Here is a 57,193-nt window from a genome sequence, read left to right as displayed (position 1 = left end):
TGAGTGCCACATCGTTGCCGATGACCTGGGCACACAGCATCGTCAGGGCCTCGCATTGCGTGGGGTTGACCTTGCCCGGCATGATCGAGCTGCCCGGCTCGTTCTCCGGCAAACGCAACTCCCCCAGACCACAGCGCGGACCGGACGCCAGCCAGCGCACATCGTTGGCGATTTTCATGAGCGCCACCGCCAGCGTCTTGAGCGCCCCGTGCGCACTCACCAGAGCATCGTGCGCGGCCAGCGCGGCAAAGCGATTGGGGGCCACCTGGAAGGGCAACCCGGTCTCATCAGCCAGCCGGCGCGCCACTTGCGCCCCGAACGCCGGATGCGTGTTCAAACCCGTGCCCACGGCCGTGCCCCCCACCGCCAGCTCGCACAGCGGCGGCAGGCTCTGCCAGATGGCTTGGCGCGCATGAGCCAGCTGAGCCGCCCACCCCGAGACCTCCTGCCCCAGCGTCAGGGGCGTGGCGTCCTGCAAATGGGTGCGGCCGATCTTGACGATGTCCGCCCAGGCCTGTGCCTGCGCCGTCAAGGTGGTGAGCAGTCCCTCCAGCGCGGGCAACACGGCGCCACTCAGGCCCTCGCAGGCGGCCACATGCATCGCCGTCGGGAAGATGTCGTTGGACGACTGCCCCAGGTTGACGTGGTCATTGGGGTGCACCCGCCGCCCTGGCCCGCGCACGCCCCCCATCAACTCCGAGGCGCGGTTGGCCAGCACCTCGTTGAGGTTCATGTTGGTTTGGGTGCCTGAGCCCGTTTGCCAGACCGACAGCGGAAAGGCCGTCGGGTGGGCACCGGCCAGCACCTCGTCGGCCGCTTGCACGATGGCGTCCGCCATTGGCGCGTCCAGCAGGCCCAACTCGGCGTTGACGCGCGCGGAGGCGCGCTTGATGCGGGCCAACGCCATCAACAGCGCATCGGGCATGCGCTCGGTCGAGATCGCAAAGTGCGCGAGCGAGCGCTGGGTCTGTGCGCCCCACAGGGCCTCAGCAGGCACCGCGATCTCGCCCATCGCGTCGCGTTCCATCCGTTGGCTTGCGCTCATGGTCCCCCCCTCCCCGCCTTGCAGCGGGTGAGTGCGCCCGGTCGCCCAGCCCCTGGCCGGACGCGGGCTCAGACGGCGCCGGTCCCTGTCACGCCAGCGCCCATGGCCTGCTGGTCGGCGTGGTACGAACTGCGCACCATCGCGCCCACGGCCGCGTGGGTGAAGCCCATCTGGCGGGCTTCGGCTTCGAACATCTTGAAGGTATCGGGGTGCACGTAACGGCGCACCGGCAGGTGGTGGCCGGACGGCGCCAGGTACTGACCAATGGTGATCATGTCGATGTCGTGCGCACGCATGTCGCGCATGACCTGCAGGATCTCTTCGTCGGTCTCACCCAGGCCCACCATGATGCCGCTCTTGGTGGGAATGTGCGGGAACAGCGCCTTGAACTTCTTGAGCAGGTTCAGGCTGAACTGGTAGTCGGAGCCCGGGCGCGCTTCCTTGTACAGGCGCGGCGCGGTTTCCAGGTTGTGGTTCATCACATCGGGCGGTGCGGCCTTGAGGATTTCCAGCGCGCGGTCATCGCGCCCGCGGAAATCCGGCACCAGAATCTCGATGCGGGTAGCGGGCGACTGCTCACGGATCTGGCGGATGCACTCGACAAAGTGCCCCGCGCCCCCGTCGCGCAGGTCGTCGCGGTCCACCGAGGTGATCACCACGTACTTGAGCTTGAGCGCCGCAATCGTCTTGGCCAGGTTGGCCGGCTCGTTGACGTCCAGCGGGTCGGGACGGCCGTGACCCACGTCGCAGAAGGGGCAGCGGCGCGTGCACTTGTCGCCCATGATCATGAACGTGGCCGTGCCGTGGCCAAAACACTCACCGATGTTCGGGCAGGACGCCTCTTCGCACACGGTGTGCAACTTGTGCTCGCGCAGGATGTTTTTGATTTCGTAAAAGCGCGTGCTGGGCGAACCGGCCTTGACGCGGATCCAGTCGGGCTTCTTGAGCACCTCGCCCGCCGGCACCACCTTGATGGGGATGCGGGCCGTCTTGGCCTGGGCCTTTTGCTTGGCCGTGGGGTCGTAGGCGACGGGCTGCTCGGCAGCCGGAGTGGCAGAGGTGCGTTCAGTGGTCATGGCGCGATTTCTAGGTGGGCACGGCCGCCGGATAGGCGACCGCGGCTGACACAGGCCGCCGCGGGTAGCACGGCCAATCCCTCACTTTAGCCGATCTGCCCTTTTGCCGGGGCGATTGAGGTCAAAGAGGACGCAAGCAGGACGCCCTCAAGGGGCCAGACGCGCGTCCAATTGAGCCGCCAAGACCGCCGCGATCTCCCACGGATCGATCTGCACGCCCAGCGAGGCCAAGTCCACCGTGGCCAAGCCCGCGTAGCCGCAGGGGTTGATGCGCCGGAACGGGCTCAAGTCCATCGCCACGTTGAGCGAAACGCCGTGGTAGGTGCAATGGCGGCTGACCTTGATGCCCAGCGCCGCGACCTTGCCCAGGCCGCGAAACGGGTCATCGGGGTGCGCGGGCGTGCTCAGCGCCGCATGGGCAAACGGGTCGCTCAGGCGCACATAGATGCCCGGCGCGCCCGCGACACGGTGCCCGGTCACGCCCACGTGCATCAGGGTGCGGATCACCGCCTCTTCCAGGCGGTAGACGTATTCCTTGACGAAATAGCCGCAGCGGCGCAGGTCCAGCAGGGGATAGGCCACGATCTGCCCCGGCCCGTGATACGTCACCTGCCCGCCCCGGTTGGTCTGCACCACCGGGATGTGGTCGGGCCCTTCGGGGTTGAACAGCACATGGTCGGCCTTGCCGGCCAGCCCTTGAGTGAACACCGGCGTGTGCTGGCACACCCAGATCTCGTCGGGCGTGTCGGCCGTGCGCTGCTCGGTGAAGGCCTGCATGGCCGCCATCGTGGGCTCGTAGGGCACCAGGCCCAGGTTCTGGATGATCGTCACCCGCGCATTATCGCAAGGCGGATGTCGCCCTGCACGCGGCCAGGTGCTGCCGTGCCCACCGCCCCAGGGAGCCCCGGCTCTCGCTCAGGCTGCAGCCACCCGCTGGAACAGCTGCCCCGGCAGCCGCGCCACCTGCCCCATCAACTCCAGCTCCAGCAAGCGGGCGCCCAGCTCGGCCGGCCCCCACCCGGTGCGGGCGGACAGCGCCTCCTGGCTGACCGGGTCGTAGCCCATGGCCGCCAGCACCGGGTCGGTGGGCGCGGCGTCGTCGGCCGCCTCGCACAGGGCCAACTCGCCCTGTGCGGGCGTGGCGCTGACACCCGCGGCCTGCAGGCGCAACTCTTCGAGCACATCCTGGGCAGTCTCGACCAGTTTGGCGCCCTGGCGGATGAGCGCGTGGCAGCCTCGCGACTGCGGCGAATGGATCGAGCCCGGGATGGCCAGCACCTCGCGTCCCATCTCCAGCGCCAGCCGCGCCGTGATCAGCGAGCCCGACTGCACCGCCGCCTCCACCACCAGGGAGCCCTGCGACAGCGCCGCCACCAGGCGGTTGCGCTTGGGGAAATTGGAGGGCAGCGGCCCCGTGCCCAGCAGGAACTCGCCCAGCACCAGTCCCTGCTCGGCAATGCGACGCAGCAAGGGCGCATGGCCCTTGGGATAGACCTGGTCCAGCCCCGTGCCCACGACTGCGATCGTGCTACCCACCGCACCCGGGGCACCCCTCGCCTGGGCACCTCGCAGTGGGGCGCCCGCCAGCGCCCCCTCATGCGCGGCCGCGTCCACGCCACGCGCCAGACCCGAAATCACCGTCACCCCGGCCTCACTGAGGGCGCGGGCAAAGGCGCGCGCGTTGTCGGCCCCCTGCGCGGTGGGATGACGGCTGCCCACCACGGCCACCGAGGGGGCTTGCAACAGGCTCAAGCGACCCTGCGCAAACAAGAGCAAGGGAGGATTGGCCACATCCAGCAAGCGCGACGGGTAACGTGGGTCGGCCAAGGTGAGCAGGTGACGCCCGCCCTCGCCATCGGGCGCCGCCGGCACAGCGTCCAGCCACGCCGAGGTGGCCGCGCACTGCGCCTCCAGATCCGGCGGGATCTGCGCCAGCGACGCCGCCTCGCGCGCCGAGACCAGGCGCGCCCAAGCCTGCGGGCCTGCCTCCCACACCGCCTGGGGCGAGCCCAGGCTGCGCAACAAGGCCCGCGCGGTCACCGGACCGACGTGGGGCGTCAGCACCAGCCGCAGCCAGGCGCGCAACTCTTCCCTCTCCATGATGTTCTTTCTGCATGTGACAACGCCGGGCCACCGCGTCCTGCAACGCAATGCCACCCGGCGCTGGGCAAGGCCCTGTCCATTCGGCAGGTGCCTCGCCAGGGTCTTGAGCGACCCTGTGATCGCCCCGATCGGGGCGTTGAATCAGATTAGGGCTGCGTGAAGCGGTCGCCGCGCTTGACCGGTTCCTGCGCCGACAGGATCAGCGCGTAGGACATGCGGTTGAAAACGCGGAAGACGAACAGCAGGCCATGACGCTCGTCGGGCAGCTTGATCTGCTCGCGGCTCTCCGACGTCGTGTCGCGAATCACGCGACCGTCGTGCCACAGCGCCATCACATGGCCGCGCTCGATGCCGTCCTGGCTGCCACGGTTGAGTGCCACGATCTGGTTCTGGCCTGCAGTGATCGCTTCGCCATAGATGGACACGATCTGGCCGGTCATCGGCTGGCTGGGCGCGTGCGGCACCAGGTTGTCGAAGTCACGCGGCGGCACCGGTGCCAGGCGGTCACCCACCCCGGCCTCTTGACGGATGCTGGTGACGGTGACGCTGGACGGAATGACGGTGGTGTTGCCATCGGCGCCCGTGCCCTCGGTGCCCTCGCGGGTGACCGAGACCGTGCCCACGTACTGTGCCTCGTAGCCCAGCACCTCGTTGGTGCCCGGGTCGCGCAGCGGCTTGGGCTGGCGGAACAGGCGCCAGTCGCGCCGATCGCCCACGTCGCCGCGCACATAGGCGGTTTCGTTGCGCGACAGCAGCACGCGGCCCTCCTGGGTGGCCACCACGCGGGGGGCGTTCAGCAACTCGTCGCTGTTGTCAAAAATGACGGCCTCGTTGAAATACGGCTCGATCAGGTGCAGCGGCACGGTCGTGATCGCGTCGATCAGCGAGCCCTCGCGCACACGCGGCGAGAGTTTCGCATCGCCCCCCACCGGCTGGCCCACACGCAGGCGAGCACGGCCATTGCTCTTGTCCAGGTACAGATACTGTCCCGGGAAAATCAGGTGGGGATTGCGGATTTGCTGCAGATTCATGCCCCACAGTTCCGGCCAGCGCCAGGGCGACTTGAGGAACAGCTTCGAAATATCCCACAGCGTGTCGCCACGCTTGACGGTGTAGGAGTCGGGCGCGTTGGGCGCCAACTCGGACAGCGGCACGCCCGCCTCGGCCACCTTCTGGGCCGTGGCCTTTTGCTGGGGCGTGATCGGGTAGTTGGGGAAGGCCTGCGCCTGCCCCACCATCGTCAGACCCAGTGCGGTCCAGAGCGCCAGGCTCAAGGCTCGGGGGACGCGCACAGCACGCAACACGCTTGCGGGCCCTTGGTACAGCGATCGCTGGGTCATGAAAACAGTCTCCAATTACCTGCCGAAGGGCATTTTCCGTGCACGGATACCCGAGTTTCGGCAAAATCTGGTCAATGATCGCCTGATTCTGCCCGCAAATCCTCCGCCGTCGCAATGAGAATTGCCCGGGGTTACCTGCAGGCCCCCGCGACTGGCGCCCCGCGTCGTTGCGATCCATCCACAATTTCTGTTGACGTCCGTTTCTGCCATGGCTCTGCTGCCCATCCTCCAATACCCCGATCCCCGCCTGCACACGGTGGCCAAACCCGTGGCACAGGTGGACGCGCGCATCCGCCAGCTGGTCGACGACATGCTGGAGACCATGTACGAGGCCAAGGGCGTGGGCCTGGCCGCCACCCAGATCAATGTGCACGAGCGTGTGGTCGTGATCGACACCAGCGAAGAGCGCAACGACCCGCTGGTGCTGATCAACCCGGAAATCATCTGGGCCAGCGACGAGATGATCGTGTGGGAAGAAGGCTGCCTGTCCGTGCCCACCATCTATGACAAGGTGGACCGCCACGCCAAGGTGCGCGTGCGCGCCCTCAACCGCGACGGCGAGACCTACGAGTTCGAAGGCGAAGAGCTGCTGGCCGTGTGCGTGCAGCACGAGCTCGACCACCTCGCTGGCAAGGTGTTCGTCGAATACCTCTCGCCGCTCAAGCGCAACCGCATCAAGACCAAGCTGGTCAAGCGCCAGCGCGACGAGCAAGGCGCCTGATGACCGCGCGCATGAAAGTGGCGTTCGCGGGCACGCCAGAGTTTGCCCGTGAAGCCCTGGCCGCCATTCTGGCCGCCGGCTTCGACGTGCCCCTCGTGCTGACCCAGCCGGACCGCCCGGCTGGTCGCGGCATGAAACTGCAGGCCTCGCCCGTCAAGCAACTGGCGCAGCAGCACGGCATCGCGGTGAGCCAGCCCCACAGCCTGCGCCTGGACGGCAAGTACCCCGACGAAGCCGCGGCCGCCCGCGACGCCCTGCTGGCCGCTGCCCCCGACGTGATGGTGGTGGCCGCCTACGGCCTGATCCTGCCGCAGTGGACGCTGGACCTGCCCCGCCTGGGCTGCCTCAACATTCACGGCTCACTGCTGCCGCGCTGGCGCGGCGCCGCCCCCATCCACCGTGCCATCGAAGCGGGTGACGCGGAAACCGGCATCACCATCATGCAGATGGATGCGGGCCTGGACACCGGCGACATGCTGCTGATCGAGCGCGAGGCCATCCGAGCCGATGACACCACCGCGGTGCTGCACGATCGCCTCGCCAGCCTGGGCGGGCGCCTGGTCGTCGAAGCGCTGGAGATGGCTGCCTGCGGCGGACTGACCCGCACCCCGCAGCCCGAAGCTGGGGTGAACTACGCCCACAAGATCGAAAAGGCCGAGGCCGCCATCGACTGGGCGCTGCCGGCAGACGTGATCGAACGCCGGGTGCGCGCCTTCGACCCTTTCCCTGGTTGCACCTTCACGCTGAACGGTGACAAAGGCCCGGAGACGATCAAGGTGTGGGCCGCCCAGGCCGTGGCCGAACACGGCACGCCCGGTCAGGTGCTGCAGGCGAACGGCGACACCCTGGTCGTGGCCTGCGGCGAAGGCGCGCTGGCATTGCACATGCTGCAAAAGCCGGGCGGCAAGCGCGTACGGACACGTGAATTTTTGCAAAGCACCGCCTTGCCGTCCCAACTGGCTTGAACCTCGTGGTTTGATCCACATCTAAACAGGGCGTGTGGCCGACTGCCGCACGCCCCTGCAATCTGATCGAGACTGGAGACCCGTCACCATGTTCAACATGATGAAAACCGCCATCCTGATGGCGGCGATCACCGCCCTCTTCATGGCCATTGGCGGCATGATCGGTGGCCGCAGCGGCATGATGCTCGCGCTGGTCGTGGCCCTGGGCATGAACTTCTTCAGCTACTGGTTCTCGGACAAGATGGTGCTGAAGATGTACAACGCCCGCGAGGTGGACGAGACCTCCGCGCCGCGCTTCTACGCCATGGTGCGCGAGCTGGCCCAGCGTGCCCAGATCCCGATGCCCAAGGTCTACCTGATCGACGAGCAAGCGCCCAACGCCTTTGCCACCGGCCGCAGCCCCGACCATGCCGCCGTGGCAGCCACCACCGGCATCGTCAATGTGCTGACCGAGCGCGAACTGCGCGGCGTGATGGCGCACGAACTTGCCCACGTCAAACACCGCGACATCCTGATCAGCACCATCAGCGCCACCATGGCCGGCGCCATCTCGATGCTGGCCAACTTTGCCATGTTCTTCGGTGGCCGTGACGAGGAAGGTCGCCCCACCAACCCGATCGCCGGCATCGCCGTCGCCATCTTGGCCCCGCTGGCCGCCAGCGTGATCCAGATGGCCATCAGCCGCGCCCGCGAATTCGAAGCCGACCGCGGCGGCGCCGAGATCAGCGGCGACCCGGCCGCCTTGGCCAGCGCGCTCGACAAGATCCACCGCTATGCCCAGGGCATCCCGCTGCACGCGGCCGAAGCCCACCCGGAAACGGCCCAGATGATGATCATGAACCCGCTGTCGGGCGGGGGTCTGCGCGGCCTGTTCTCCACCCACCCCGCCACCGAAGAGCGGATTGCCCGCCTGATGGAGATGGCGCGCCGTTCGTGACCGTTGTCACAAAACCAGGGTCGGTTACCCCTTGTTTCTTGTGTCAATTTGTATCAAAGCTGCATTACTTGTGGTTTCCTCGCTGCTGCCCACTGACGCTTGACGTTCTCTGAATGTAAGCTGATGTGATTGGCAGGAACCCACTGGATGCAGACCGAGATCACGAGAACCGAACAGGAAGCACGCAGGCTGCATCTCAGCGCCTGGTTCGTGCTGGCCGGCGGCGTGTTGCTCAGCGTGGCGGCCTGGTGGCAAGTCAGCGCCCCGGATGGCACCCCCCTGCAATCGTTTGCCAGCGCCTTGCTCGTGAGCGGTGCGGCCGGTTCCGTGATCCTGTGGTGGCTGCTGCGCCTGTGGGCGCAGCGTCACCGGCAATCAGCCGGCCTGGCCGATGCCCTGCACCAGAAGGCCCTCGACAGTGAAGCGCGCCTGCGCGCCGTGCTCGACCACACCGACGAGGGCATCCTCACCGTGTCGACCACGGGCGACATCCTCGGCGTGAACCAGGCGGTGTGCCGCATCTTTGGCTACACCGAAGAGGAGCTGCGCCACGCCCATCTGAGCAAGCTGCTGCCCGGCGCGGCCGCCAACGGCACCCGCCAGGACCTCGAGACCTTCCTGCGGCTGCAGCACATGGGGCTCGACGGCGTGGGGCGCCGCACTGAAGGCCGCCGGGCCAACGGCCAGCTCTTTCCGCTGGGCCTGTCGGTCAACGCCATGGACTGGCAAGGCCAGGCGCAGCACCTGTGCATGCTGCGCGACCTGAGCACCCAGGACGCCACCGAACGGGCCATCCTCGCCGCCCAGCGCCAGCTCAATGAAGTTGACGAGATGCGCCGCATCATCGTCCACAACGCCCCCTACGCCGTGTTCGTACTCAACGTCCAGGGTACCTTCCAGACCGTGAATCCGGCGGGCGAACGCTTGCTGGGCTGCGCCGCCCAGGACCTGGTCGGGCGCAGCACCACGCAGCGCTTTTTCGAGCCCACGCAAGTGGCCGAACGCGCGCACCTGCTGGCGTTGCGCCTGAACCTGCCGGTGAGCGACCTCGACGTCGTGGCTCACCTGGCGCGCGAGGCCCCCGGATTGCCCACCGAATGGCGCATGGTGCGCAGCGATGGCACAAGCCTCATGGCCGAGATCCTGGTGACCGAGCTGAGCAACGAGTACGGGGCGCGCACCGGCTACCTGCTGATGGCACACGACGTGACCGCGCGCCACGAGGCCGAGCACCAGCTGCAGCACATGGCGCTGCACGACGCGCTGACCTCGCTGCCCAACCGCAACATGCTGCAGGAACAGCTCAAGGCCTGCCTGAACATTGCGCAGCGTGAGCAGGGTCACATGGCGATGATGTTCATCGACCTCGACCGCTTCAAGAAAATCAACGACAGCCTGGGCCACCACATCGGCGACGCCGTCCTGATCGAGATCTCGCGCCGCCTGCGCGCGGCCATGCGCACCTCCGACATCGTGGCCCGCCTGGGCGGTGACGAGTTCGTGGTGCTACTGCCGCGCATCCAGGCCCAGTCCGACGGCGAGCTGGTGGCGGCCAAGGTGCACGAAGTGTTCAACGCCCCGGTGCAGATTGGCGAACATGAGCTGCGCGTGACCCCCAGCATCGGTCTGGCGCTGTACCCTCAGCACGGCACCGACCCGGTCACGCTGATGCGTCACGCCGACCTGGCGATGTACCAGGCCAAGAGCGATGGCCGCAACCGCATCCAGGTCTACAGCGATCGCATGGCCTCGCCCTCGCCCGACACCCTGCTGCTGGAAAACGAGCTCTACCACGCGCTAGAGCGCAACGAGTTGCGCCTGCATTTCCAGCCTCAGTTCGATTGCGTCAGTGGCCGCATCACAGGGGCCGAAGCGCTGCTGCGCTGGGAACACCAGGGCCGCCTGATCCCGCCCTCCGATTTCATCCCGCTGGCCGAAGAGTCCGGCCTGATCGTGTCGATCGGAGAATGGGTGCTGCGCGAGGCCTGCACCATCGCCCACCGCTGGCGACAGGACTCCGGGGTGCCACTGCGCATCGCGGTCAACCTCTCGGCCGTGCAACTCGACCGCCTGGACATCGTGGACACCGTCTCACAGGTCCTGCGAGACACCGGCCTGCACCCCACGGCCCTGGAGTTGGAGATCACCGAGAGCGTGGTGGTGCGCGAATCCCTGCGCGCCGCCGATGTGCTGCGCCAGTTGCGAGCCCTGGGCGTGGGCATTGCCATCGACGATTTCGGGGTCGGTTACTCCAGCTTTGCCTACCTGCGCGAGCTGCCCGTGGACCGCTTCAAGCTCGACCGCAGCTTCCTGGCGGGTGTCCCCCAGTCCCATGGCGACAGCCGCTTGGTGGCCGCCCTGATCGCGATGGGGCACCGCCTGGAGGTAGGCATCGTGGCCGAAGGTGTGGAAACCGCCGAGCAGGCCACCTTCTTGCGCGACCACGGCTGCGACGAGGCCCAGGGCTACCACCTGGGTCGTCCGCTCAAGGAGAGCGACTTCGAGGCCCTGCTGAACGGCCTGCGCTGAAGCGCGGCTGAGCCGCCAGCGTCGTGGCACCAGGGCGGGCACCCGGACGGCGCGACGTCACTCAGTTGAGCAGGCGCGTCGGATCGGCGTCGATCTTGGCCAGCGCCGCGCGGGTGGCGCGGGTGGTCAGCGACTCTTCTTCCTGCGGCACCAGCAAACCGGCCTGCAGGAAGGCGGCCAGGCGATGGAGCTGGAACAGGATGCCACGGCCGGCCGGCGTGACAAACAGCAGCAACTGCTGACGCAGGCCCGACCAGGCCAGCTGCACCGACTCCTGCTTGCCGCGGTAGTCGAGCTCGAACCATGCCCCGACCTGCAGCTCGCGCGCCCAGGCCAGCATGGCCGGCGTGGGCATGGTGCCGCCTTCGGCCACCACTTCCAGGGCATCGCTTTCATGCCCGGACAGATCGCGCAGGGTGGCCTCATCGAGCTCGACCTTGGAGAGGTCGGGCAAGACATCGCCCAGCGCTTCCAGGCGCTCGGTGAGGGCCTGAAGGTGAGACGCCGAGATTGCGGCCGAGCGCGCCGAGAAAGCGGCCGCCAGCGCCGCATTCAGCGCCTTGATGTGCTCGTCCTGCTTGTCCAGCGGCAGCCCCGAGCGGGCCATGCCCTCCCGGATCGCCTTGAGCAGATTGGGCAGACGGCGCAGCACCTCGGCCCGCTCGTCGCGGGAGGTCTTGGCGCTCGCCGACCAGATCAGGTCGGCCGCCGCCCGCTGCAAGGCCTTGGTGGCCTCGTGGGTCGGGCCATTGACCACGGCACTGTGCGCCAGCACGTCGGCCCAGACATGGAACATGAACTCACGCACCCCGTCGTGCACCGGCACGCCATCGAGCATCTTGCGCAACTCGATGGTGTACTGGATCGCGCAGGTTTCGCGCTGCTCGACCTGCTGGGCCAGCGACACGCCCCGGCGACTGGCCTGGTTTTCTTCGCGAAAATAGGTTTCCAGGAAGCGTTCGAACTCGGTCAACACGGTCTGGAAGACGCGCCGGCCCGTGTCGGGGTAGGCTTCGATGACCTGCACGATGCGGCGGATTTCCTTGTGCAGCGCGTCGTCGGCGTCTTCGGCCACCCCGCCCACAAAGCCCATCACACACGAGCCCATGCGGTCGATCAGGATGCGCGCCGGGTGACTGGTCGTGGCAAAGAAATCAGGCTCACCCATGGCCACGCGCAGCACCGGCATCTGCAGACGGGCAAACCACACCCGGATGCTGGCGGGCAGCCGCTCTTCGGTCAGGATAGCCTGGAACAGCAGCGCCACGATCTCGATGATGGCGCGCTCGTTGGGGGTGCTGGCCGCTTCCTTGAGCGCCTGCTTGCTGTGCTGCAGGGTCTGCAGGGCCTCGGCCGGGTTGACCGCGGCCTCCACCCCCACCTGGCGGCGCAAGGTCTCGCCCACGGACTGGATGGCTTGGCCCAGCCCCGCCGACAGTGCCGGCCCGGCTGCGCCACCCAGCGGCGGCCGCGCCGCCGTGGGCTCGAAGCCGGGCACCTGGCGCGCCACCACCTGGGTGAGCTTGTCGAGCACGTTCTGCGCCTTCGCAGCGCCGCGCGCCATCCCCGGCGTTTGCGTGAGCATGCGCGTCTCTTCGTAAGCCGCCCCCAGGGGCTGCAGCCCACTGTTGCCGCGCAGCGCGCCCGCACCGGAGGCGCCCGAGCCGGTCGACGGCGCACCATGGGCGCCGCCCGAAGGTGCAAGCGGGGCCGGCTGGGTCACGCCCACATCCTTGGCTCGCCGAATGAAGGGGCGCAAGTCGATCTCGGGGCGCACCCCATGCTCCAGCAGCACCCCGTTGACGTGGTGGTAGGCCTCCTGGGTCCAGGGGGCCACCTCGTGCTGCAAGATGGCCTTGACCTCGACCCAATGGTCCAGGCTCAGCCCCACGTCCAGCCAGGCGTCCACCAGGACGCGCGCGACCCAGTGGGGCATCAGGACATCAACCGGCCCGGACGCGCTCACGGACACCGGGCCACCCACGGCCTGCAGCCGGGCGTTGAGGTCCGAGAACTCCGAGCCGTTGTGGTCGCCGATCATCTGCGCCAGACGCGCCACGGCCAAGTCCCGCTCGACATCGCTGTCATCGAGCAGGCTCAGAGGAATGTCGGTCTTGTTGGCCGGCCCCAAGGCCGCGCGCACGCCCACCGAGCGCCCCACCCGCAGGTCGCGCAGGGCGTCGTGCAGCGGACGCTCCAGCGCCGCCAGCCACGCAGACTGCAAGCGCATGAGCTCCAGCGCCAGATCACGCTTGCGCTGGTAGACCGCCGGGTCGGTTTGCGGCTCGGCGGCCGCCTGACGCGCCCCTTCCACGCAGCCGTGCACCACCGCCTCCACCCCTTTGATCAGGGCTTCGAGGAAGCTGAGACGGGCCGTCAGGGCCAGCGCTCGGTGGGGACCAAAACTCATGAGGCTGCTTCAGAGGGAGGACGAATTTGGACTCTACACCACCGCGCCGGCGTTCGGATCGTTGGGGTCGACGTCTTTCTTCGACGCCGTGACCAGGTCCTCGCGCTTGACGCCCAGCCACATCGCGATGGCCGCGGCCACGAAGACCGAGGAGTAGATCCCGAACAGGATGCCAATGGTCAGGGCCAGAGCAAAGTAGTGCAGCGTGGGGCCGCCGAAGATCAGCATGGCCACCACCATCATCTGGGTGGAACCGTGGGTGATGATGGTGCGGCTGGTCGTGCTGGTGATGGCATGGTCGATCACCTCGGAGGTACTCAGCTTGCGAAACTTGCGGAAGGCTTCGCGGATCCGGTCAAAAATCACCACCGATTCGTTGACCGAGTAACCCAGCACCGCCAGCACCGCGGCCAGCACCGACAGCGAGAACTCCCACTGGAAGAAGGCAAAAAAGCCCAGGATGATGACCACGTCATGCAGGTTGGCGATGATGCCCGCGACGGCGAACTTCCACTCGAAGCGCACCGCCAAGTAGATCATGATGCCGACGATGGTGGCGCCCAGCGCCATCAGGCCGTCGTGCACCAACTCCTCACCGACCTGCGGGCCCACGAACTCGCTGCGCTGCAGCGTCAGCGGCTGCTCGCCATTGGCGGCCTGGCAGATCTGGGATGGGCCCTTGCCGTCGGTCTCGACCGCGCTGATCTGCCCGCCTTCGGCCTTGCACAAGGCGCCGAACACGTTGGCGACCACTTCGGTCTGCTTCATCTCGCCACGCAGGGGCAGGCGGATCAGCACATCCCGCGAGGTGCCGAAGTTCTGTGCCTGCACCTCACCGTAGTTCAGCGCCTCGACGGTGGCGCGCACCTTGGCCACGTCCGCCGTTTGGGCATAACGAGTTTCGATGACCGAACCGCCCGTGAACTCAATGGACAGGTGCAGGCCACGGGTCACGATGAAGAAGACCGCGACGGCGAAGGTCAGGAAGGAGATCGCGTTGAAAACCAACGCGTGGCGCATGAACGGGATGTCACGCTTGATGCGGAAAAATTCCATGATGGGGGTTCCCTGTGCTTATTCCTGGGGCTTCCAGACCTGCCCGATGGACACGCCCTTGAGCTTCTTCTGACGGCCATACCAGAGGTTGACCAGGCCACGCGAGAAGAACACAGCCGAGAACATCGAGGTGAGGATGCCCAGGCAGTGCACCACGGCAAAGCCGCGCACCGGGCCCGAACCGAAGGCCAGCAGAGCCAGACCTGCGATCAAGGTGGTGATGTTGGAGTCGAGAATCGTGGCCCAGGCGTTTTCGTAACCGGCATGGATGGCCGACTGCGGCGCCGAGCCGTTGCGCAGCTCTTCACGCACGCGCTCGTTGATCAGCACGTTGGCGTCGATGGCCATGCCCAGGGTCAGGGCGATGGCGGCGATGCCGGGCAACGTCAACGTGGCCTGCAGCATCGACAGCACCGCCACCAGCAGCAGCAGGTTGACCGTGAGCGCGATGGTGGAGAACACGCCAAACAGCATGTAGTACAGGACCATGAATACCGCGATGGCCGCAAAGCCATAAATCAGGCTGTTGAAGCCCTGCGCGATGTTGTCAGCGCCCAGGCTGGGGCCCACGGTGCGCTCTTCGATGATCTCCATGGGCGCCGCCAGCGAGCCGGCGCGCAGCAGCAGCGCGGTGTCGGCAGCCTCTTCGGTGCTCATGCGGCCCGAGATCTGCACGCGGCCACCACCGATCTCGCCACGGATCACCGGGGCGGTCACGACCTCGCCCTTGCCCTTTTCGAAGAGGATGATGGCCATGCGCTTGCCGATGTTCTCGCGCGTGACGTCCTTGAAGATGCGGGCACCACGGGCGTCGAGCGTCAGGTGCACGGCGGCTTCCTGGTTCTCGTCGAAGCCGGGCTGGGCATCGGTGAGATTGTCACCGGTCAGCACCACCTCGCGCTTGACGATGATGGGCAGGCCGCCACGTTCCATGTAGCGCTCGTAGCCGAAAGGCACCGGGCCGCCGGCTTGCGCGGCCTGGGCCTCGACGCTGTCGTTGACCATGCGCACTTCCAGCGTGGCGGTGCGGCCGATGATGTCCTTGGCCTTGGCCGTGTCCTGCACGCCAGGCAACTGCACGACCACGCGGTCGATGCCTTGCTGCTGGATCACGGGTTCGGCCACGCCGAGTTCGTTGATCCGGTTGTGCAAGGTGGTGATGTTCTGCTTGAGCGCCTGCTCCTGAATGGCGCGCTCGGAAGCGGGCTTGAGGGTACCGACCAGGGTGCGGTCGCCCGAGCCTCCGGTGTCGGTGCCGTCCACCCAGACCACGTCGGCCAGGCTGCTTTGCAGCACGCCTCGCGCCGCCTGGCGGGCCGCGTCGTCGCGGAAGCGCACGATCAGGCTGGAGGCCTCACGCCGGATGCCGCTGTGGCGGATGTCCTTGTCGCGCAGCAGGGTGCGCATGTCGGTGCTGAGGCTGTCGAGCTTTTGCGTGAGCGCAGCCTTCATGTCGACCTGCATCAGGAAGTGCACACCGCCACGCAGGTCCAGACCCAGGTACATGGGCTGGGCGTGGAGACTGCGCAGCCACTGGGGCGAGCGCGACACCAAGTTCAGCGCCACGATGTAGCTCGGGTCCTGGGCATCGGGGTTGAAGGCGCGGCTCAAGGCGTCGCGCGCCTTCAGCTGGCTGTCGGTGTCCTTGAAGCGCGCCCGCACGGAGGTGCCGTCGAGCTCGACGAAGTCGGCCTCCACGCCTGCCTCCTGGAGCACCGTGCGCACACGCTCCACGGCGGAGGCGTCCAGCTTGAGGGTGGCCTTGCCACTGGAGAGCTGAACGGCGGGGGCCTCCCCAAACACATTGGGCAGGCTGTAGACCAAGCCGATGAGCAGGGCCACGGCAATGATCAGGTACTTCCACCAGGGGTAGCGGTTCATAGGATCCTCGACAGCACGGACAGTGACTTACTTGTAGGTGCCCTTAGGCAGGACCTGGATGATCGCCGCGCGCTGCAGTTGCAACTCGACACCATTGGCTACTTCGATGCTGACGAAGGCGTCGCCCAGCTTGGTGATCTTGCCGATGACGCCACCCTGGGTCACCACTTCGTCCCCCTTGGCCAGGGCTTCGAGCATGGCGCGGGTTTCCTTCTGGCGCTTCATCTGCGGCCGGATCATCACGAAATACAGCACCACGAACATCAGCACGAGGGGCAACATGCTCATCAGACCGCCGGAGGCGCTGGCTGCCGGAGCGGCGGTTTGGGCAATGGCTTCAGAAATCAACACAATCGTTCCTTCAAACAAAAGGCCGCGGCACCATCGAGGCGCAACGGCAGGGGCGCAAACATTGTATGCGGCAGGGGCAGCGGCTTTGTCCGCTTGCCCTCACCCAGGGGTCACAGCACGTACTTGACCTGCGGGTGGCTGGTCAGGGCGCGGTAGATGTTGTCCAGATGCTCGCGGCTGGTGGCGGTGACCGTGACGGTCAGGCCCACGTACTTGCCGGTGCTGCTGGGGCGACGCTCCAGGGCCTGTACGTCAAAGCTGGGGTCATGCTGGACGATGAGGGCCACCACGGATTCGACAAAGTCTTCGAGGTGCGGCCCCATCACCTTGATGGGAAAAGGGCAGGGGTACTCGATGAGCGACTGCTCGGGCGGGATGATGGGGTTGACGGGTTGGTTCATGGCCATGTCTTTCATTGGATGCCCAGGCGGATGGCGTCCCAGGCGCGCCCCAGCCAGCCGGCGCTGGGCACGGCTTCGAGCGCCTGCAGCGGCAGCGTCTGCCAGGGCTGGTTGCCCAGGCTGATGCGCAGCTCGCCCACGGTCTGCCCCTGGGCCAGCGGCGCCAGCAAGGGGTCCTGGCGGGTCAGGGTGGTCTGGATGCGGGCGGCCTGCCCTTTGGGGACGGCCACCAGGATGGGCTGGGTGCGCCCCAGCGGCACGGTGCGGGCCCTGCCCTTCCACACCGGCGCCGTGCTGACGGCCTGGCCGGCGGCAAACAGCCGGACCACGTCGAACGCACTGTAGCCCCAATTGAGGAGCTTCTGGGTTTCGGTGGCGCGCGCCTGCGCCGAGGCGGTGCCGACGACCACCGCCACCAGGCGGCGCTCGCTCCCCCCGGCCGGGCGGCGCGAGGTGGCCGCCATGGCGTAGCCGAGGCGATCGGCATAGGCCACCTGCAGGCCGTCCACACTGGGGTCGCGCAGCAGCAGCAGGTTGGTGCTGGCCTGCCTCACGCCGCCCAGGGTCAGCGCCGGCTGGCGGTAGTGGCTCAGAGCCTGCGGGTAGTCGGTGAGCAGGCGCACGGCGATCCAGGTGAGCTCGCGCGGCGTGCTGGCTTGTCCGCTGACCGCCCGCCCGTCGGGGTTGCGAAACTGCGTAGCCTTCAGGCCGAACACCTGGGCCTGGCGGTTCATGCGCGCCACGAAATCGTCCACCGAGCCCGCGACGCCTTCGGCCAGTGCCACGGCCGCATCGTTGGCGCCCAGCACGGCCATGCCCTGCAACAGCTCGGCCACCGTGAGGCGAGCGCCTGCGGCGGCCAGGGCCCGCGTCCCACTGCCGATGGCCGCTTGCCAGGCACGCTCGGAAACGGGCAAGGGGTCTTCCAAGCGGAGCTGACCGGCGTCCACGGCCTGGTACACCAGGTAAGCGGTCATCAGCTTGGTGAGCGAGGCGGGGGGCACCGCCTGATCAGGTTGGCGCAAGGCCAAGGTCTGCTGACTGCCAAGGTCATGCAGGATGAAACCGCGGGCGGCAATCTCGGGCGGCAGCGGCATGCCCGGCGGCGGCTCGCTGAAGCCCGCGGCCACCGAGGCCGACGACTGGGACGGCGCTTGCGCGTGGGCACCCGACAGCGCGCCCCAGCCCAGCGCGAAGGCCGCCAGCACCAGACCCCCGGCACGGCGCCAGCCGGACCGAGCCGCCCGGGCTGTGCGCCAGTGAAGAAGGGAAGAGATCATGTGGTCCACAGATGGGGCCGCTGGCCCACAATGCAAGTCAGACCGCCGCCGCGCGCAGGTGCCGCAGGACAACCTCACGCAACACCGTCAACTTGCCATGGAAGAAGTGGCCGGTGCCCGGCACCACGGTGACCGGCAGGCCTTGTGGGCGCGCCCAGTCGAGGATGCTGGCGAGCGGCACCACGTCATCCTGCTCGCCTTCCACCACCAGGGTGTGGGCAGGCACCTCGGGCACCTCGTAGCGGGAGGTGGCCGGGCTGATGAGCACCAGTTGCTTGGGCGCCACCAGCTCGGGCCGGTTGGCCGCCGCTTCGCTCAGGCGGGCATGGGCCTGGGCCGCGACATAGCCGCCGAACGAGAAGCCCGCCAGCGCCAGCGGCAAGCCGTTGAGCGCCGGGTCGGTGAGGTGGTGGGCGATCACAGTGAGCAGGTCGGTGGTCTCGCCACGACCTTCGTCCCACCCCCCTTCCGACTGGCCCACGCCCCGGAAGTTGAAGCGCACCGCGCGCCAGCCGGCCAGCACAAAGGCCCGGCACAGGGTGTGCACGACCTTGTTGTCCATGGTGCCGCCCTGCAGCGGGTGCGGGTGGGCGATCACCGCCAGACCCACGGGCGCGCGCGCGGGCTCTTCGATGACGACTTCGAGCAGGCCGGCAGGCCCGTCGATGGTGTGGGAAGCGGGGCGTCCGATCATGGTGTGTCAGCGCCCCACGTCATCGGGCAGCACCAGGCGCTCGACCACCTCGCCCTTGGCCAGGTGACGGTCGACGATCTCGTCGATGTCGGACTTGTCCACGAAGGTGTACCAGACCCCTTCCGGGTAGACCACGGCCACCGGGCCGCCCGCGCAGCGGTCCAGGCAGCCAGCCTTGTTGACCCGCACCTGTCCCTTGCCGTTGAGGCCCGCCTCGGCCACCCGCTGCTTGCAGTGATCGAAGCCGGCCTTGGCATCGTGGTCCCCGCAACTGGCTTCGCCATTGATGCGCTGGTTGAGACAGAAGAAAATGTGACGCTGGTAATAGCTCATGGTCGTATTTTATGACTTGGGGGACGGGCGGCCTTCGCGACCCCACAGCCGTGTCAGCAGCCAGATCAGGGCCACATAGGGCCACAGGATGCCGAACCAACGTGACAGGCCGTGGAAGCGGATGAAGCGCCCCAGCTCCCAGGCCTGCAAGGTCTGGGCGTAATACGGGTCGAGGGGGGCGAGGTGGATCAGGCCGATCAGCGCCAGCAACACCCCCACCCCGAGCACGGCGCACGTCATCCGCGCACGCTGCACCAGCAGCATGCCGCCCGCCGCACCCGCCAGCAAGCCCACACTGGTGGGCAGTGTCACCCAGCTGAAGGCATGGGGCGGGCCAAAGTTCAAGGCCGCCGATAACACACTGGCCCCGATCGCCGACAGGACCAGGGCCGCCCACATCACCAGGCGTGGCCGAGGCGAGCGGGCCACCGCGCAGGCCAGGCATAGCGGCGCCAGCATGCCAACCGCCACGGTCAGGGCTTCGATGGGGGCTGCCCACGCCTCGCTGACAGCCGGCATGTTCACGCGCGCCCACAGGCTGAGCGGATCGTCGGGCAGCAGCCAGGCTTGCCAGGGGGTGCCAGCCATCCAGTCCACCAGGGCCAGGCGCACATGCGGCCACAACTGCCCTTCCCCCAGCGGCAGCGGCGGCGGAAACAGCAGGCCCAGCGGCCACAACCACAAGAGCACCAGCCCCATGCCCGCCTGCGGGATGAACCAGCGTTCACGCAGGCGGTGCCAGCCATCGACCAGCCCCAGCGCGTGCACGGTGACGGCCGCCAGCGTGCCCCAGGCTGCGCCCAGGGTGTTGAGCATCCAGTCGGTGATGGAGGGCACCCGGTTGGGCAGCGCGAACTGCGCCAGCTCCAGGGCGTACGACAGGCCCGAGGCCGGCAGCAGCGTCAAGGGCACCGCCCACAGGGCCGTGCGGCCACTGCGCAAGTGCGCCAGGCACAGGATCAGACCCAGCGGCAGGTAGCCCAGAATGTTGCCCACCAGGTCATTGGCGACCTCATGGCGGTGCTTGGGCAGCAGCCAAGTCAGGTTATGGCTGGCCGGCCACTGCCAGCCCGTCAGCGGGTGCAAGGTGGCATACACCACCAGGGCGACCGCCACCCAGGTCAGAGGCCAGGCAGCGCTGCGGTGCTCGGGCATGACAGACCGGGACACGGCGCCCAGGTCGCTCAGCCCACGGTGGGCTTGAGCACCACCAGGAGGACGATGGCCGCAAACAACAGCACCGACACCTCGTTGAAGACCCGGTACCAGCGGTGGGTGCGATGGTTGTGCAGGTCCTCAAAGGTACGCAGCAGGCGGCGGCACACGTGGTGGTAGCCGACCACGCCCAGCACCAGCAGCAGCTTGATGTGGATCCAGATCTGTCCCGGCCCCTTGCCGATGCCGAAGTACAGCCACAGCAAGAAGCCCAGCACCAGCGCCGGCACCATCAGGATGGTGCTGAATCGGTAGAGCTTGCGGGCCATGACGAGCAGGCGCTCGCGCTCGGCGTGGCTGTCAGCGGGCACCATGGCCAGGTTGACGAACAGGCGCGGCAGGTAAAACAGGCCGGCAAACCAGCTGGCCACGAAGATGATGTGGAGGGCTTTGACCCAGAGGTAGGCATTGCTCATGGCCCGATTATGGCCACCCGCCCCCCGCACCAGCCTCGCAAAGTTTTGCAAAGTGCAAAAAAAGAGCCCCGGCCAGAGGCCGGGGCTTGCAAGCCTTCACGCTGTCATCACGGTAAGGCACCTGCTCAGGGAGGAAAAGCAGGGAATGAGGCCTTGCGGCGTATCATTCAAGGCGAATTATAGGGGGGTTGCCCGAGCCTGTCTTGGAGTGGCTCACCGCCGCCACACTGCCAGGCACGGATGTGTGCCGCATTTGGCATTTTGCCCCCACGCTTCCTGATTGAGCCCATCGCACCATGACCACCTCGTCCCCCTTTCCTCACCACCGCCCCCGTCGCCTGCGCAAGGATGACTTCTCCCGCCGCCTGGTGCGTGAGCACCACTTGCGCGCCGATGACCTGATCTACCCGGTGTTTGTGCTGGACCAAGACGAGGGCAGCGAAGCGGTGAGTTCGATGCCGGGGGTCGAGCGGCTGGGGCGCAACGCGCTGTACGCCGCCGCCGAGCGCTGCCTGACCCTGGGGGTGCCGGTGCTGGCCCTGTTCCCGGTGATCGACGCCTCGCTCAAGACCTCCGATGGCCGCGAAGCCGGCAACCCCGAGGGCCTGGTGCCGCGCACGGTGCGCGAACTCAAGCGCCGCTTCCCCGAGCTGGGCATCATGACCGACGTGGCGCTGGACCCTTACACCAGCCACGGCCAGGACGGCCTGCTCGACGAGACCGGCTACATCCTCAACGACGAGACGGTCGAGGTGTTGACCCGCCAGGCGCTGACCCAGGCCGAAGCCGGCGTGGACATCGTCGCGCCCAGCGACATGATGGACGGCCGCATTGGCGCCATCCGTCAGGCACTGGAGTCTCAGAACCTGATCTACACCCGCATCATGGCCTACAGCGCCAAGTACGCGAGCGCCTTCTACGGACCCTTCCGCGATGCGGTGGGCTCGTCGGCCAACCTGGGCAAGAGCAACAAGAAGGTCTACCAGATGGACCCGGCCAACAGCGACGAGGCCTTGCGCGAGGTTGCCCTCGACATCGAGGAAGGCGCCGACATGGTCATGGTCAAGCCTGGCCTGCCCTACCTGGACATCGTGCGCCGCGTCAAGGACACCTTCAAGGTGCCGACCTTTGCCTACCAGGTCAGCGGCGAGTACGCGATGCTCAAGGCCGCCGCGCAAAACGGCTGGCTGGACCACGACGCCACGATGATGGAATCGCTGCTGGCCTTCAAGCGTGCGGGCGCCGATGGCGTACTGACTTACTTCGCGCTGGAGGCGGCCGAGCAGCTGCGCACCCAGGGCTAAGATGCGGGCGACGTCACCCAGGGGTTTCCGTGCGCTTTTTCCTGATCCACGACAGCTTCACCGAACTGCCTGACTGGCCCGCCGCCCTGCCCCCGCAGGGTTTCCTGTGGGTGACCTGCAGCCGCCGCGTCTTCGAGGTGCAACTCGAGCGCGCGCAGCAACACCTGCAGCGTCTGGCCGGCGGGGGGCTGGTGGACCTGCACGTCTCCGACCTGATCAACCCGCAGCTGCCCTCGCAGTACGACTACACCTCGTGGTACGACCTGCTGGTGTTCCGTCGCCTGGCAGCGGGCCAAGGCACCGAGCGCATGTTCCTCGACGAGGAGCGCGGCACGGCCTCCAGCGCCAGCCAGGCCTTGGCCGCCATCGACACCAGCCCGGTGGGCTTTGCGGTGTTCGACCGGGTGCTGCTGACGGTGCACCCGGCCGACTGTTCGGTGCGGGATTTCTTCCAGACCCGTTTGAGCCAGCTGGGACAAGGCAGCCACGCCACGGGTGACAACGGCCAGCCGCCGGCGGGCGAACTGTCCCGTCCCGTGCACGACGATGAGGAAGCCCACCTGGGGGTCGATCCCCAACTGATCGAAGAGCATCACCTCGCAGGCCTGGCCCACGGCCACCGCACGGAAGGGCGCGGCCCGTCGCGGCTGCCACCCAGCCCGGCCGACCTGATGCTGCGCATCGTCAACCACATGGTCGACAGCTACCTGGACCTGCGGCGCCTGTTGACCCGCCAGCTCGGCTATCTGCAGCAGGACATGCTGCGCAGCAGTGGGCGCTTTCGCCACTGGCAGGCGCTGCTGGCGTCGCGCAACACCCTGCACATGCTCGAAGACATCTGCGAGGACCAGCGCAGTGCCCTGCAGGAGTGGATCGACGCGCTGGAAGACTGGCCGGTGCCCACCGACCCGGTGGCGGCCCGCGAGCGCGAGGTGCTGCGGGTGCGTTCACGCGATGTGCAGGAGCACATCGAGCGGGTGCTCAACCATGTGCGGCGGCTGGAGACCTCGTCGGAGAGTGCGGTGCAGATGCACTTCTCGCTGCAAGGCAGCCGCACCAACGCCATCATGCGCACCCTGACGGTGCTGACGGCCATCTTCCTGCCGCTCAACCTGATCACCGGCGTGTTCGGCATGAACTTCGACGCGCTGCCGCTGATCCATGCCAGCCATGGCTTCTGGCTGGCCTTCGGCCTGATGGCCCTGGTGGTGGTGATGCTGGTGTGGTGGTTCCGGCGCAACCGCTATCTGGGCGATTGATCGGGCGATTGCTCAGGCGCTTGACCAGCCGGTCAAGCACGCGACTGGGCCCGCGACTGCATCAGCACCTCGCGCGCCAGACACAGATCATCCCAGGCCAGAGCCTTGTCGGCCGGTGAGCGCAAGAGGTAGGCAGGGTGGTAGGTGACGATGACCGGCACACCCTGCACCTGGTGCACCCGTCCGCGCAGCTTGCCCAGCGGCTCACTGGACTTGAGCAGCGACTGCACGGCAAAGCGCCCCATGGCCAGCACCACGCGGGGCTGCACCAGCGCCATCTGGCGCAAGAGGTAGGGCTCGCACTGCGCCACCTCTGGCGGCAAGGGGTTGCGGTTGGCCGGCGGGCGGCACTTGAGCACGTTGGCAATGAAGACCTGCTGCGTGGCCGGAGCCTCGGCCCGCGTGAGGCCGACGGCTTCGAGCATGCGGTCGAGCAACTCACCCGCGCGGCCCACGAAGGGCTCGCCCTGCTTGTCTTCCTGCTCACCGGGGGCTTCGCCCACGATCATCCAGTCGGCTTCGATGTGACCGACGCCGAACACGGTATGGGTGCGGCTCTGGCTGAGGGGGCAGGCTTGGCAGCTTGCCACGGCGGCGCGCAAGGCCGGCCAGTCCATCGTCTCGATGCCCGTCGGGCGCGGCCCCAGAGCCACCTCGGCAGGTGGTGCGGCACGGCTGTTCGGTGAGGCAGCGGGGGAAGTGAGGGGGCCCGCCGCCGGGCGAGTGGCAGGCGGGGCGGGGCGAACAAGGGTCGGCTCGGCCACGTTCATGGCATGAGACGACGCCTCACTGGCGCGAGCCGGTGCGGCGATCGGCGCGTCCACCCGCGGGGCGGCTTCGGCCACACCGGCCGGGTGCGACCGACTGGCAGCGGCCTCGCCCACATCCGGCTCAGGTGATGGCTCGACCGGCCAGAACGCCGGGACACCCATCTCGCGCAGCATGGCGCGCTGACGCTCAGTCCACCGCACGTGCGGCCCCTCCGAGATCGATGTCGCGGCGCATCACCAGGGCATCTTCGCGCCCCTCTGGCGCGGGGTAATAAGCTTTGCGTCGCCCCACTTCGACAAAGCCCTCGCGACGATAGAGCGCAAGCGCGCGCTCATTGCTGGGGCGCACCTCCAGCCACAGCAGGCCGGCCTGGCGCGCTCGGCAACGCTCGCACAACAGGCCCAGCAAAGCCCGCGCGATGCCCTGCCCCTGGTGCGCACGGCTCACGACGATGTTGAGCAAGTGGACTTCATCGACGCCATCCATCGCGACGCAGACGGCCACGATGCGACCGCTGTCGGCCTCGCAGCGCACCCGCATCCAGTAACCCGAGCGCAACGATGAGCGATAGTTGTCCTCCGTCCAGGCATGCACGGGGTGCACGCAGGCCGCCTGCTCCATCTCCAGCACCGCGGGGATGTCGTCCACCGTCATCAGGCGGTCGATGTGGCGCGGCGCCTGGGCGATGGCCCGGCGCTCGGCGGTGGTTTGCGCCACCTTGTCGCGCACGTAGCGCGGCAGTGCCAGGGCCACATCCACCGTGTCACCACGTGCCCAGGCCCGCTGTGCCAGCGCCGCCAGGGCCGCGCCGCGCGGTGCCGCGCTCGCCTCGCCCAGCACCCTGGCGCCCAGGGGCCACAGAGGGGCAAAGCGATCAGGGTAGGCCTGCAAGGCGTTGCCGCACAGGCGCAGGCCCTCTGTAGGGGTCAGGCTGCCCCGCGTCCAGCGGGACACCGGCTCGGTCAAGGGCCACAGCTGGGTGGCGTGCGCGACCTGCCAGTCAGCCCCATCCCAGGTGAAAGCGCCGACGTACAGTTCGTCCATGCGCGCGTCCTGCAGCACCCACACGACGTCGCCCGGAGCGCACGTCTGCGGAGATTGCTGGCGGGCATCCTCGGCCACGGCCATGAGGGTGTCGATCACGATCACTGGGCAGTCGGCGCCCAGCGCCAGCCCCTGCGTGACCGAGCAGGCGGTGCGCAGGCCGGTGAAGGCGCCCGGGCCACTGCCGAACGCAATCGCGTCCAGATCCGGCCAGGCCAGACCCGCGTCGCGCAGCAGCCCCTGCAAGGCGGGCAACAGCTGGGTCGACGCCTGCGCGCCCCCCGGCAGGTCCAGCGTCTGGACGGCCGCGCCCACGGCCAGTGCGGCATGGACACGGTCGGTGGCGGTATCAAGGGCAAGCAGAACAGGCGCGGCAACAGACATGGCAAGAAGTGTAGCGAGTGCGCCGCCTTCTATGATGGTGGGCATGCGCAGCCTGCGATTGTCCTCTGCTTCCCGAATGTCCGCCGCCCCACCGGCCAGGCCACGTCCGTGGGCCTGGGGCTTGCTCCTGTTCGGGTGGGCCACGGCCTGGGCGCAAAGCCCTGCCCCCAGTGGGCCAGCGTCGCTGCCCGCGCCCGTGGTGTCGGCCTTGCAGGCCCAGGGCATTCCGGCCGAGGCGGTGTCGCTGTGGGTGGCGTCCGCAGACGGTGGCCCGCCCCGCCTGCAGCACTTGAGCGAGACCTGGCGCCCTGCAGCTTCGGTGATGAAGCTGTTCACCACCGGCGCCGCACTGCGCACGCTCGGGCCAGCCTGGACCTGGCAGACCGACGTCGCCCTGACCGGCACACTTCACCCGGACGGCACCCTGACGGGCTCGGTCCATGTGCGCGGCAGCGGTGACCCCAGCCTGCGCATGGAGCAGGTGTCGCTGATGCTGTCGCGCTGGCGAGGGGCCGGCCTGCGGCACATCCAAGGCGACATCGTGCTCGACCGCAGCGCCTTCCAACTGCCGCCGCACGACCCCTGGGCTTTCGACGGCAAGGGCCTGCGCCCCTACAACGCCGGTCCGGACGCCCTGCTGCTCAACCACCAGGCCATCACCCTGCACCTGATGCCCGATGCGGCCCGCCCCGGGCAGGTGCGCGTGGCGATGGAGCCGCCACTGGCCGGCGTGAGCGTGGAGGCCGAACTCAGCCCCGACCCGCTTGCCCCCTGCGGAGACTGGCGCGCGGCGCTGGACCTGCAACTGCGCCCCGCACCCGGCTGGCCGCATCACCACCCGTCGCCCTGGCAGGTTCACGTGCGCGGGCCGTATTCGCTGAGTTGCGGCCTCCAGACCTGGCCGGTGCTGTGGTCGGGAGCCAGCGGGGAAGACTACGCCGCCCGCCTGCTCACGCAAACCTGGCGGCAGTGGGGCGGCGAACTGGACGGTCAGGTGCGCGCTGGCGCCTGGCCTGTCGATGCCACGCCTTGGCAAAGCTGGACCTCGGCCCCCCTGGCCGAAGTCGTGCGCGACATCAACAAGTTCAGCAACAACGTGATGGCGCGGCAGCTGTTTCTGACCCTGGGCGGGGCGCGCTCTTCGACGCCGCCGGCCCCCCACACGCTTGCCATCGCGGACAGCGCGCCCGCCGTCTCGCCCCTGGCGCCCGCGGTGCCTACCGCCCTCACCCTGGCCGAGGCCCGTGACGTCGTGGCCCGCACCGTGCGCGACGCCACCACCACCGACCGCACCCCATCACCGTGCGGTCCCGGGCAATTGGTGCTGGACAACGGGGCCGGTCTCTCACGCACAGAAGGCAGCACCGCCGCTTGCCTGGGACAGTGGCTGCAAGTGCTGTGGGCCAGCCCGGCCATGCCCGATCTGATCGCCTCCCTGCCCTTGACCGGGGTGGATGGCACCGCACGGCGCTGGCAAGGGGCAGCGGGTTACGCCCGCGTCAAGACCGGCACACTGTCCGGCGTGGTCGCCGTGGCGGGCTATGTGGACGGCGAAAGTGGCCGACGCCATGTGGTGGTCGGCCTCATCCAGCACCCTCGGGCGGCCCAGGCGCGCCCCGTGCTCGATGCCCTGCTGGACTGGGCCCGACAAGACCAATGAAGAAAGCTGTCCCACCGTGAACCCTTTGCAAGCCCTGCTACCCCTGACGCCCTCCACCATCGAATGGATCGGCACCGGCGCCGCCGTTCTGACCACGGGCTCGTTCATCCCTCAGGCCTGGCTGATCTTCCGCACCCGCCAGGTGGAGGGGATCTCGGTCGGCATGTACAGCGCCTTCACAGCAGGGGTGGCGCTGTGGCTGGCCTATGGCGTGGCCAAGGGCTCGTGGCCCATCACCATCGCCAATGCGATCACCTTGACGCTGGCGTCGGCCATCTTGGTGATGCGCTTGCGGTTTCGCTGAAGCCGCACGCGGGCTGCGCACGGCCACGCGTCATCAGAACTGCTCGGCGGCGCGAGTCAATGCCGTCGAGGCGATGGCGCTGTGCAATGTCGATGACACGCGCACGTCGTCGGCCCACAGATAGTTCGCCACATTCCCGCTGCTCACCAAAGTGCCCACATTGCAATACGCCAAGGAGCTGCTGTCCAGAACGCCATCGGGCCGAACCATCTTGGCCGCATCGCATTGGCGCTTGTTCTCATAGCTGGTGTTGCGGGCGTAGGAGTTGGTGATCTGCGCGGCGTCCACATAACCCAGCTGACGCCCGTTCAAGGCATATTCCGTCCCCAGGCTGGTGATCAACTGCTTGTTGAACGCCACCACCAAGGCCTCCATCTCCGGGTTGCATGGGCGATCGCTCACACCTGCGCAACTCACCGCATTCCTCGCGAGCGCGTGAGGCGAATACGCCAGATTGGGCGCATTCACCAGCACCACCTTGGCACCCGTGGACAGGATCTGCTTGACGCCATCGATCAGCGTGACAGCACGCGCCTTGGCTTCGGCCTCCTTCTGCGCCAATGTCAGGCCGCTGTTGTCGAAAACCTCCAGCAGATCGTTCTGCCCCAGCCACAAGGTGACCAGCGTGCCCGACTTCAATTGCCCGGCCGACTGGGCCGTGGCAACCTGGGCAGCCAAACCGGTGACCTTGGCGCCAGCCACCGCATGGCTCACCGCACCGGCTCGGTCCAGACGGCAGGCCGCTTCATAGCCCTTGCCAAATGCACGCGCCACATACTGCGTCCAGATGCTGGAGGCCGAGCAGTTGTAGAACTGGTCAGTGGTGCGCTTTACGGTGGCAAAGTCACCCGCCCCCTGTTCGATGCGTGTGACCACGTTGAACGCATCGCCCGAATTGACGCTCTTGAAATAGCCAAAAGTGGTTCCAGTGACAGAAAAGTTCTGCACTCCAGCTTGAGTCGTTCCGCTGGCGCACAGGGCGCCCACCGTAGGGTCGGTACAAACGCTGACCGAAAGGTTGATCAAGCTATTCACCGCATAGGTCAACCCTGTGATCCTCCCCACATCCCCCGGGATCACCGAACCATCATCATTCCGCACCGACAAGTCGACACTGGCAAACGCGCTGCTCTCATCCCCAAACGACACGATGCTCGCTGGCTTGTAGTCCTCAGACCGATCCCCACCACCACAGGCCGACAAAACAAGTGCCGAGCACGCTAGGGTCACCAGGCCGACACGGCGCAGGCTCACAGGCAGGAAAGACGAAGGCGTGGCAAACATGGGATCTCCGGAAATGCACTCAAGACGACAGCCCGACAGCATAAAACGCCTCACGCCCCCGCATCGGCCTGCCATGTAAAGAAGCGTGTGCCAGCGGCCCTCATCGGGCCGCCCGCCATCAGGCAGCCGCCCGATCCAGCCGGTCACGCACTCCATCCCAGGCGGGGTCCAGCGGTGGGGCCTCCACCCAGATCAACTCGACCCCTGTGGCGTCCATCTCCCGCAAATCGGCAAACAGGTCGTGCGCCGCCGTGGCTGCATCCCCGGGCATGGAGCGATGCACGACCCCCGGGTGCGGCGGGCGATGCGCCCACAGACTGCGCGAGTACACCGCGATGCGGGGCGCCTTGTGCGCACCGCTGATGGCGGCCGCGCTCAACTCCGGCTCGATCACATCCAGGGCCGTGGCGAGTTGCGCATCGCTCATCAGGCGCACCCGCGCACGGGGGGCATAGTGCGACAGCAAGGTGCCGGCCGCCTTGGGCGCAGCGGGATCCGGCGCCTCGGGGCGCGACCATTGCACCGGCTCACCGGCCACCGCTTCGATTTCGGCCAGCGTGAGCTTGCCGGGTCGCAACAACACCGGATGCCCGCGCGAACAGTCGATGATGGTGGACTCGATGCCCACCTCACACGCGCCGCCATCGAGCACCCAGACTTCGTCCAACCCCACACCGCGCCCTTCGAACTCTTCGCACACATGCTGCGCGGTGGTGGGACTGATGCGGCCAAAGCGGTTGGCGCTCGGCGCTGCCACACCCAGAACCCCATGCTGGGCACAGGCGTCGAGCAAACGCTGCGCCACCGGGTGCGACGGGCAGCGCAGGCCGATGGTGTCGTGCCCCCCGGCGGCGGCCGTGGCCACACGCGGGTCACGCGGCACGATCACGGTCAAGGGGCCGGGCCAGAAGGCCTGCGTCAACCGCTGCGCCACGGGCGGAAAGGCCGACACGAAATGCAGCGCCGCCTGCGGATTGGGTACATGCACAATCAAGGGATGATCGGCCGGCCGACCTTTGGCGGCAAAGATGCGCGCCACCGCCGCATCGTCGTCGGCACGTGCGCCCAGACCGTAGACGGTCTCGGTGGGCAGTGCCAGCAGCCCGCCTTCGACCAGGCGCAGGGCGGCCCGCTCGATCGCATCAGGCTGGGTGGCGGGGTCGAGCATGGGCATGGGCGCGTCCTGTGAGCGTCAGGTGAATCAATCAGAAAGGTGCGATGCCCAAGATGGCGGCCGCCTGCAAAGCCGTGGCCCGCGCGGCCTCGGGCGTGGCACCCGTCACGGTCAGGTGCCCCATCTTGCGCGCCTTGCGGGCCTCGGCCTTGCCATACAGGTGCAAGTGGGTGCCACTCAGCGCCAGCACGGCGGCCCAATCAGGCTCCACCTGCTCGGTAGCGCCTTCGGGGAACCACAGGTCGCCCAAGAGGTTGAGCATCAAGCAGGGGCTGTGCAACACGGGCGCCACCAAGGGCAGCCCCGTCATCGCGCGCACCTGCAACTCGAACTGCGACACGTCGCAGGCGTCGATGGTGTGGTGGCCTGAGTTGTGCGGCCGCGGCGCCATCTCGTTGGCCACGATGCGGCCATCTTGCAGCACGAAGAACTCGATGCACAGCACGCCCACATAGTCCATGGACGCAGCGATCTGGTGCGCGGCGGCATAAGCCTGCTGCGACACCGCTTCGGTCACGTGAGGTGCAGGCACGGTGGTGACCGCCAAGATGCCATTCCGGTGCAGGTTCTCCTGCAGCGGGAAGTGCACCACCTGACCATCGCGACCGCGGGCCACCAGCACGCTGACCTCGTAGGCCAGAGGCAGCATCTTCTCGAGCACACAACCCACGCGCTGCAACTCGTCCCATGCGGCGACCAGTTCGGCGCGCGTCTTCACGCGGACCTGGCCCTTGCCGTCGTAGCCCAGGCGGGCGGTTTTCAGGATGCCGGGCAGCAGGTCGTCGGTGACGGCGGCCAGTTGCTCGGGCGTTTCGATCACGGCATACGGTGCGCAATCGACCCCACAGGCCACGAAGTGGGCTTTCTCACGGGCGCGGTCCTGGCAGATGGCCACGGCCCGGCCTGCGGGCGCCACCGGACGCGACTCCGCCAGCTTGTCCAGCGCCTGAGCGGGCACGTTCTCGAACTCGGTGGTGATGGCGTCCGACACGCGGGCCAACTCGGCCAGACCGGCCTCGTCCAGGTAGGCGGTGCGGATGTGCGCGTGCGACACCAGTCCGGCCGGACTGCTCGCATCGGCGTCCAGCACGGCGGTGCGGTAACCCATGGCCTGGGCGGCGTGCACGAACATGCGGCCCAACTGGCCGCCTCCCATCACGCCCAGCGTCGCGCCGGGCAGGATCACATCGGTGCGAGCGGTCATGCCTTGGCGTCCAGGGTCAGGTCGTTCGTCATGGCGCGCGCCACCTCGGTCTGGCGAGCGCGGAAGGCGTCGAGCTTGGCACGCAAGGCCGCGTCGCCATGGGCCAGCATCGCCACGGCAAACAGGGCCGCGTTCCCGGCACCCGCCGTGCCAATGGCAAACGTCGCCACCGGAATGCCCTTGGGCATCTGCACGATAGAGTGCAGCGAGTCGACCCCCTGCAGGTGACGCGAGGGCACCGGCACGCCCAGAACGGGCACCGTGGTCTTGGCCGCCAACATACCCGGCAGGTGAGCCGCGCCGCCCGCCCCGGCGATGATGGCCACCAGGCCGCGATCGGCCGCGGCTTCGGCGTAACGGAACATGTCGTCGGGCATGCGGTGCGCCGAGACGACCTGAGCCTCGAAAGGCACGCCGAACTCGGTCAGAATGTCAGCGGCATGGCGCATGACATCCCAGTCGCTGCTGGACCCCATCACCACGCCCACCTTGATGGCGCCTGTCAAACCTGTCGTGCTGCTCACGGCTCGTCCTCGTCACTCAAAACCCTGAATTTTAGGCGCTGCCGCCCCGGCGCGCCGCACAATCTGAATCACCCCGGAAAGATCTGCCCACCATGATCGACATCACCCTTGCCAACTTTGAATCCGACCTGATCAAAGCCTCCCTGCAACAGCCTGTGCTGCTGGACATCTGGGCAGAATGGTGCGGCCCCTGCAAGGCCCTGGGCCCGGTGCTGGAAAAGCTCGAAACCGAGTACGGCGGCCGCTTCCTGCTGGCCAAGGTCAATGCCGACGAGCAGCAAGAGATTGCCGGCCAACTCTCGCAGATGTTCGGCGTGCGCTCCATCCCGTTTTGCGTGATGTTCGTGGGCGGCCAGCCGATCGACGGCTTCGTGGGGGCCCTGCCCCCTGAAAAGATCCGCGAATTCCTCGACAAGCACGTACCCGCGGAGGGCGAAATCGCTTCGGAGCTGGAAACCTTGGAAGCCGAACAACTGGCCGAAGCCGGCGACACCGAAACCGCCCTGGCCAAACTGGAAGACGCCTTGGCCAAGGACCCGAGCAACGACGAGGCCCGCTACGACCTGATCAAGCTGCTGCTGGCCGAAGGCGCGCTGGAGGGCGCCCAGGCCATCTTCGCCCCCATTGCCGACCGCGCCACCGGCCTGCTGGCCGAACAACGCGTCAACGCCTTTGGCCGCTACATCGACGCCCTGGCCTCGGCCCGCCAGGGTCGCTCGCCTGCCGAGCTGTCTGCCGCCATCGAGGCCAATAAACGCGACTTCACCGCCCGCTTCGAGCTGGCCCAAATCTTCTTTGCCAGCGGCCACTTCCCCGAAGCCATGGACGAGTTGCTGGAAATCATCATGCGCGACAAGGGCTGGAACGACGAACTGGCCCGCAAGACCTATGTGGCCATCCTGGAAGTGATGAGCAAGCCGCAACCCAAGCCGATTCCGCCCAAGGCGGCCGCAGCCGCGGGGGCTGACAGCAAGCCGAAGCTGGAGATCGCCGGCAAGGTGGAGGTGACAGCAAATGACCCGGTGGTGGATAAGTACCGACGCAAGCTGAGCTCGGCGCTGTTTTGAGCGCTGAGCTCGACGCCTCCGTAAACACCCCTCACCAAGGCGCCGCCAGGCGGTCAATTGCATGCGATGGACGGTGAGCATCTCGCCGCACGGGGGACCCAAGTGGGTGCCCTCGTTGCCGGGCTGTGATTTTTCAGCCATGTTTGACCCAGATCGGGCATCCCCGCCTTCCCAGACGGCCGCCCTTGTCCGATCATCAAAGCAACCACAAAGGCTTTTTTGGCATGACCGCTTGCAACACACCTCACCCCACCCTGCCTCGCACACACCAGGGCTTCACGCTCATTGAAGTGATGATCACGGTGGCGATCATTGGAATTTTGGCGGCAGTCGCCTACCCCTCGTACACCGACTACATCCGCAAGAGTCATATCCAGGAGGCGTTCAGCAACCTGTCCACTTACCGTGCCAGGTTGGAACAGTACTACCAAGACAACCGAGCCTTCGCGGCCTCTGCCACGGCCACCACCTGTGGAGGTGCTGCCGACACCACCTTGACGGCCGCCGAACTCGGCGCGGAGATCGAATACTTCACCTACACCTGCACCCCCAGCGACAGCGGCCAGGGTTACCTCATCACCGCGACCGGCAGTTCAGGCGCTGCGCCAGGCAACACCTACACCCTCGATCACACCGGCGCCCGGGCTACCACCTCGTTCAAGGGCACATCCGTCACCGCCGCCTGCTGGCTGATCAACGGTTCCTGCTGACACACCCCATGACGAAACAACGCGGATTCACCCTCCTGGAAGCCATGGTGGTGGTGTCCATCATCACCATCCTGGCCTTGGTCGCCGGCCCCAACTTGTCCATCTGGCTGGACAACATCCGCATCCGCAGCGCCGCCGATGCGCTGCAGGAAGGCATGCAAGCCGCCCGTGCAGAGGCCATCAAACGCAATCAGAACATCACGTTCTGGCTGGTGAGCAGCAATGCCGACAATCAACTGGACAACACCTGCGAAGTGTCCAACACGAGCGGCTCCTGGGTGGTCAGCGTCACCGACCCCTTCAGACGATGTGAGGACGCACCGTCCACCACTTCGGCGCCACGCATCGTCACCAAGCGCGGCATCGGCGACAGCGGCGCCCGCGTGGCAGTGACCGCGCTCCAGACCGACGGCACCACGGCAGCCACCTCGGTCACCTTCAATGGTTTCGGTCGGGTCACCAACGCCACCCCCATCGCCCGCATTGACATCACAGGCGTGAACGACGACGTCACCTACCGTAACCTGCGACTCATGATTTCACCCGCTGGCCAGATCCGGATGTGTGATCCCAGCATCGACAGCGCGTCGAGCGACCCTCGCAAGTGTTGAGAAACCGCCCCATGAAAACCTCCCACCTCCCCCGCGGCACCCAGGGCGTGGCCCTGCTCGAAGTCCTGGTGGCGATCCTGCTGTTCGCTCTGGGCGTGCTCGCCCTCGTCGGTTTGCAGGGGGCCCTCACACGCGCACAGACCGATTCCAAAATCCGCACCGATGCCGCCGCACTGGCCAGCGAAGTCATCGGCCGGATGTGGGCCGACATTGACAAGTTGGCTGACTACAACGGCACATCTTGCGCATCCCATACACGCTGCAAGTCATGGCAGGACAAAGTGGCCCTGACCCTGCCCAAGGGCACCAGCACCATCACGGTCACCGCCGGCACCGGCGATGTGGCAGTGCGCTTGAACTGGACCACACCCAGCGGCGAAACCCACCGCTATGAAACCCACACCACCATTGTCACGGCCAATTGAGATGACTGCCTTCCGTCTCCCCCCGCCTTACCACGCACGCCAGAGCGGCTTCACGCTCGTGGAACTGATGGTCGCCGTGCTGCTGGGCCTGCTCACGGTGCTGGTGATCTCGCAGGTGCTGGTGCAATCCGAAGCACGTCGCCGCACCATTTCCTCTGGCAGCGATGCCCAGCTGAATGGGGCTCTGGCCCTGTTCACCCTGCAGCGCGACATCCAGATGGCCGGCTACGGCACCGCCGCCAACCCGGGCTCCATGGGCTGCAAATTGCAGGGGCGATTTGGCACATCGGGCACCCCGTTCGATTTGGCGCTGGCCCCCGTTGTGATCGTCAATGGCCTGAGCGGCGCACCCGACACACTCACCGTGCTGCACGCTCGCCCACGCGCCATCGCCGTGCCCATCCAGGTCAAGGAAAACCACCCCCAGGACGGCACCGCCTTCATCGTGGACTCGTCTCTGAGTGTGGCCGTCAACGACCTGATGATCGCCATCCCGGAGACCGTCACGGACTACGCCACCTCCGTTTGCAGTCTGTTTCAGGTCACCAGCGATGACACGGACCCACTCACCACACTGAGCGCAACCCGCATCCCTCACACCACCACCGGTAGCTCCTGGAACCAATCCAGCGTATTTCCGCCAGGCACACCCGGTGGATTTGCCGCCAAGAGCTACCTGGTCAACATGGGCAACATGTCCCTGAAAACCTACGCGATCAGCGCAAGCCACAACCTCACAACCACCGAAAGGTCATGGACCACAGGCGCCTTGTCCACACAAGACCTGTTCCCGCAAATCGTGAACATGCAGGCCCTGTACGGCAAAGACACCGACGGCAATGGCGTCGTGGACACCTACGACGAAACCACGCCGACGACCCCCGCAGGCTGGCAACAGGTCATGACCATCCGCGTGGCCATCGTGGCCCGCAGCATCAAGGACGAAGGCAGCAACGTCACGACCAGCCAGCCTCTGTGGGACGTTGGCGCCGACGACACCATCACCGGCCCCACGACCAGCGACTGCCACGGCACCAGCAAGTGCATCACCCTGACGGTCAACACACTCCCGAACTGGCAGCGCTTCCGCTACAAGGTGTATGACACCGTCATTCCGCTGCGCAACGTGCTGTGGAATTCCTGAGGTTCAGCATGACACGCACTCCCGCATCCCCAAAACGACAGCACGGCGCCACGCTGCTGTTTGCGCTCCTGACTCTGGTGGCACTGATGCTGTCCACCCTGGCCTTGGTGCGCTCCACCGACATTGCAGCTCTGCTCATGGGCAACCTCGGCTTCAAGCAGGATGCCACCGCATCATCCGAACAAGCCACCCGCGAGGCGGTGGCCTGGCTCAGCGCCAACCTCGCCGCGCTCAATGTCGATGACACCGACCATGGCTACTACGCCAGCACCAAAGAAGTGGTCGCAACACCGCCCGGCATCAGCCCCGTGGATGCCACCGGCACACAACTGAGCGACGCCAGCCGCCAACTCATCGACTGGGACGACGACGACTGCGATGCCGCAAGCTCAGGCACGTTTGCCGCCTGCGAGCTCACGCCCGTCCCGCTCGACGACACGATCAATGGCAACAGCGCCAGCTACATCATTTTCCGCATGTGCGACAAAAGCGGCGACCTGAGCACCGACAGCACGATCAACTGTGTTCGCCCCATGAACGCCAACGCAGGCGGCTCCCCCGTCAAGGGCGACCTGAGTTACGCCGAACCCAGCCGCTTTGGCTCTGCCGCCAGCCCCTACTACCGCATCATCGTCAGGGTGCAAGGCGCACGCAACACCGTGAGCTTCACCGAAACGATTGTCCACTTCTGACCCACGACCTCTTGTCAGGAAAGCGAGAACCCGCCATGTCACACGTCCATGCTGCGCACCGTTTGAAAGTCGCGCCACGCAACGTTGCACGCGCCGCGGCCCTGCTGTGCGCCTCCTTGGCCCTGCCGTACGCCTCCCACTTGATGGCAGCCACCACCGAGATCGACAACGAGCCCCTGGCGACCCGCCCCACCGTGAAGGCCAAACCCAACCTGATGGTGATACTGGACACCTCGGGGTCGATGGCGTGGAGCTACATGCCTGACAGCATGACCGAGAACAGGTCCTGCACCGAAAGTTGGGTCGGCGGCAAATGGACCACCGTCTGTACCTCTCGCTACGGCTTCCGAACCGCCCAGTGCAACGGGGTGGCGTACGACCCGAACATGACGTACGCCCCACCGAAGAAATACGACGGCACCTCCTACGCCAATGCCAGCTACCCCACAGCCAAAAATGATGGCTACAGCGGGTCCGCCGAAACCGACCTCTCCGGTCACTACTACTACACCTACAAGGGCTCACAGCCCAAAATGGGTTGGTTGTACACCGCCGAAGGCGAAGGCGAGCCGGAGGAAAACACCTTCCGTCAGGAGTGCTACAGCCAGGAAGGCTCCGCACCAGGCTCCAGCGTTTTCGAGCGGGTGAATGTGAGCAGCCTGCCAGCAGAGCAGCAAACCAATTACGCGAATTGGTTTTCTTTCTACAGCAAACGCTACCTGCTCATGCGCACGGCCATGGGTCACGCCATGGTCACGCTCGACGACACCTACCGCGTGGGCTTTTCCAGCATCCACGAAACCGGGTTCATCGATGGCGGCACTCGCCACTTCTTGGGGGTGAACGACTTCACCGGGGGCAGCAGCGGACACAAGAAAGCGTTTTATGACAGCCTTTACGCCTCCACCCGATCCGGCGCCACCCCTTTGCGCCAGGCTTTGGCCAACACGGGCAAATACTTCGCAAAGAAGGCAAACAGCACCCAAGTTGACCCGATGCAGTACTCCTGCCAGCGCAACTATGCGCTGCTCACCACCGACGGCTACTGGAACAGCGAAAACGGGACGCAATTGAATGGCAGCACGCTCATCGGCCAACAAGACGGCCTAGAAGACCGTCCGATGCGCGATGACACGACGCTGACCCCAAGAACCACGACAGTCTACAAAGCACCTGCCACACGCACATCAACACAGAACTACACCCAGCGTCGGGATGTGATTTACACCCGTTCCGGCACATACCCCTCCCGGGGAAGGACCTACCCCGTCACCCGAACCACGACCTGTCGACAGAACGCCACCGAATCAACCGTCACCACTCAAGCGGGAACAGCCACCTACACCCAAACCATCACGGGCGAGGCAGCCCCCGTCTATTCAGGGGTGACGTACGATGGGTGGCGAAATGTCAGCACGGAACCGGGCTCCCGATCAGAAGGGAGCATTCCAGCAAGAGACCACTCCTCGTGCAGTACGACCACAGTCCCCACAGGAGCTAGCGACATCACATGGACCACTGGCTGGACGGGCCCCACCTTTGGCACTTGGTCGCCTCTCAGCACCAGCGGCTCACCGACCACCAGTGCCGCAAGCCCAAGCAACCGCTCGGACCCCAGTTTCGTCCTGGACAGTGAAACCTCGGACACCGTCGCTACCGGCGGCACGCCCAACACCCTGGCCGACGTCGCCGAGTATTACTGGAAAACCGACCTGCGCACCTCTGCCTTGGGCAATTGCACCTCCAGCGCCTCGGGTGAAGAAAAGGACACCTGCAACAACATCGTGCCAACGACCGCAAGCGATCCCGCCACGCACCAACACATGAACACGTTCGGTATCGGCATGGGATTGAGCGGCACCTTGCCTTATGACAAGAACTACCTGACACAAACGTCCGGCGCCTATGTGGACCTGAAGAATGGAACGATCGATTGGCCCAAGCCCGAGTTTTCCGAGAGTGGGGGGGGATACTCTGGCAGTTCCGGCGGCCCAACCAACATCGACGACCTGTGGCACGCCTCCGTCAACGGTCGCGGGCAATACTATTCCGCGATGGACGCCGCCTCACTGAGCGAAGCCATCGCAGGTGTCGTCGCCTCCATCCAGAACACCGATGGCGCCTCGTCTGCCGCGGCCACCAGCTCCCTCGAACTGATCGCAGGGGATGACAACCGCCTCTACCGCGCCAGCTACACCACCGGCGCCTGGAGCGGCGACGTCACGGCCTACGCTCTGGCAGGCTCCACCGCCACCGTGTCCACCACTGTGGCCTGGTCTGCACAAAGCTTGCTTAACAGCAAAGACTACACCACCCGCTACATCTACTTCAACAAGGCAGGCACGCTGACGCGCTTCACCTACGACAACCTCCCGACCACGCAACAGACCTACTTCGCCAACCTGTGCAGCAAGACCCCTGCAGTAGCGCAGTGCAGCACACTCTCGGCCGCGGACAAGGACAGAGCCAACGAAGGTGATCGGCTGGTGAAATTCCTGAGCGGTGACCGTACTCACGAAGTGAGCACTGGCTCGGCACCCACCACTGTCGCGGCGCTCTACCGCAAGCGCGAGCATGTGCTGGGTGACATCATCAACGGCGCCCCGGTGTACGTGGGCAAGCCACCATTCAGCTACGCGGACTCAGGTTACGCTGACTTCGCCGCCACCCCCCGCACGGCCATGATCTATGCCGCCGCCAACGACGGCATGCTGCATGCTTTCGATGCCGGCAGCGGCGCAGAGAAGTGGGCTTACATCCCCACGGCGGTGATGCCTAATATGTACAAGCTGGCCGATCGCAGCTATGCGACCCGTCACCAGTATTACGTGGACGGTGCGCCGGTCATGGGTGACATCAAGGTCGGCGATGTCTGGAAAACCATCCTGGTGGGAGGCCTCAACAAGGGCGGCAAGGCCTACTACGCCCTCGACATCACCAACCCCAACTCACCCGCGCTACTCTGGGAGTTCACACACGCCAACCTGGGCTACTCCTACGGCAACCCTGTCATCACGAAGAACGCTGCCGGCACCTGGGTCGTGGCCTTCACCTCCGGTTACAACAACGAAACTGGCGACGGCAAGGGGCGCCTCTTCATCGTCAACGCCAACACTGGCGAAGAGATCGTGAGCGGCGGCATCGCCACCTCTGCTGGAGACACGAGCACCCCCAGCGGCCTCGCCAAGATTAACGCCTGGGTTGAAGACGCTACCAACAACACCGCCACCCGGTTCTATGGCGGCGACCTGTTGGGCAACATCTGGCGCTTTGACTACGACGGGTTGGTCGAGCCTAAGAACAGTGCACTCAAGTTGGGTGTTGCCGAAGTGTCGTCCACCCCTCAGCCGATCACCACCAAGCCAATGCTGCTGCAAGCTGGAGGCAAGCCAGTGGTCATCGTGGGCACAGGCCGCTATCTGGGTGAAAGCGACATCACCGATGCCACGCAACAATCCATCTATGCCGTCAAGGACCCGCTGGTCAACAGCGGCTGGGGAGACTTGCGCACCAACGTGAACTTCGTCGAGCAAGAGTTGACACTGGATGAGGACACGGGAACCACAGCCTCCGTCACCAACAAGGCCGTGGACTGGTCCACCAAGGCTGGCTGGTGGATGGATCTGCCCAACGCGAAGGAGCGCGTCACCACGCCCATGGGTCTGCAGTTGACCACGCTGGTGGTGCCAACCACCATCCCGAAGGGCGATGCCTGCGTATCGGGTGGTTCTTCATGGTTGTATTTCCTGAATGCAGCAACCGGCAGCAACATCGGCGACAACCCTGTGGGCTCTGAGTTCAGCAGCACCAACCTGATTGCGGGGACCAACTGGGTGCGTGACAGCAATGGCAACATCCGCCTGATCGTTCAAACCAGTGACGGCAAGATCGTCACCAAAAAACCCCCAGTGACCGGGAGCGGAGGCTCGGGAACCGCTCACCGCACCTCGTGGCGCGAGTTGATCGATTGACCCACATCTCCCCTGTGTGGCTCTGCGGTGCGCTGTCGGTGACAGCGCACCTTTTTTTGCTCTATCCCTGGCCGTTGCTGCCTGATCCCGGAGCAGCCGCATCCACGCCTGGGGCCGTCAGCGTTCGCGCCGTCGTGCTCTCTCCCGCTCGGACCACACCAGACTCACCCTACGTCGCACAGCCCGCCGCCCCCTCGTCATCGCCAGACAGACCGATGCCAGACACAGTGACCGCCTCAGCGGCCCCCGGAAATCTGGACGATGAGTACATCCCCAGGCCGCAACTCAGCGTCCCCCCCGTGGCGCAATCGCCCATCCTCTTGCCCATGATGGGGGACACTGCGCCAATCGGCCGATTCGTGGGTGTGCTGGCCCTGTACATTGACGAGACAGGACTGGTTCAACGCATCCAGCCCCTGGAACCTCGCCTGCCGCCCGAGATGGAACAAGCCGCCCTCGCAACCTTCCAGAAAACCCCCTTCACCCCCGGTCAAGTGAATGGGATCATCGTCAAATCACGCATCAAGGTCGAGGTGATCTTCGAGAACCTCCCCAACGCCGCACCTGTCCCGTTTCAATGAAAGCCGCCGCCATCCAGATGATCTCCACCCCCCGGGTGGACGACAATTTCACCCAGGCCCGCAGCCTCATCGCGCAAGCAGCTCAGGCCGGCGCCGAACTGGTCGCCCTGCCAGAGTACTTCTGCCTGATCGGCCAACGCGACGTCGACAAACTCACCATTGCCGAACCCCTGGCCGATGCGGATCACCCCGCCACGGCCGGCACCCCCATGCAGCACATCCTGGCTGAAACAGCCAAGGAGCACGGCATCTGGCTGATCGGCGGCACCCTGCCCATCCACGCCCCAGACAGCGACAAGGTCTACAACACGACCTTGGTCTACGACCCGCAGGGCCACCGCGTGGCCCGCTACGACAAGATTCACCTGTTCTGCTTCGATGACGGCGAACGTCGCTATGACGAGGCCACCACGCTACGCCGCGGCCACGAGCCCATGGCCTTCACTCTCACAGACCGGGGCGGCAACGACTGGCGCATCGGCCTGAGCATCTGCTACGACCTGCGTTTCCCGGAGTTGTTCCGCCAACTCGGCGCCCCCCAGCCTCTCGACCTCATCGTGCTGCCCGCCGCCTTCACCGACGTCACCGGCGAAGCCCACTGGGAGTTGCTGCTGCGCGCGCGCGCCGTCGAGAACCTCTGCCACGTGCTCGCCCCCGCCCAAGGCGGACAGCACGAAAACGGCCGCACCACGTATGGACACTCGATGGTCGTGGGCCCCTGGGGCGACGTACTGGCCGTTCAAGCCGATGGGCCCGGCGTGGTCATGGCCGATCTCAGCCTGAGTCGACAACAGCAAGTTCGCACCCAACTGCCCGCCTTGCAGCACCGCGTGCTTCACCGCTGCTGACCTGCGCCCCTCTACGGACGCCCCTTCAGGACCACTTGGCACTGCTTGAAGGGCCGCACCATTGAAAAACCCCGCCGAAGCGGGGTCTGCATGTCAACCAGCTGATAAGGCTCAGGCGCGACGACGACGGGTTGCAGCACTGGCCCCCAAGAAGGCGAGCGCAGTCAGTGCCATGACAGACGGCTCCGGCACGTCCAGGATCGGAGGCAGGCCCAGACCCGCGAAACCATAGCCGTAAGCCGGCGCAAAGCCAGCATCGCTGCCCGTGGTGTAAGAATAGGCTTCCACCCCCACCGAGCCGAGATCGGCCAGCAAGCCATCAACGCTCCCGTTGGCACCGATATAGGTGTCGAATGTATAGGATTCGCCAGCTGCAATGTCACCAAAACCGAAGACAAAGAAGCCACCCTTATCGCCCACAGAATTCACAACATTCTGATCCTGCTCCTGGCTACGGAAGTCCATGGGATTCGGGGCATCAAACGGGTCGGTCGAAGTGGTCAGCACCTTGCCACCCGGGCCGGTCGGCGTGCCGCCGTACACGGTGGTGAAGTTGGCATCAAAATAGCCCGGTGTGACGTCCCAGTCCAGGGTGCGCGCATAACGCACGTCTGTCAAGGTCGCTGCAGAATTGTTCAGCAAGTTGATCGAAACCTTGAACAGTGCGCCACCCGCAGCCGACGAGTAGCTATGAGTGACCTGCAGGCCGTTGGCCAAAGTCACAACCGATTGCGCAGACAAACCCGCACCGGAGGCTGTGGTGGTGGTGAGCAGCGCAGAGACAATGCCATTGTCTGCGCCATCGCCATACGTCCAGTTACCGACACCGTTGGCGGCTGCGCCCCAGCCTTCGCACAGGCAACCCGGCATGATCGCATCGCCGGTCGGGCCAACGAAGCCAACGCCATCACCACCAAGACTCGCGTCATCGTTGACGCCCATTTGGAGCAGGCCGGTACTCAAAACAACGGGGGCAGCTTGAGCGCCGACAGCAAACGCAGCCAAGCCCAGTGCCGACAGCGTGATCTTCAATCGATTCAACATCATTCTCTCTCGTTTGTGGATATGAACAGGGCAAGCGTCTCAGTCACGCGTTTCAAAGCGCCCGCACTCACCAAGCAAAACCCACGCCACAGAGAATGATCCATGTGAATCATGCACTTACAGCACGAATCGCAACCAGAAAAGATGTGCGTGTTAAGTAACCCGACACTCAATCAGCAGGTCAACATCAAGGCATCAAATCAGCCCAATCCGTCCCCGCCGCATCACCGGCATCCGGCGGCATCACCTGCCCCGAAGGCGACAAGCCGGCGTGCCCGCCCCCATACAAAGACAGCGCATGCCCCTGCATTCCCTCCCGGAAATGCTTGCGGTCAAACAGCTTGGCCTGCGCCTCGGTCGGCAGGTCGGTGATGCGCAGCACATTGCGCCGAATCAGCGCATCGATCAGGTCTTCCAGCACGCGGACCAGGTCCGCGTCCATCTGGGCAAACGAGCGCTCGCCCTCCGAGCCCAGAAACGCCTGCACCTCGGGGTGCTGAATCGGCAGAGCGTCCGCCCCGGGCACCGGCTCACGGTGCAGGCTCACGATGGCGCCCTGAGGGTCACGGATGGCGTAGCGCATGCAGACAGATCCCGTCACAAGAATGACCGCAGTGTATCGACCTCAGCGCCGCCGTGTGCCACCGGATCACCGCGCGATCACAAGGTCCCGTAAGAATGCAGCCCCGACAGGAACATGTTCACACCCAGGAAAGCAAACGAGGTCACCAGCAAGCCGGCCAGCACCCACCAGGCCGAGAACGTCCCGCGCAGGCCCTTCATCAGCCGCATGTGCAGCCAGGCCGCGTAGTTCAACCACACGATGAGCGCCCAAGTTTCTTTCGGGTCCCAGCTCCAGTAGCCGCCCCAGGCTTCGGCCGCCCAGAAGGCCCCCAGAATCGTCGCGATGGTGAAGAAGGCAAAGCCCACGGCAATGGCTTTGTACATCACGTCATCGAGCACCTCGAACGAGGGCAACTGCGCCGCGATGCGCCGGCGTGCCGCCACAATCGCCGCCACGATCAAGGCGGCCACACCAAAGTACACCGCCCAGAAACTGCTCAGCCACTGCTCGCTGCCCGGCTTGCTGCGGAACACCACCGGCTCAAAGCACAGCACCACCCCCACCAGCCACAGCGGCGCCAGCTTCCACCAGCGGGTCTCCTCTGCCTGGTGCTTGACCAAGTAGGCAAACGCCACCATGGCCGCCAGGGCGAACGTGCCATAGCCAATGAAATTGGCTGGCACATGCAGCTTCATCCACCAGCTTTGCAACGCGGGCACCAGGGGTTGAATCTCGTGCGCGCCACGCTCCAGCGCGTACCACAGCAGAAAACCCACCGCGGCACTCACCACCAGCATCACAAACGCGCCCAGCGAGCCCAGATCCCGGCCCATGCGGGCAAAACGGTCCTCGTAGTAGAGCCAGTACGCGGCGGTCAGCCAGGCAAACAGCACAAAAACCTCATAGAGGTTGCTCACCGGGATGTGGCCAATGTCCGGTGCAATCTGGTGACTCTCGAACCAGCGCACCAGCGTGCCCACCAGGGCCATGAAGATCCCCGCCCAGGTCAGGCGCGAGCCGAGCTTCGTGGCCGTCGCACTGCGCGCCACCAAGCCAATCCAATAGAACACCGTGCTCATGAAGAACAACACGCTCATCCACAAGATGGCACTCTGGCTGGACAGGAAGTACTTGAGCCAGAACACCTGATCCGCGTAAGCCAGGTCCGCTCCGTGGGCATCGGTATGTCGCAGGTAGAGCGCCATCGCGCCCCAAGTGGCCAACCCCACCAGCACCAGCAACAAGCGCAAAGGGCGCCAGAACCAGCCCAACGCAATCACGCTGGGCACGGCCGCCGCCAAAATGGCTTTCTCGTAACCGTCCATGGCCGCGCCATAGGACGCGAAGCCCCACGCGCCCAGCGCCAACGCCAGCACGGCAAACAACCAGTCGGTCACAGGGCGACGCAACCCGCCCTCGGAGGCCAGCGCCACGCTGGCCGAATGTGAAGTGCTCATGAGATCAGATCTCCTTGGTGGTCGGCCCAGCGGCTGACGCCGGGGCCTCGCCCAGCACCGTCTGGCGCAGGCGATCAAATTCGCGGTCGGTGTCCAGCGTCTGACGCGTGGACGACAAGGCCATCTGCACCCGAGTGCCGCCCTGCGGATCTTGCTGCAGCCACACCCACAAACGCCGATCGCGGATGTAAAGCATCGCAAAGACCCCGATGATCAGCAGCACGCAACCCAGGTACACCACATTGCGACCGGGGGTACGGGTTACTTGGAACACACTGGCCTGGCGCTGCTCAAAACTGTCGAGCATGAACACCACCGGCACGGGGTACAGCATGGCATCCGACAGCGACAGCACTGCCCGGCCCATGAAGGCCTGGACGGCGGGTTCGTCGAGCGACACAGCAGCCAAGCCGGCTTGCGTGCGGCTGAGGTTGTACAGCTCGAACAAGGCGCCATTGAGGATGCGGATCAGCGTGCCTGAGGTCTGCTCCCGCTGCTCGGGAGGCACCACCTGCTCGATGAAGCGCGACAGTCCCATCAGCCCCCCACTTGGCACACTCGCAGCCGCCTGACCCGCAGGCATCTCCAGCGCCACAGCCCCCGCGAACAGGTCCAGCGATCGTTGCGCCGACACCGTCAACTGCTCACGCACCTCCGGCCGATCACCCGGCCCCGCTGCCGCGCCAAATCGCCGGGCAGCCTCGTCGCGCATCGCCTTGTTATTAAGCGCCTGGCGCAAACGCAGCCAGCCTTGCAGGCTCATCGCCTCATCGGCCGGCACCCGCAGATAACGGAAACCTTCGGCGGGCGTGTCACGCACCCCGAGCAGGAACATCCGGTAGCCATCCAATTCCACGGGCACCATGAAGTTCTGATACTCCCGCGCCTGGCCGGCAGCATCACGCAGCTTGTAGGTCACCGACGGGCCGATGTTCACCAGTTGCTTTTTGCCCGCCGGCTTGGCGCCAGAACCCAGGTGCTTGCTCAATTCCGTCAAGTTGACGCCGCGCACATCGGTAGAGGCGCCAGCCGGATTGGCACTCTGCGCATCGGCCAGGTTCTCCACGTTGATCACGCGCAGCCCGGTCACCTCCAACTGCAGAGGACCGCTTCCCTGGCCAAGCCAATCGGCCGGCAACGCCCCCGGCGCACCGCCGCCCACCATGGCATCTACCACCTCCGGCCCACTGCGCGGCCCCGCCCGATCCAGGTGCAGCGGACGCAACTTGACCAACGATCCCCCGTCCTCAAAGCTCGACTGGAAGATCGTCACGCCGTCGTACACCACCGGGTGGTTCACTTCGACCGTGTAAGCCTTGGGCGCGGCCACCCGTGGGTCGTGGATCACGATGTCGCTGGCGAAGCGCTTGGGCATGCCCGTCTCGTAGTACTCCACCACGAACTTCTTCAGCTCGATGTCAAACGGCAGCGGCTGCACCAGCATGCCCTGATCCATCTGGATCACCGAGGCATTGGTGCGCTGGCCTTCCGACACGAACAACTGCGCCCGATAAGCCGGGTTGCGTTCGCTCAGTCGGCTGTTGGCCGGCTCGGTGCCACCCTTGAACGGCTGCAGGTCCTGCGCCCAGGCCTGCGCCTTGACCACCAGGTCGCCATCGAACAGCCCGCCCAGGCACACCAGCACGATGGCCGCGTGTGCCGCGATGTACCCCACCTTGTTGGCCTTGCCCAGCCGGGCCGCGATCATCACGCCGGCCTCGCCCTGCGGCGAAGCTTCGCGCCGCTGCGTCTTGATCGACCAACCTTGTGCCTGCAAAGTCTGCAGCACCTGCCCTTCGACCGTGCTCACCGGCTCGGTCAACTGACCCATTGCCTTGTGATGAAAAGCCTGCAAGGCCCGCTCGCGAATGCCCTCCTTGTGCGCGCGCCAGTCGGCCACGATCTTGGGCGTGTTGCGGGCAATGCACAGGCTGGTCGAAACCACCAGAAAGGCCAGGATCACCAGAAACCAGGCCGAGCTGTAGATCCGATACAAACCGATGGCACCGAACACCTCGGCCCAGAACGGCCCGAACTGATCCACGTAATTGACCATCGGCTCGCCCTGCTTGACCACGGTCCCGATGGCCGAGGCGATGCAGATCACCGTCAGCAGCGCGATGGCAAAGCGCATCGACGCCAGCAGATCCAGCAACTCACGGCGTCGCGAGCGGCGCGCCGACACAGGAAGGGGAGAGGCTTCAGCAGTCATAAAGTCAGACAGAACCGTGGCGGACTATAGCGACAAGGTCGGTCACCACGTCGTCGTGGGGGCATGCGCCATCACCCGGGCAGCCAAAACAAAAGGCGGGCACCCCGCAACTGGGATCCCGCCTGGGCATGTCGAGCATGTCTCATCAAGTCACGACCGGCGCGCTGGCACAGTCCGAGCGCGCCAGCATGGCGCTCAGCGCAGACCAGCGATGTAGTCGGACAGCGCTTCGATTTCCTTGTCGCTCAGGTTGGCGGCAATGGCCGTCATCTGAACGCTGTTGGTGCGCTCGCCCTGGCGGAACGCGGTCAGCTGCAGCTTGGTGTAGTCGCTGTGCTGGCCACCCAGACGCGGGTACTGCACGGGCATGCCGGCGCCATTGGGGCTGTGGCAGCTAGCGCAAGCGGCGATGCCCTTCTTGGCGATGCCGCCGCGATAGATCTTCTCGCCCAAGGCGACCATGTCCTTGTTCTTGGCCGTGCCCACAGGAGCCTTCTTGCTGCCATAGAACGCGGCGACATCACGCATCTCGTCGGCTGTCAGAGGGGCGGCCATGCCCGACATGACGGCGTTCTTGCGCTTGCCTTCCTTGAACTCGGTCAACTGCTTGACCAGGTACTCGGGGTGCTGGCCTTGCAGGATCGGGTAAGCGGGCAGACCACGCGAACCGTCGACCGAGTGACAGGCCGCGCACACGGCCGTGGCCTTGGCTTCGCCCGCAGCCAGATTGGGCTTGGCGGCTTTGGTGTCGGCACCATGGGCCAGGCCGGACAAGGACAGGGCCACCGAGGCAAGGGCAATCAGGTTCGAGAAGCGCTTCATGGCGTAGGGGCGGTGAGTTGGCTGTGGGGGTGAAACCGGCGGCAGGCGCTCACTCCCGCGATCAAAAAACGGGATCGAACACCTGCTTTTGGCAGTTGAATCCGGAGATTTTACAATGCCCTATGACCCGTCACACACCCAATCGCCCCGGCTCGGCCAAACAGGCCCCCTCCAAGACGGCCTCCGGCCCACAAAAAGCCGCCACACCGGCCCGTGTGCCTACGCAGGATCTGGCTCGCCACCCTGCCAAGGACGCCCTGGCCTGGGCCCACACGGCCCGCTTCTACATCACGGCGGCCCTGCTGCACCAGGTACCCGTGAGCGAGCTGCCCGAGGTCGCTTTCGTCGGTCGCTCCAATGCCGGCAAGTCCACTGCCATCAACACCCTGGCCCAGCAGCGCCAGCTCGCCTATGCGTCCAAGACGCCCGGGCGCACCCAGCACATCAACCTGTTCCACCTGGGTCCGAAGGCGGCCCCCAACCAAATCTGGACTGACCTGCCCGGCTACGGCTACGCCGCCGTCGAACGCTCGGCCAAGCAGCGCTGGCAGGAGGTGATGGCGCGCTACCTGGAAGTCCGACGCAATTTGAGTGCGGTGGTGCAGATGGTGGATTCGCGCCACGGTTTCACCGAATTGGACCGCCAGTTGCTGGAGTTCGTGACGCCCCGCGTGCGCAGCGGTGAAGTCAAGCTGCTGGTCATGTTGACCAAGGCCGACAAACTCAACCGCAAAGAGCAAGCCGAATCTCTGCGCAAGGCACAAGAAGTCCTCGCCGACCTCGTTACCGAGGAATCCGATGTCAACGTGACGCTGTTCTCCTCGCTCAACAAGAGCGGGGTGGGCGATGTGGCCGAGGTGCTGCACGGCTGGGCGGCCTCACCCGAAATGGCCGAGGCCCTCGCGGCCGCGCAAGCGGCCCAAGCCGCCGCAGAGCCCCTCCCGGACCACTGGGACGACGAAGACGAAGGAGACGCCTCAGCGGCGTCCCCGCGCGATCAGGCCTGACCGGTCAGTCGCACCAGGGCTTCCTGGTACTTGGCAGCGGTCTTCTCGATCACATCCTGCGGCAAGGCCGGCGACGGTGCGGTCTTGTTCCAGGGCTGACCGTTGACCGTGGCCTGCTCCAGCCAATCGCGTACGAACTGCTTGTCGTAGCTGGGCGGATTGGCGCCCGCCTGGAAGGCCTGCTCATAGCCTTCCACCGGCCAGAAGCGCGACGAATCGGGCGTCAGCACCTCGTCCATCACGGTCAGCGTGCCGTGCTCATCCAAGCCGAACTCGAACTTGGTGTCGGCAATGATGATGCCCTTGGTCAACGCGTAATCAGCGGCCGTCTTGTACAGCTTGATGGCCAGATCGCGCACCTGCGCCGCCAGGTCCGCGCCGATGATCTCCACCATCTTCTCGTAGCTGATGTTCACGTCGTGGTCGCCCATTTCGGCCTTGGTGGCCGGCGTGAAAATGGGCTCAGGCAGCTTGCTGGCGTTCTTCAAACCAGCCGGCAGCTTCACGCCACACACCTCGCCGTTGTCCTGGTACTCCTTCCAGCCACTGCCGGCCAGGTAGCCGCGCACCACGGCCTCCACGGGCAAAGGCTTGAGCTTCTTGACCAGCATCGAGCGGCCTTCCACCTGACGACGCTCTTCAGGCTTGACCACACTGCAGGGGTCTTCACCGGTCAGGTGGTTCGGTGCCACATCCTTGAGCAACTCGAACCAGAACAGCGCCATCTTGGTCAGCAGCGCGCCCTTGCCCGGAATGGGCTCACCCATGATCACGTCAAACGCGCTGATGCGGTCCGAGGCCACCATCAGGATGCGGTCGTCACCCACGGCATAGTTGTCACGCACCTTGCCACGGGCAAGCAGGGGCAGAGAAGTCAGGGCAGAGGTATGCAGGGCGGAGGTCATGAGGCGGTCACCTGGTCAAGCGTGACACCGGCAACGGCGTCACTGAAATCGGCAAAGCGGTATTGTGCCGCCTCCCGCCGCCGTCGCACAGCCGTGCCCCGCCACCTGGGGCAACTCGCTTTGCCACGTGCCCGTCACTCGCCCCCCTCACTGACCGCGTTACTTCCCCATGCGCGCCTGCTGATCGGCCTTGCGATCGGCGGCCACTTTCTGAGCCGTCGGGCGCTGCTCGATCAGCTTCACATAGCTCTTCCAGTCGATCCCGGCCGCGGCCACCAAGTCCTCTCCACACACCAGCTTGCTGGCCAAGGCAGCCAAGGGCAAGCTGGTGTACACGGCACAGTCGGCCATCGTGAACGTGTCTCCCGCCGCATACGGTGCAAACTGCGCCAGCTCACGGAATGCCACCAGGTTGCGGGCCAAGTCCTTCTTGACCCGCGCCACGAACTTCTCCGACAAGGTGCCGCCGAAGAAGGCCTGCGCATACAACTGGCGAGCGCACAACTCCACGTGCAGATCGCAGTACGTGATCAACTCACGCACCTTCGCCGCCTGCCACGGATCGGCTGGGATCAAGGCCGGGCTAGGCCAGCGCGACTCGATGTAATCGACGATGACCTGGCTCTCGCACAGAAAACCCTGCTCGGTCTCGATGTAAGGCACCTTTCCCAGGGGCGACTTGTCGGCATGCGCCTCGGGATCACTGCCAGGGCCGACCGGCGCATGCACCTCCTCGAACGAGATGCCTTTTTCCAGCAAGACCAACTTGACCTTGTTGTAGTAGTTGGACAGCGGGAATCCGTACAGCTTGAGCATGGCAACACTCCGATGAGCCAGTGAAACAAACACGCAGCTTAAGGCCTGCGCCACGACGCCCGCCCCACCACAAACCCGCATCCCCGCGCAGCACCCGTCCTGAAAAACAAAACCGGCGAAGGCTCGCGCCCGCGCCGGTTGTTCTCACACCCGACCGTTCGGTCGGCTGTCAGGGTTGTTCAGTCCACATCGATCAGGACACAACCTGAGCCAGCTTGCCACTGGCGTACGCTGCCGCGATGTCGACCAGGCTCACCGGCTTGATCTTGCCGCCCTGGCCTTCGCATCCAAACTCCAGATAACGCTGCTTGCAGACCTGCTTGGCCGCTTCGCGAGCGGGCTTCAACCACTCGCGGGCATCGAACTTGTCCGGGTTCTCGAACATGAACTTGCGCACGGCACCGGTCATCGCCAGACGGATGTCGGTGTCGATGTTGATCTTGCGCACGCCGTACTTGATGGCTTCCTGGATTTCCTCGACGGGCACGCCGTAGGTTTCCTTCATCTTGCCGCCGTACTGGTTGATGATGGCCAGCAGCTCTTGCGGCACCGAGGACGATCCGTGCATCACCAGGTGGGTGTTGGGGATGCGCGCGTGGATTTCCTTGACACGGCTGATGGCCAGAATGTCACCCGTGGGCTTGCGCGAGAACTTGTAGGCGCCGTGGCTGGTACCGATGGCGATCGCCAGGGCGTCCAGTTGCGTGGCCTTCACGAACGTGGCGGCCTCTTCCGGGTCGGTCAGCATCTGGCTGTGGTCCAGCTTGCCAGCAGCACCGATGCCGTCTTCTTCGCCCGCGTCACCAGTTTCCAGGTTGCCCAGGCAACCCAACTCGCCTTCCACGGTCACACCCACCTTGTGGGCCATTTCCACGACCTTGCGGGTCACTTCGACGTTGTAGTCGAACGAAGAGGGGGTCTTGCCGTCTTCCATCAGGGAGCCGTCCATCATCACAGAGCCAAAGCCCAGATCGATGGCGCCTTGGCACACCTTGGGCGACGTGCCATGGTCCTGGTGCATCACCAGCGGAATGTGGGGATAGGCTTCCACCGCAGCCTGAATCAGGTGCTTGATGAAGGACTCGCCAGCGTACTTGCGGGCGCCGGCCGAAGCCTGCAGGATCACCGGGGCCCCCACCTCGTCGGCAGCGGCCATCACGGCCTGCACCTGCTCCAGGTTGTTAACGTTGAAGGCCGGAATGCCGTAGTTGTTTTCAGCAGCGTGATCCAGCAGCTGACGCATCGAGACGAGTGCCATGAGTTCCCCAGTGAGCAAATGAGCGGTGTGAACCAAAAAACAACGCGCACACAGGCGCGCGTCAAACTGGGCGAGATTCTACCGAGACCCGCCTCCAGCCCCAAGCCCCCGAAGCGAACGCCGAGGCTTTTCCCGGGGTTGCGTCAGTGCACGGCGCACACCTTGAGCATGTTCGTGCCACCAGGCGTGCCCATCGGCTCCCCGCAGGTGATGGCATAGGTGTCCCCCGGACGCAGCAGGCCACGGGCCACCAGGAAGGTCTCTGCCTGCGCCAGCGCCTCGTCCCGATCCGCGTAACTCGGCACCAGCAGCGGGTGCACATTGCGGAACAGGGCCATCTTGCGCTGCGCCACGTCACGCGCCGTCAGCGCAAAAATCGGCACGTGAATGCGATGTCGGCTCATCCACAGGGCCGTCGACCCCGACTCGGTCAAGGCAATGATGGCCTTGCATCCCAGGTGGTACGCCGTGAACAGCGCCCCCATGGCGATCGACTGGTCGATGCGGCCGAAGGTCTTGTTCGTGAAGTCCGCATCCAGCGACACCTCCTCGGCGTGCTCGGCTTCGCGCACGATGTTGGCCATCTGCTCCACGGTTTCGACCGGGAACTTGCCCGCGGCCGTCTCGGCGCTGAGCATCACCGCATCCGTGCCATCCAGCACCGCATTGGCCACGTCCGACACCTCCGCACGCGTCGGCACCGGGTTCACGATCATCGACTCCATCATCTGGGTCGCCGTGATCACCACCTTGTCCATCTCCCGCGCCATCTTGATCATGCGCTTTTGCAGCGCTGGCACGGTGGCATTGCCCACCTCCACAGCCAAGTCGCCCCGCGCCACCATGATCCCGTCCGACGCCTTCAGAATGCTCTCCAGGTTCGGAATGGCCTCGCTGCGCTCGATCTTCGCGATCAAGGCCGGACGGTGCTTCCAAGGCTCACCGGCCACATTGCACAACTGGCGCGCCATCTCCATGTCCGTCGCATTCTTTGGAAACGACACGGCGATGTAATCGCACTGGAAGCTCGCGGCCGTCTTGATGTCTTCCATGTCCTTGGCCGTCAACGCCGGTGCGGTCAACCCGCCGCCCTGCTTGTTGATGCCCTTGTTGTTGGACAACTCGCCACCGAGCTTCACCACGGTGTGCACCGCCTCGCCCCTCACGGCCTCGACCGTCAACACGATCAAGCCATCATTGAGCAACAGCGTGTCGCCTGGCTTGACATCGCGCGGCAACTCTTTGTAGTCCAGGCCCACGCCCTGCTGGTCGCCCAATTCGGTCCGGCTCGCATCCAGCACAAAAGGCTGCCCCGGCTCCAGCATCACCTTGCCTTCGGCAAACTTCCCCACGCGAATCTTCGGTCCCTGCAGGTCCGCCATGATGGCGACCACCTTGCCCACCCGCTGCGCGGCCTCCCGCACCAGCTGTGCGCGGTCAATGTGGTCCTGCGCCTTGCCATGCGAAAAGTTCAATCGGACCACATCGACGCCTGCCTGCAGCATCTTCTCCAGCACCTCCGGTGTCGAGGAAGCGGGACCCAGTGTGGCGACAATCTTGGTGGCACGCGGCATGTTCAAAGCTCAAGAGTGGTTGGTTCTCCCTCAGTGTCACACCAAACGCCAGGCCTGAAAATATCGCTTGCCCCTGCACGGCGTCACGTCCCCGTCGTGACGCCCGAACGCAACAACACCATGGCCCCGCCCGTCCTCCATCGCACCATCGTCTTTTCACACGCCAACAGCTTCCCGGCGCGCACCTACCAGGCGCTGTTCGAGTGTTGGCAGGCCCAGGGCTACACCGTCCACGCCATCGAGCAATACGGACACGACCCACGCTACCCCGTCACACCCAACTGGCCGCACCTTGTGACCCAGTTGCACGACTTCATCGTCCACGACGTCGGCCACCCTGCCTACCTCGTCGGACACTCACTGGGCGGCTACCTCAGCCTCATGCTGGCCAGTCAACACCCCCAATGGGCCCAAGGTGTGGTCGTCATGGACTCGCCCATCCTGCAAGGCTGGCGCAGCGCGGCCGTGGGCCTGGCCAAACGCATCCACCTCATCGACCGCGTCATGCCCACGCGCGTGGCCGCCCAGCGCACCCACGAGTGGCCCAGTCTGCACGCAGCCCAGCAACACTTCGGCATCAAACCCAAGTTTGCGGCCTTCCACCCGCGCGTCCTTCAGGACTACCTCTCACACGGCCTGGAGGCCCTGCCGGAGCAGCCCACCTACCGCCTGCGCTACCAACGAGACGTGGAAGCCGCCATCTACAGCACCATGCCACACCGCCTGCTGGCCACCTTTCGGCAGCACCCACACCAATGCCCTCTGGCCTTCATCGCAGGCACCCATTCTCGCGAACTGCGCCGTGGTGGCCTGCACGGTGCGCGCCAGTTGGTCGGACCGCACCTCAGCTGGGTCACTGGCAGCCACCTCTACCCCTTCGAGCGTCCTGTGGACACCAGCGAAGAAGTCCTGCGCTGGCTCAGCCATTTCGAAGCCCTGCGTGCCTCCTGAGCCTGCACCGTCCCTCCGCACCACAGGCAAAGGCATCCCCCCGGCACCCACCAAAACAAACAGCCCCGATCTGGTGAGATCGGGGCTGTTTCGCTCAGCACTGGGCAAGCGTACGGACAATCAACCTGCAGCGCGCCTGCTCAGAATCTCGAAAGCCGGCAAGGTCTTGCCCTCCAGAATCTCCAGGAAGGCACCACCACCCGTCGAGATGTAGTTCACATCCTTCTCGATGCCGTACTTCGCAATGGCCGCCAGCGTGTCGCCACCACCCGCGATGCTGAACGCAGGCGAGTCGGCGATGGCACGCGCGATCGTCTCCGTGCCGTGCGAGAAGGCGTCAAACTCAAACACCCCCACCGGCCCGTTCCAGACGATGGTGCCCGCAGCCTTCAACTGCTCGGCCAACTTGGCCGCCGTCTTCGGGCCAATGTCCAGAATCATGTCATCGTCGGCCACTTCGTTGGCAGCCTTCACCGTCGCTGGCGCATCCGCCGCGAAGGTCTTGGCCACGACGACATCTTCGGGAATGGGCACCGCGGCGCCACGCGCCTTCATCGCCTCGATCACCGCCGTCGCCTCGCCCACCAGATCTGGCTCGGCCAGCGACTTGCCGATCTTCAAACCGGCCGCCAGCATGAAGGTGTTGGCAATCCCGCCCCCGACGATCAGACCATCCACGTTCTTCGCCAACGCCTGCAAGATGCTCAACTTGGTCGACACCTTGGAGCCGGCCACAATCGCCACCAGCGGACGCTTGGGCGCTTCCAGCGCCGTGTTGATCGCATCGATCTCGGCAGCCAGCAAAGGACCTGCGCAAGCCACCTTGGCAAACTGCGCGATCCCATAGGTCGTTCCCTCAGCCCGGTGAGCCGTCCCGAACGCATCGTGCACAAAGATGTCACACAACGCAGCCAGCTTGCGCGCCAACTCTTCGCTGTTCTTCTTCTCGCCCTTGTTCAGACGGCAGTTCTCCAGCAACACCACCTCACCTGGGTGCACGCTCACACCGTCCACCCAGTTGCGGACCAGCTTCACCTCACGCCCCAGCAACTCCCCCAAGCGCTGAGCCACAGGGGCCAGCGAATCTTCAGGCTTGAACTCACCCTCTGTCGGACGACCAAGGTGCGACGTGACCATCACCGCCGCGCCAGCCTTCAACGCCAACTCGATCGCCGGGACCGAGGCGCGAATGCGCGTGTCCTCGGTGATGTTGCCCGCGTCATCTTGCGGAACGTTCAAGTCAGCGCGGATGAACACGCGCTGGCCAGCGACACGCCCTTCGGCCACAAGGTCTTCAAATCGGAGAATATTCATGGTGGCTGCCGCCTCAATGTCGAAAAGATGAAAACCGACATTGTAAAAAGGTCTGAGCCCTTTTAACGCGACCAGCCCCCTCGCCGCCACGTCACACCGCGCAGCGGCACGATTCGCCATCGTCTAGACCTGCCGCCACCCACCGAAACAATCCACTGGAGCGAGCGCCAGACGGCCTACTTGCTCTCCGACGCCACACCGGCATCTTCGTCAGACGTCGCTTCGGGCTGCGTCGCTGCAGTGACAGGCGACTTCAGGGGCACGCCAGCGCGCGGCACTACGGGCGCGATCCCGTCGATCTTGTTCTCGCGCATGTACTCATCCATCTCGCGCCACCCCTCGAACACCGCAGACTTCTCCGCCTTCGGGTTGAGCAGATAACAGTCCTCAATGGCCCGCATCGCATGCCGGCAAGCCGCACCAATGGCCTTTGCTTCCGCCCCCTTGCGCTGAGCAACCTTCTCTGGGGTATCAATCCCCAGCTGGTCACACCCCCCGAGCAGACACGCACCGACGACACCGCCCATCAAAATCAGGAATTTACGCATACCGGAAAGCATAGCAGCCACTCTCAGCGTTTGGGGAGTCCTTCATGCCACCACAAGGGCACCTCGCCCAAGCAAGCACGTCACACCACCCGACACGACCCACGTCTAGACGCAGGACAGCTGCCCACACCACTCACTAGACCCTTCTAGCGAAAATGGCCAGGACCTCGAAGACCCCATCTATGGTCTAGCTTCTAGCACCACTCAACGTCAGATGCGCCCGCTTACAAGATGGCCCAGGAAGAACAATTCCGCCACGAACGACGCACATCACCGAACACCATCAGTGCATCACACGCTCGACGTCGTCCACGAACAATTCATCCAGTATCAGCGCATCCGGCTCTTCACCCAGACTCCAAAACACCAATAACAACAATATCTTGAAATCGTCGAGCCCCACTGGCCCGTTGGGAACGGCACACAACCGATCCAGCACCACTTCCCGCAGACTCGGCGTCAACACACCAGCAGACTCGAGAAAGCAAAGAAAGCCCGCGGCTTCGGCGCCCAACCGATCCATCTCGACGTCGCAATACACCCGCGTACTGAGCACATTGGCCGCGACCGAACGCCCATGCACCAAGGAAAGCAAACCATCCAGCCAGCGGAGCGCGTCGGAGATCTCTTCCGGCTCAAACCCGAGCGCGGCCAGCTTTCGCGCCAGCACCTCCGACTCCGGACAGGCATCAGGTCGCCAGTAGTGCTCGTAAAGATACACAAGTACGTCAAACATGACCCACTATTCCCCACCCCGACACAGACGACCAGTCGAACACACCACCAGGCTCGCGCCGGCACATCACTGGCTGGCCCCCTTAAACATAAGGCCCACAGGAAGGCAGCGCACACCAAGTGGAATGAGCCTCTAGCCAGAACAACGTATGCGTCCGGTGAAGTCATCTTGAGATCAAACGCGTGACCCGCAACGATAGTGTCCACCAAGGAGATTAGTGGACACTATGCAAAGCACGCCAACGAAGCGCACGCGTCGATATCACCCGCC

General features: G+C 65.5%; 52 protein-coding genes (1 of these 52 cut by a window edge). 19 read left to right on the top strand and 33 right to left on the bottom strand.

The genetic code is table 11. From position 1 onward, the window contains the following. From fumC to RBT42_RS10370, 5 genes are all read right to left on the bottom strand, one after another. Window positions 1–1,045, bottom strand: partial view of a class II fumarate hydratase gene (gene fumC, locus RBT42_RS10390; protein WP_320364815.1) — the 5' portion only. Its footprint begins 341 nt before the window's first position; only the first 1,045 of its 1,386 coding nucleotides appear in the window; its start codon is at window positions 1,043–1,045; its stop codon lies beyond the left edge, outside the window. A gap of 68 nt (window positions 1,046–1,113) precedes the next feature. Beyond that, window positions 1,114–2,121, bottom strand: a complete 1,008-nt coding sequence (lipA, locus tag RBT42_RS10385) for a lipoyl synthase (RefSeq protein WP_320364814.1) — start codon at window positions 2,119–2,121, stop codon at window positions 1,114–1,116. 147 nt (window positions 2,122–2,268) lie between these two features. Continuing rightward, window positions 2,269–2,952: a lipoyl(octanoyl) transferase LipB gene (gene lipB / locus RBT42_RS10380; protein ID WP_320364813.1), complete on the bottom strand. Its 684-nt coding sequence runs from the start codon at window positions 2,950–2,952 to the stop codon at window positions 2,269–2,271. Window positions 2,953–3,036: 84 nt separating this feature from the next. Further along, window positions 3,037–4,221: a DNA-processing protein DprA gene (gene dprA / locus RBT42_RS10375; protein ID WP_320364812.1), complete on the bottom strand. Its 1,185-nt coding sequence runs from the start codon at window positions 4,219–4,221 to the stop codon at window positions 3,037–3,039. Between the two features lie 149 nt (window positions 4,222–4,370). Further along, entirely contained in the window at window positions 4,371–5,564 is a 1,194-nt protein-coding gene (locus tag RBT42_RS10370; RefSeq protein WP_320364810.1) for a LysM peptidoglycan-binding domain-containing protein, read from the bottom strand. A gap of 208 nt (window positions 5,565–5,772) precedes the next feature. On the opposite strand from RBT42_RS10370, the gene def reads away from it, so the two are divergent. The 4 genes from def to RBT42_RS10350 all read left to right on the top strand — a co-directional run bounded on the left by def (window position 5,773) and on the right by RBT42_RS10350 (window position 10,716). Next, window positions 5,773–6,285 carry a peptide deformylase gene (def, locus tag RBT42_RS10365; protein ID WP_320364808.1) on the top strand — a complete coding sequence of 171 codons (513 nt, stop codon included), beginning with the start codon at window positions 5,773–5,775 and terminating at the stop codon, window positions 6,283–6,285. Window positions 6,286–6,296: 11 nt separating this feature from the next. Next, on the top strand, window positions 6,297–7,250 hold the full coding sequence (fmt, locus tag RBT42_RS10360) for a methionyl-tRNA formyltransferase (RefSeq protein ID WP_320364805.1): 954 nt from the start codon (window positions 6,297–6,299) through the stop codon (window positions 7,248–7,250). An 88-nt stretch (window positions 7,251–7,338) separates the two neighbouring features. Then, window positions 7,339–8,187 carry a zinc metalloprotease HtpX gene (htpX, locus tag RBT42_RS10355; protein WP_320364803.1) on the top strand — a complete coding sequence of 283 codons (849 nt, stop codon included), beginning with the start codon at window positions 7,339–7,341 and terminating at the stop codon, window positions 8,185–8,187. Window positions 8,188–8,334: 147 nt separating this feature from the next. After that, window positions 8,335–10,716, top strand: coding sequence for an EAL domain-containing protein (locus RBT42_RS10350; protein WP_320364801.1), 2,382 nt, complete (start codon window positions 8,335–8,337; stop codon window positions 10,714–10,716). 61 nt (window positions 10,717–10,777) lie between these two features. Here the strand turns inward: RBT42_RS10350 and RBT42_RS10345 are convergent, their stop codons facing one another. The 10 genes from RBT42_RS10345 to RBT42_RS10300 all read right to left on the bottom strand — a co-directional run bounded on the left by RBT42_RS10345 (window position 10,778) and on the right by RBT42_RS10300 (window position 20,753). Then, on the bottom strand, window positions 10,778–13,126 hold the full coding sequence (locus RBT42_RS10345; protein WP_320364800.1) for a DUF1631 family protein: 2,349 nt from the start codon (window positions 13,124–13,126) through the stop codon (window positions 10,778–10,780). 33 nt (window positions 13,127–13,159) lie between these two features. After that, window positions 13,160–14,182 carry a protein translocase subunit SecF gene (gene secF / locus RBT42_RS10340; protein WP_320364797.1) on the bottom strand — a complete coding sequence of 341 codons (1,023 nt, stop codon included), beginning with the start codon at window positions 14,180–14,182 and terminating at the stop codon, window positions 13,160–13,162. Between the two features lie 18 nt (window positions 14,183–14,200). Continuing rightward, window positions 14,201–16,063 (bottom strand): protein translocase subunit SecD, encoded by a 1,863-nt coding sequence (gene secD / locus RBT42_RS10335; protein WP_320364795.1) that lies wholly within the window; start codon window positions 16,061–16,063, stop codon window positions 14,201–14,203. A gap of 27 nt (window positions 16,064–16,090) precedes the next feature. Continuing rightward, complete coding sequence (gene yajC / locus RBT42_RS10330; protein WP_320364793.1) at window positions 16,091–16,414, bottom strand: preprotein translocase subunit YajC; 324 nt, start codon at window positions 16,412–16,414, stop codon at window positions 16,091–16,093. 110 nt (window positions 16,415–16,524) lie between these two features. After that, complete coding sequence (locus tag RBT42_RS10325) at window positions 16,525–16,815, bottom strand: YbeD family protein (RefSeq protein ID WP_320364791.1); 291 nt, start codon at window positions 16,813–16,815, stop codon at window positions 16,525–16,527. Between the two features lie 11 nt (window positions 16,816–16,826). Continuing rightward, window positions 16,827–18,095, bottom strand: a complete 1,269-nt coding sequence (locus tag RBT42_RS10320) for a D-alanyl-D-alanine carboxypeptidase family protein (protein ID WP_320364790.1) — start codon at window positions 18,093–18,095, stop codon at window positions 16,827–16,829. 37 nt (window positions 18,096–18,132) lie between these two features. Next, window positions 18,133–18,789, bottom strand: a complete 657-nt coding sequence (locus tag RBT42_RS10315; RefSeq protein ID WP_320364789.1) for an alpha/beta hydrolase — start codon at window positions 18,787–18,789, stop codon at window positions 18,133–18,135. Between the two features lie 6 nt (window positions 18,790–18,795). Further along, a complete protein-coding gene (locus RBT42_RS10310; RefSeq protein WP_300157045.1) occupies window positions 18,796–19,122 on the bottom strand; it encodes a (2Fe-2S) ferredoxin domain-containing protein in 327 nt (108 codons plus the stop codon). A 9-nt stretch (window positions 19,123–19,131) separates the two neighbouring features. Next, the gene (locus tag RBT42_RS10305) at window positions 19,132–20,292 is read right to left on the bottom strand and encodes a VanZ family protein (protein WP_320364787.1); all 1,161 of its coding nucleotides are present in this window, start codon (window positions 20,290–20,292) and stop codon (window positions 19,132–19,134) included. Between the two features lie 14 nt (window positions 20,293–20,306). Beyond that, window positions 20,307–20,753, bottom strand: a complete 447-nt coding sequence (locus RBT42_RS10300) for a CopD family protein (RefSeq protein ID WP_320364785.1) — start codon at window positions 20,751–20,753, stop codon at window positions 20,307–20,309. A 296-nt stretch (window positions 20,754–21,049) separates the two neighbouring features. Here RBT42_RS10300 and hemB point away from each other — a divergent pair, with 296 nt between their 5' ends. After that, window positions 21,050–22,057: a porphobilinogen synthase gene (gene hemB, locus RBT42_RS10295; protein WP_320364784.1), complete on the top strand. Its 1,008-nt coding sequence runs from the start codon at window positions 21,050–21,052 to the stop codon at window positions 22,055–22,057. A 29-nt stretch (window positions 22,058–22,086) separates the two neighbouring features. Continuing rightward, window positions 22,087–23,316 (top strand): magnesium transporter CorA family protein, encoded by a 1,230-nt coding sequence (locus RBT42_RS10290; protein WP_320364783.1) that lies wholly within the window; start codon window positions 22,087–22,089, stop codon window positions 23,314–23,316. Window positions 23,317–23,348: 32 nt separating this feature from the next. Here the strand turns inward: RBT42_RS10290 and RBT42_RS10285 are convergent, their stop codons facing one another. Further along, on the bottom strand, window positions 23,349–24,287 hold the full coding sequence (locus RBT42_RS10285) for a uracil-DNA glycosylase (RefSeq protein ID WP_320364782.1): 939 nt from the start codon (window positions 24,285–24,287) through the stop codon (window positions 23,349–23,351). Continuing rightward, a complete protein-coding gene (tsaB, locus tag RBT42_RS10280; RefSeq protein WP_320364780.1) occupies window positions 24,274–25,515 on the bottom strand; it encodes a tRNA (adenosine(37)-N6)-threonylcarbamoyltransferase complex dimerization subunit type 1 TsaB in 1,242 nt (413 codons plus the stop codon). The genes RBT42_RS10285 and tsaB overlap by 14 nt, the downstream gene beginning before the upstream one ends. Before the next feature lie 76 nt (window positions 25,516–25,591). On the opposite strand from tsaB, the gene RBT42_RS10275 reads away from it, so the two are divergent. Further along, a complete protein-coding gene (locus tag RBT42_RS10275; protein ID WP_320364778.1) occupies window positions 25,592–27,175 on the top strand; it encodes a D-alanyl-D-alanine carboxypeptidase/D-alanyl-D-alanine-endopeptidase in 1,584 nt (527 codons plus the stop codon). Window positions 27,176–27,191: 16 nt separating this feature from the next. After that, window positions 27,192–27,479 carry a SemiSWEET family sugar transporter gene (locus RBT42_RS10270; protein WP_413785882.1) on the top strand — a complete coding sequence of 96 codons (288 nt, stop codon included), beginning with the start codon at window positions 27,192–27,194 and terminating at the stop codon, window positions 27,477–27,479. A gap of 33 nt (window positions 27,480–27,512) precedes the next feature. Here the strand turns inward: RBT42_RS10270 and RBT42_RS10265 are convergent, their stop codons facing one another. The 4 genes from RBT42_RS10265 to purE are packed head-to-tail and all read right to left on the bottom strand — an operon-like array spanning window position 27,513 to window position 31,665. Beyond that, window positions 27,513–28,910: an SGNH/GDSL hydrolase family protein gene (locus RBT42_RS10265; RefSeq protein ID WP_320364776.1), complete on the bottom strand. Its 1,398-nt coding sequence runs from the start codon at window positions 28,908–28,910 to the stop codon at window positions 27,513–27,515. Next, complete coding sequence (locus RBT42_RS10260) at window positions 28,882–29,931, bottom strand: L-threonylcarbamoyladenylate synthase (RefSeq protein ID WP_320364857.1); 1,050 nt, start codon at window positions 29,929–29,931, stop codon at window positions 28,882–28,884. Before RBT42_RS10260 ends, RBT42_RS10265 begins: the two co-directional genes overlap by 29 nt. A 37-nt stretch (window positions 29,932–29,968) precedes the next feature. Next, the gene (locus RBT42_RS10255) at window positions 29,969–31,141 is read right to left on the bottom strand and encodes a 5-(carboxyamino)imidazole ribonucleotide synthase (RefSeq protein ID WP_320364774.1); all 1,173 of its coding nucleotides are present in this window, start codon (window positions 31,139–31,141) and stop codon (window positions 29,969–29,971) included. Further along, on the bottom strand, window positions 31,138–31,665 hold the full coding sequence (gene purE / locus RBT42_RS10250; protein WP_320364773.1) for a 5-(carboxyamino)imidazole ribonucleotide mutase: 528 nt from the start codon (window positions 31,663–31,665) through the stop codon (window positions 31,138–31,140). Before purE ends, RBT42_RS10255 begins: the two co-directional genes overlap by 4 nt. Window positions 31,666–31,757: 92 nt before the next feature. On the opposite strand from purE, the gene RBT42_RS10245 reads away from it, so the two are divergent. The 9 genes from RBT42_RS10245 (at window position 31,758) to RBT42_RS10205 (ending at window position 41,714) form a co-directional block, all read left to right on the top strand. Next, window positions 31,758–32,732 carry a tetratricopeptide repeat protein gene (locus RBT42_RS10245; protein ID WP_320364772.1) on the top strand — a complete coding sequence of 325 codons (975 nt, stop codon included), beginning with the start codon at window positions 31,758–31,760 and terminating at the stop codon, window positions 32,730–32,732. Window positions 32,733–32,956: 224 nt separating this feature from the next. Next, window positions 32,957–33,442: a type IV pilin protein gene (locus RBT42_RS10240; protein ID WP_320364771.1), complete on the top strand. Its 486-nt coding sequence runs from the start codon at window positions 32,957–32,959 to the stop codon at window positions 33,440–33,442. An 8-nt stretch (window positions 33,443–33,450) separates the two neighbouring features. Then, entirely contained in the window at window positions 33,451–34,053 is a 603-nt protein-coding gene (locus RBT42_RS10235) for a GspH/FimT family pseudopilin (protein ID WP_320364770.1), read from the top strand. Window positions 34,054–34,064: 11 nt separating this feature from the next. Further along, the gene (locus RBT42_RS10230; protein WP_320364769.1) at window positions 34,065–34,478 is read left to right on the top strand and encodes a pilus assembly protein PilV; all 414 of its coding nucleotides are present in this window, start codon (window positions 34,065–34,067) and stop codon (window positions 34,476–34,478) included. Between the two features lies 1 nt (window position 34,479). After that, the gene (locus RBT42_RS10225; protein ID WP_320364768.1) at window positions 34,480–35,622 is read left to right on the top strand and encodes a PilW family protein; all 1,143 of its coding nucleotides are present in this window, start codon (window positions 34,480–34,482) and stop codon (window positions 35,620–35,622) included. An 8-nt stretch (window positions 35,623–35,630) separates the two neighbouring features. Next, window positions 35,631–36,314, top strand: coding sequence for a pilus assembly protein PilX (locus RBT42_RS10220; protein ID WP_320364766.1), 684 nt, complete (start codon window positions 35,631–35,633; stop codon window positions 36,312–36,314). A 143-nt stretch (window positions 36,315–36,457) separates the two neighbouring features. Beyond that, entirely contained in the window at window positions 36,458–40,285 is a 3,828-nt protein-coding gene (locus tag RBT42_RS10215; RefSeq protein WP_320364764.1) for a pilus assembly protein, read from the top strand. A 440-nt stretch (window positions 40,286–40,725) separates the two neighbouring features. Continuing rightward, complete coding sequence (locus RBT42_RS10210) at window positions 40,726–40,866, top strand: hypothetical protein (protein ID WP_320364761.1); 141 nt, start codon at window positions 40,726–40,728, stop codon at window positions 40,864–40,866. Further along, window positions 40,863–41,714, top strand: coding sequence for a carbon-nitrogen hydrolase family protein (locus tag RBT42_RS10205; protein WP_320364759.1), 852 nt, complete (start codon window positions 40,863–40,865; stop codon window positions 41,712–41,714). Before RBT42_RS10210 ends, RBT42_RS10205 begins: the two co-directional genes overlap by 4 nt. Window positions 41,715–41,825: 111 nt before the next feature. On the opposite strand, the gene RBT42_RS10200 is transcribed toward RBT42_RS10205, so the two are convergent. The 5 genes from RBT42_RS10200 to RBT42_RS10180 form a co-directional block, all read right to left on the bottom strand. After that, a complete protein-coding gene (locus RBT42_RS10200) occupies window positions 41,826–42,758 on the bottom strand; it encodes a PEP-CTERM sorting domain-containing protein (protein ID WP_320364757.1) in 933 nt (310 codons plus the stop codon). Window positions 42,759–42,945: 187 nt separating this feature from the next. After that, entirely contained in the window at window positions 42,946–43,341 is a 396-nt protein-coding gene (locus RBT42_RS10195) for a hypothetical protein (RefSeq protein ID WP_320364865.1), read from the bottom strand. A gap of 77 nt (window positions 43,342–43,418) precedes the next feature. Further along, window positions 43,419–44,780: a c-type cytochrome biogenesis protein CcsB gene (ccsB, locus tag RBT42_RS10190; RefSeq protein WP_320364754.1), complete on the bottom strand. Its 1,362-nt coding sequence runs from the start codon at window positions 44,778–44,780 to the stop codon at window positions 43,419–43,421. Between the two features lie 4 nt (window positions 44,781–44,784). Next, window positions 44,785–46,992 carry a cytochrome c biogenesis protein ResB gene (locus RBT42_RS10185; protein WP_320364752.1) on the bottom strand — a complete coding sequence of 736 codons (2,208 nt, stop codon included), beginning with the start codon at window positions 46,990–46,992 and terminating at the stop codon, window positions 44,785–44,787. A 195-nt stretch (window positions 46,993–47,187) separates the two neighbouring features. Further along, window positions 47,188–47,814, bottom strand: coding sequence for a c-type cytochrome (locus RBT42_RS10180; protein WP_320364750.1), 627 nt, complete (start codon window positions 47,812–47,814; stop codon window positions 47,188–47,190). Between the two features lie 122 nt (window positions 47,815–47,936). Between RBT42_RS10180 and yihA the strand changes: the two genes are divergently transcribed. Then, window positions 47,937–48,821 (top strand): ribosome biogenesis GTP-binding protein YihA/YsxC, encoded by an 885-nt coding sequence (yihA, locus tag RBT42_RS10175; protein ID WP_320364748.1) that lies wholly within the window; start codon window positions 47,937–47,939, stop codon window positions 48,819–48,821. On the opposite strand, the gene RBT42_RS10170 is transcribed toward yihA, so the two are convergent. The 4 genes from RBT42_RS10170 to pyk all read right to left on the bottom strand — a co-directional run bounded on the left by RBT42_RS10170 (window position 48,812) and on the right by pyk (window position 53,374). Next, a complete protein-coding gene (locus RBT42_RS10170) occupies window positions 48,812–49,726 on the bottom strand; it encodes a phosphoribosylaminoimidazolesuccinocarboxamide synthase (protein WP_320364746.1) in 915 nt (304 codons plus the stop codon). The two genes, yihA and RBT42_RS10170, sit on opposite strands and share 10 nt — an antisense overlap. Before the next feature lie 159 nt (window positions 49,727–49,885). Next, complete coding sequence (locus RBT42_RS10165; RefSeq protein ID WP_320364744.1) at window positions 49,886–50,542, bottom strand: glutathione S-transferase; 657 nt, start codon at window positions 50,540–50,542, stop codon at window positions 49,886–49,888. 193 nt (window positions 50,543–50,735) lie between these two features. Beyond that, a complete protein-coding gene (gene fba, locus RBT42_RS10160) occupies window positions 50,736–51,800 on the bottom strand; it encodes a class II fructose-bisphosphate aldolase (protein WP_320364742.1) in 1,065 nt (354 codons plus the stop codon). A 143-nt stretch (window positions 51,801–51,943) separates the two neighbouring features. Next, the gene (gene pyk / locus RBT42_RS10155; RefSeq protein WP_320364740.1) at window positions 51,944–53,374 is read right to left on the bottom strand and encodes a pyruvate kinase; all 1,431 of its coding nucleotides are present in this window, start codon (window positions 53,372–53,374) and stop codon (window positions 51,944–51,946) included. Between the two features lie 120 nt (window positions 53,375–53,494). On the opposite strand from pyk, the gene RBT42_RS10150 reads away from it, so the two are divergent. Further along, the gene (locus RBT42_RS10150; protein ID WP_320364738.1) at window positions 53,495–54,325 is read left to right on the top strand and encodes an alpha/beta hydrolase; all 831 of its coding nucleotides are present in this window, start codon (window positions 53,495–53,497) and stop codon (window positions 54,323–54,325) included. A gap of 120 nt (window positions 54,326–54,445) precedes the next feature. Here RBT42_RS10150 and RBT42_RS10145 read toward each other — a convergent pair whose 3' ends face one another. The 3 genes from RBT42_RS10145 to RBT42_RS10135 all read right to left on the bottom strand — a co-directional run bounded on the left by RBT42_RS10145 (window position 54,446) and on the right by RBT42_RS10135 (window position 56,923). Continuing rightward, entirely contained in the window at window positions 54,446–55,639 is a 1,194-nt protein-coding gene (locus tag RBT42_RS10145) for a phosphoglycerate kinase (protein ID WP_320364736.1), read from the bottom strand. 176 nt (window positions 55,640–55,815) lie between these two features. Next, entirely contained in the window at window positions 55,816–56,199 is a 384-nt protein-coding gene (locus RBT42_RS10140) for a hypothetical protein (protein WP_320364734.1), read from the bottom strand. Between the two features lie 271 nt (window positions 56,200–56,470). Then, window positions 56,471–56,923, bottom strand: coding sequence for a DUF494 domain-containing protein (locus RBT42_RS10135; RefSeq protein WP_320364732.1), 453 nt, complete (start codon window positions 56,921–56,923; stop codon window positions 56,471–56,473). Between the last annotated feature and the right edge of the window lie 270 nt (window positions 56,924–57,193).

It is taken from the genome of Aquabacterium sp. (genome assembly GCF_034003525.1).
Taxonomy (GTDB): Bacteria; Pseudomonadota; Gammaproteobacteria; order Burkholderiales; family Burkholderiaceae_C; genus Aquabacterium.
The sequence above is the reverse complement of the archived record's forward strand: the minus strand, read 5'-3'. Positions and strand labels throughout refer to the sequence as shown.

What these genes read in the sequence shown, in the direction of transcription:
- lipA (WP_320364814.1), bottom strand. Translation starts at nt 2,121, where the DNA reads ATGACCACTGAACGCACCTCTGCCACTCCGGCTGCCGAGCAGCCCGTC.
- dprA (WP_320364812.1), bottom strand. Translation starts at nt 4,221, where the DNA reads ATGGAGAGGGAAGAGTTGCGCGCCTGGCTGCGGCTGGTGCTGACGCCC.
- RBT42_RS10370 (WP_320364810.1), bottom strand. Translation starts at nt 5,564, where the DNA reads ATGACCCAGCGATCGCTGTACCAAGGGCCCGCAAGCGTGTTGCGTGCT.
- def (WP_320364808.1), top strand. Translation starts at nt 5,773, where the DNA reads ATGGCTCTGCTGCCCATCCTCCAATACCCCGATCCCCGCCTGCACACG.
- fmt (WP_320364805.1), top strand. Translation starts at nt 6,297, where the DNA reads ATGAAAGTGGCGTTCGCGGGCACGCCAGAGTTTGCCCGTGAAGCCCTG.
- htpX (WP_320364803.1), top strand. Translation starts at nt 7,339, where the DNA reads ATGTTCAACATGATGAAAACCGCCATCCTGATGGCGGCGATCACCGCC.
- RBT42_RS10350 (WP_320364801.1), top strand. Translation starts at nt 8,335, where the DNA reads ATGCAGACCGAGATCACGAGAACCGAACAGGAAGCACGCAGGCTGCAT.
- RBT42_RS10345 (WP_320364800.1), bottom strand. Translation starts at nt 13,126, where the DNA reads ATGAGTTTTGGTCCCCACCGAGCGCTGGCCCTGACGGCCCGTCTCAGC.
- secF (WP_320364797.1), bottom strand. Translation starts at nt 14,182, where the DNA reads ATGGAATTTTTCCGCATCAAGCGTGACATCCCGTTCATGCGCCACGCG.
- secD (WP_320364795.1), bottom strand. Translation starts at nt 16,063, where the DNA reads ATGAACCGCTACCCCTGGTGGAAGTACCTGATCATTGCCGTGGCCCTG.
- RBT42_RS10325 (WP_320364791.1), bottom strand. Translation starts at nt 16,815, where the DNA reads ATGAACCAACCCGTCAACCCCATCATCCCGCCCGAGCAGTCGCTCATC.
- RBT42_RS10320 (WP_320364790.1), bottom strand. Translation starts at nt 18,095, where the DNA reads ATGATCTCTTCCCTTCTTCACTGGCGCACAGCCCGGGCGGCTCGGTCC.
- RBT42_RS10315 (WP_320364789.1), bottom strand. Translation starts at nt 18,789, where the DNA reads ATGATCGGACGCCCCGCTTCCCACACCATCGACGGGCCTGCCGGCCTG.
- RBT42_RS10310 (WP_300157045.1), bottom strand. Translation starts at nt 19,122, where the DNA reads ATGAGCTATTACCAGCGTCACATTTTCTTCTGTCTCAACCAGCGCATC.
- RBT42_RS10300 (WP_320364785.1), bottom strand. Translation starts at nt 20,753, where the DNA reads ATGAGCAATGCCTACCTCTGGGTCAAAGCCCTCCACATCATCTTCGTG.
- hemB (WP_320364784.1), top strand. Translation starts at nt 21,050, where the DNA reads ATGACCACCTCGTCCCCCTTTCCTCACCACCGCCCCCGTCGCCTGCGC.
- tsaB (WP_320364780.1), bottom strand. Translation starts at nt 25,515, where the DNA reads ATGTCTGTTGCCGCGCCTGTTCTGCTTGCCCTTGATACCGCCACCGAC.
- RBT42_RS10275 (WP_320364778.1), top strand. Translation starts at nt 25,592, where the DNA reads ATGTCCGCCGCCCCACCGGCCAGGCCACGTCCGTGGGCCTGGGGCTTG.
- RBT42_RS10260 (WP_320364857.1), bottom strand. Translation starts at nt 29,931, where the DNA reads ATGCTCGACCCCGCCACCCAGCCTGATGCGATCGAGCGGGCCGCCCTG.
- RBT42_RS10255 (WP_320364774.1), bottom strand. Translation starts at nt 31,141, where the DNA reads ATGACCGCTCGCACCGATGTGATCCTGCCCGGCGCGACGCTGGGCGTG.
- RBT42_RS10245 (WP_320364772.1), top strand. Translation starts at nt 31,758, where the DNA reads ATGATCGACATCACCCTTGCCAACTTTGAATCCGACCTGATCAAAGCC.
- RBT42_RS10240 (WP_320364771.1), top strand. Translation starts at nt 32,957, where the DNA reads ATGACCGCTTGCAACACACCTCACCCCACCCTGCCTCGCACACACCAG.
- RBT42_RS10235 (WP_320364770.1), top strand. Translation starts at nt 33,451, where the DNA reads ATGACGAAACAACGCGGATTCACCCTCCTGGAAGCCATGGTGGTGGTG.
- RBT42_RS10230 (WP_320364769.1), top strand. Translation starts at nt 34,065, where the DNA reads ATGAAAACCTCCCACCTCCCCCGCGGCACCCAGGGCGTGGCCCTGCTC.
- RBT42_RS10225 (WP_320364768.1), top strand. Translation starts at nt 34,480, where the DNA reads ATGACTGCCTTCCGTCTCCCCCCGCCTTACCACGCACGCCAGAGCGGC.
- RBT42_RS10220 (WP_320364766.1), top strand. Translation starts at nt 35,631, where the DNA reads ATGACACGCACTCCCGCATCCCCAAAACGACAGCACGGCGCCACGCTG.
- RBT42_RS10215 (WP_320364764.1), top strand. Translation starts at nt 36,458, where the DNA reads ATGGCAGCCACCACCGAGATCGACAACGAGCCCCTGGCGACCCGCCCC.
- RBT42_RS10210 (WP_320364761.1), top strand. Translation starts at nt 40,726, where the DNA reads ATGGAACAAGCCGCCCTCGCAACCTTCCAGAAAACCCCCTTCACCCCC.
- RBT42_RS10205 (WP_320364759.1), top strand. Translation starts at nt 40,863, where the DNA reads ATGAAAGCCGCCGCCATCCAGATGATCTCCACCCCCCGGGTGGACGAC.
- RBT42_RS10200 (WP_320364757.1), bottom strand. Translation starts at nt 42,758, where the DNA reads ATGTTGAATCGATTGAAGATCACGCTGTCGGCACTGGGCTTGGCTGCG.
- RBT42_RS10195 (WP_320364865.1), bottom strand. Translation starts at nt 43,341, where the DNA reads ATGCGCTACGCCATCCGTGACCCTCAGGGCGCCATCGTGAGCCTGCAC.
- ccsB (WP_320364754.1), bottom strand. Translation starts at nt 44,780, where the DNA reads ATGAGCACTTCACATTCGGCCAGCGTGGCGCTGGCCTCCGAGGGCGGG.
- RBT42_RS10185 (WP_320364752.1), bottom strand. Translation starts at nt 46,992, where the DNA reads ATGACTGCTGAAGCCTCTCCCCTTCCTGTGTCGGCGCGCCGCTCGCGA.
- RBT42_RS10180 (WP_320364750.1), bottom strand. Translation starts at nt 47,814, where the DNA reads ATGAAGCGCTTCTCGAACCTGATTGCCCTTGCCTCGGTGGCCCTGTCC.
- yihA (WP_320364748.1), top strand. Translation starts at nt 47,937, where the DNA reads ATGACCCGTCACACACCCAATCGCCCCGGCTCGGCCAAACAGGCCCCC.
- RBT42_RS10170 (WP_320364746.1), bottom strand. Translation starts at nt 49,726, where the DNA reads ATGACCTCCGCCCTGCATACCTCTGCCCTGACTTCTCTGCCCCTGCTT.
- RBT42_RS10165 (WP_320364744.1), bottom strand. Translation starts at nt 50,542, where the DNA reads ATGCTCAAGCTGTACGGATTCCCGCTGTCCAACTACTACAACAAGGTC.
- fba (WP_320364742.1), bottom strand. Translation starts at nt 51,800, where the DNA reads ATGGCACTCGTCTCGATGCGTCAGCTGCTGGATCACGCTGCTGAAAAC.
- pyk (WP_320364740.1), bottom strand. Translation starts at nt 53,374, where the DNA reads ATGCCGCGTGCCACCAAGATTGTCGCCACACTGGGTCCCGCTTCCTCG.
- RBT42_RS10150 (WP_320364738.1), top strand. Translation starts at nt 53,495, where the DNA reads ATGGCCCCGCCCGTCCTCCATCGCACCATCGTCTTTTCACACGCCAAC.
- RBT42_RS10145 (WP_320364736.1), bottom strand. Translation starts at nt 55,639, where the DNA reads ATGAATATTCTCCGATTTGAAGACCTTGTGGCCGAAGGGCGTGTCGCT.
- RBT42_RS10140 (WP_320364734.1), bottom strand. Translation starts at nt 56,199, where the DNA reads ATGCTTTCCGGTATGCGTAAATTCCTGATTTTGATGGGCGGTGTCGTC.
- RBT42_RS10135 (WP_320364732.1), bottom strand. Translation starts at nt 56,923, where the DNA reads ATGTTTGACGTACTTGTGTATCTTTACGAGCACTACTGGCGACCTGAT.